Here is a 56932-nt window from a genome sequence, read left to right on the forward strand (position 1 = left end):
GAGCGAGCTCTTGCCAGAGCCGGAGACCCCGGTGAACACCGTGAGCCTTCGCTTCGGGATCTCGACGCTGACGTCTTTGAGGTTGTTGACCCGCGCGCCCTGCACGCGGATGAGATCGTGGCTGTCTGCGGGTTGCGCGGCGGTCGTTGTCTCCATGTCGGCCATGTTACGTGCGCGGCGCGCCGCCCGCCGTCACGGCAGAACCGTGGATGCTGCCTAGGCTCAAACAGTCATGATTCGCTTTGATCAGGTTACGAAGCTCTACAAGGGTAATACACGTCCGGCTCTGAACGCCGTCACGCTGGAGATCCTTCGGGGCGAATTCGTCTTTCTCGTGGGAGCATCCGGCAGCGGTAAGTCCAGCTTCCTGCGCCTCGTGCTCAAGGAAGAGAACCCCACCCGCGGCCAGATCCACGTGCTCGGCCAGAACGTGGGCACCCTCTCCAGCCGCAAGGTTCCGTACTTCCGCCGCAATCTCGGCGTGGTCTTCCAGGATTTCCGCCTGCTGCCGCAGAAGACCGTGTTCGAGAACGTCGCATTCACCCTGCAGGTGATCGGCAAGTCCCGTGGTTTCATCCAGGAGGCCGTGCCGGACGTGCTCAAGATGGTCGGCCTCGCGGGCAAGACCGCGCGTTTTCCCCACGAGCTCTCCGGTGGTGAACAGCAGCGCGTGGCCATCGCCCGCGCGATCGTCAACCGTCCGGCCATCCTGCTCGCCGACGAGCCCACGGGAAACCTCGACCCCTCCACGAGCTCGGGCATCATGACCCTGCTCGAGCGGATCAGCGCGAGCGGAACGACCGTGATCATGGCCACCCACGACGCCGGCATCGTCGACCAGATGCGGCGCCGCGTGATCGAGCTCGTCGCGGGCCAGGTGGTGCGCGACGAGCGCCACGGCGGCTACGACACCCAGGCCGTGCCGATCCAGGAGCGCGGCGTCGAACCCCCGGCCGAGGAGCCGAGCGCACCGCGGAGGTTCGAGTAATGAGATTCGGCTTGATCATGTCCGAGGTCGGTCACGGCCTCAAACGCAACTTCTCGATGGTGGTCTCCGTCGTGCTCGTGACCTTCATCTCGCTGACCTTCGTCGGTGCCGCGATCCTGCTCCAGATGCAGATCGGTCAGATGAAGGGATACTGGTACGACCGCGCCCAGGTGGCGATCTACCTCTGCACCGACCTCTCGACCGACGGCAGCTGCAAGCTCGTCGAGGCGACGGCGGCGCAGAAGAAGGCGGTGTCAGACCGGCTCAAGTCGTCGACGCTCGCCCCGCTCATCAAGAACGTCGAGTTCCAGAACCACCAGCAGGTGTACGACCAGTACAAGAAGCAGTTCGGCAGCACCACGGGTTCCGACTTCGTCACGCCCGAGTTCCTGCCGGAGACCTTCTGGGTCAACATGAAGGACCCGAGCCAGTCCGACGTGCTCGTCGAGAACATCTCCGGGATGCCCGGCGTCGAGCAGGTGAAGGACCAGCGCAAATACCTCGACCCGATCTTCTCCGCGCTCAACATTGCGAGCGTCGCCGCGGTGAGCATCGCGGCCCTCATGCTCGTCGCGGCCGTGTTGCTCATTGCCACGACCATCCGCCTGTCCGCGTTCTCGAGGCGGCGGGAGCTCGGAATCATGCGGCTCGTCGGCGCATCGAACCGCTTCATCCAGACGCCGTTCATTCTCGAAGGGGTGATCTCTGCCCTCATCGGCTCGGTTCTTGCCAGCGGTGCGATCGTCGCGGTGGTCAAGATCTTCGTGCAGGGCTATCTCAACGCCACGCCATCGGCGACGCCGTTCATCGGCATGACGGAGGCGTTCATCGTCGTGCCGATCCTGCTCGTGGTCGGCGCCGTGCTTGCCGCAGGCTCCGCTGGCGTCGCGATCAGTCGCTACCTCAAGGTCTGATCCGCCACTGAGGAAGCGGCTGGATTAGACTGATGGGCCGCCTGCACTGTGCAGGCAACTGTCAAGGAGTCAATCGTGCCGAGGGAACGTGGCCAGAAGGTCGTCGCCACCAACCGCAAGGCCCGCCATGACTACACCATCGAAGACACCTATGAGGCCGGACTGGTTCTCACGGGCACCGAGGTGAAGTCGCTGCGCGAGGGCCGCGCGTCCCTTGTCGACGGCTACGCCTTCATCGAGTTCGGCGAGGCCTGGCTGGATGCCGTGCACATTCCCGAGTACAACCAGGGCACCTGGACCAATCATCCGCCGCGTCGCAAGCGCAAACTGCTGCTGCACAAGGCGCAGATCCTGAAGATCCAGAACAAGACCAAGGAGGGCGGCTACACGATCGTTCCGCTCTCGATCTACTTCAGCGACGGGCGGGCCAAGGTCGAGATCGCGGTCGCCAAGGGTAAGCGGGAGTACGACAAGCGCCAGGCCCTGCGCGAGCGACAGGACAACCGCGAGGCCCAGCGGGCCATGTCCGCGCGCCGCAACCTCGGCGACTGACATCGTTCCACTGGCTGAGTGGATCTTCAGGATGCCCGCCGCCGAAACCGGTCTGTAGTCAGGGTTCGGTTGCAACACTGGGCACATGACCAGCACCACCGCGCTCCCAACTGTGCGTGTGCTCTCGAAGGTCCCGGAAGTCGGCGTGCTGTTCTGGGTGGTCAAGGTGCTCACCACGGGCACGGGCGAGGCCGCGTCTGACTTCCTGGTCAAAGCGTTCGATCCCGTGATCGTCGTTCTGGTCGCCGCTGTCGTCTTCCTCGCCTGTCTCGTCGTGCAGTTCCGGGCACCTCGGTATGTCCCCTGGCGCTATTGGCTGCTGGTGACGATGGTGAGCATCTTCGGAACGATGATCGCGGATGTCGCCCACATCGTCCTCGGCGTCCCGTACGCGGTGTCGAGCGTCGCCTTTGCCGTCGCCCTGGCGGCCGTCTTCTCGCTCTGGTGGCGCACCGAGCACACCCTGTCGATCCACAGCATCACGACGCCGAGGCGGGAGCTGTTCTACTGGGCGACCGTCGTCGTCACCTTCGCCCTCGGCACCGCCGTCGGTGACATGCTCGCGAGGACGCTCGGACTCGGGTATCTGGCATCCGGCGTGCTCTGCGCCGTGCTGATCGCCATTCCCGCCGTTGTGTATCGGTGGTGGCGGGCCGGTGCGGTCCTGTGTTTCTGGGCCGCCTATGTTCTCACCCGCCCGCTGGGAGCGTCGTTCGCAGACTGGACCGCCGTGAGTCCCGCGCGTGGCGGGCTCGATGTGGGAACCGGCCCGGTGACCGTCGTCGGGCTCATCGCCATCGCCGTTCTCGTTGGCGTGCTGTCCGTGCAGCACAGCTCGTCGAAGGCGCCCTGATATGGTCTCGCTCGATATCAGGCCTCCGAGCGTGCGGGTCTCACGCGGCGCACGTCTTCTGGGTTCTTCCGCGCTGCCCGCCGTCAGCCTGGGCCTGATCACGACCGTCATCGTCGCCATCGGCTCCTGGATACCGTCGCTCTGGGGCGACGAGGCAGCGAGCGTGCTCTCGGCGGAACGACCGCTGCCGTCGCTGTTCCGGATGCTCGGCCACGTGGATGCCGTGCACGGCACCTACTACTTCCTGCTCCACTTCTGGGTGGCGCTGTTCGGCGCATCGCCGTTCTCGGTTCGGCTGCCGAGCGCCTTCGCCGCCGGACTCGCGGTGGCGGGTGTCGTCGTGCTCGGCACCCGACTGGCCGGCCGGCGCACGGGCATCCTCGCCGGTCTCATCTGCCTCATGCTGCCTCGCTTGACCTACATGGGCGCGGAGGCGAGAGGCTACGCTTTGAGTGCCGCCTGCGTCACGTGGCTGTCGATCCTGCTGGTCACTCTGCTGTCCTCCGAGCGCACGCGCAGGTGGATGTGGATCCTCTACGCAGTCGGCGTCTCGGTGTGCGGATACGTGTTCCTGTTCAGCCTCCTGATTCTCGTGCCGCACGCGGTGATGGTGGCCGTTCTGCGGCAGCGATCGCTGTGGCGGGGCTGGCTGAAGGCGGCGAGCGTGGGACTCGTCCTGACCGCACCCGTGATCGTCTATGGGATCTTCGAGAGCGGGCAGATCGGCTTTCTCGCTCATCGGAATGCGGCCACGTTCACGAGCACCATCGTGAGCCCGTGGTTCGGGAATGACACGCTCGCCGTGATCGCCTGGGCACTGATCGCTGTGGCTGCCGTCGCGGCAGGCATCGGATGGCTGCGCTCGCGTCGCAGGCTCGGCACCGGCGCAGCCTCCGTGGCCCTCAAACCGAGCCTCGTGGTGCTCTCCCTGGTGTGGCTCCTGGTGCCGGCCGCCATTCTCATCGGCGTCAACGCAGTGCACGCCGTCTATTCCTCGCGCTATCTCTCCTTTGTCACGCCGTCTGCGGCACTGCTCATCGGATGGCTGCTGGCGCGCGTGCATCGCTGGTGGATCGCAGCGGCGGTGCTCGTGATCGTTGCCGTGACCGCCGCCTCGAGCTATCTCGCGCAGCGCACGCCCTACGCGGAGAACAACAGCGACTGGGCGGCCGATGCCGCGTTCGTCCACGCCAACGCCGCGCCCGGCGACGCCATCCTGTTCGATGAGACGACGCGGCCGTCCCGGCGTCCTCGGCTCGCCCTGCGCATGTATCCGGCCGAGTTCGCGGGACTGAAGGATGTCGCACTCAAGTCGCCGTCGTGGGTCACCGATGGCTGGGATGACACGGCCTACCCGCTCGCCGCCGTCTCCTCGAGGCTCGACGGCATCCGCACCGCCTGGCTGATCGAGCTGCGCTGGCCGGGCCACAGGGCGGACAGCTACGACCTCGCCACGCTCTCCCGCCTGGGCTACACGACCGTGCGCCGATATCCGGAGCACAGCGACGTCATCATCGAGCTGAAGCGGTAACTGCCCATCGCGTTGTAGCGTGAGGGCGTGGAGACCAGGTGACCGTCTCGAGACCGCGGCGATGGGGCAGGTGCGCGGCGCCCATCGTGACCGCGTTCGTGCTGCTAGTCGGGCTCACCGCATGCGTTCCTGGCCGCTCGCCCGCGCCATCGGTAGCTGCTTCACCCGCGACGCTGGTTGCCAACGGCCTCGCTGCAACGCCCCCCTTGGGCTGGAACAGCTGGAACCACTTCGGCTGCACGGTGACGGCTGCCGATGTCGAGGCAGCTGCGGACGCCCTCGTCCGCGACGGACTGCGAGAGATCGGATACCGCTACGTCAACGTCGACGACTGCTGGCAGGCCGCGACCCGGGATGCACGGGGGCGCCTCAGGGCAGACCCGACCCGGTTCCCCGACGGGATGAAGGCGCTCGGGGACTACATACACGCCAGGGGCCTCTCCTTCGGCATCTACGCGACCCCGGGCCGCCTGACCTGCGGCGAGCTCTACAACGACTATCCGGGTCACCTGGGGAGCCTCGGACACGAGGCACTCGACGCGAAGACCTTTGCGTCGTGGGGTGTCGACTATCTCAAGTACGACTGGTGCAATGCGAATCACGATGGTGTCACCAGACAGTCGGCGTTCACGACGATGCGGCAGGCGCTGGATGCCTCCGGGCGCCCGATCGTGTTCAGCATCCATGACAAGCCCGAGACGCCGGTCGTCGCATGGCGCACCTCGGTCGCAAACCTGTGGCGCACGACGCACGACATCCAGGACAACTGGGCATCGATGATCGGCATTGCGAACGCGAACGCGGCGCTCGCCTCGAGCGCAGGCCCGGGCCACTGGAACGACCCAGACATGCTCGAGGTCGGGAACGACGGGATGACTGCGGCCGAGTATCGCACCCAGTTCAGCCTCTGGTGCGAGATGGCGGCCCCGCTCCTGGCCGGCAATGATCTCGGCCGGGCCGACGCGGCGACACTGGGCATCCTGGGGAACGCCCGTGCGGTTGCGATCGACCAGGATCCGCTCGGCCGCCAGGCGCGCATCCTGTCCGCGCCTGCGGGCCGGCTGGTGCTCGCGAAAGGCCTCGCGGACGGTTCCGTCGCGATCACGATGACAAACGAGACCGCCCACCCCGTCGACATCTCCGCGGAGCTGTCGGCGACCTCCCTCGGGGCGCAGGCGCGCTACGGCATCACCGATGTGTGGGCCGGAACCACCTCGAGCACCGCGTCGCCCCTGGCCAGAAGCGTGGTGGCGCACTCGACGATCATGATGGTCGTCTCGCGCGGCTAAGCTCACTCCATGGCCTGGGCCGCAGATATCCTGCCGAGTCTGACCGGCGTCGCGATCCTCATCCTGGTCGCCACCGGCGTGCTCTTCGCGTACCGCGTTCCCCACCGCTGGGCGCCCGCCCTGGCGATCCTGCGGGGCACCGCGCAGTTGGCCATCATCAGCTTCGTGCTGGCCGGCGTGATCTCGAGCCCGCTCTGGGTCACAGCCGCGCTCCTTGTCATGTACTCGGTCGCCGCATCCACCGCGACACATCGGATCGGATGGTCGTGGCCGCACGCGGTCATGATGTTCTCCGCCATGGCGCTCGGCATCCTCGTGACGCTCGGGATCACCTTCTGGACGGGAGCCATTGCCTTTTCGCCGCGGTATGCGCTCGCGATCGGAGGCATCGTCATCGGGAACACCATGACGATTGCAACGCTTGCCGGGCGCCGTTTCACTGAGGGGGTGGGGGACCACTGGGATGAGGTCGAGGGCTGGCTCGCCCTGGGCGCGACTCCCCGACAGTCGACTTTCGACCTCGCGCGGCGCGCGGTCTATTCCGCACTGATCCCCACGACAGACCAGACCAAGACGACGGGGCTCGTGACGCTCCCCGGCGCGTTCGTCGGCGCGATCTTCGGCGGCGTGTCTCCGCTCGAGGCCGGCCGGTTCCAGATCGTCGTGCTCGCGGCGATCATGGCCGCCGGATCCATCACGGCCGTCGTCGTGGTGAACTGGATCGCGCCGGTCCAACGCAGGCCCGCGGCACTCAGCTGAGCTCCAGTTGCCGTGCCCCATCGCTCCTTAGAGTTGTCTTGGGCACGGCGCGAGAAACTCTCGATGTCCGGGCTGTGCGCCCGCGGAGAGGTAATGGGTGACGCGTGATCGGTTCGATTCCGGGCAACAGCTCTGTCGATGAAGGCCCGCTTCGCCCGTTGCGTCGTACGCGCGCGGTCATCGTCGTAAGCGTCATCGTCGTCGTGCTCGTCATCGTCGTGGGGTTGATCGTGGCGCACTCGAGCGGGTGGGCCTCGCACGAACTCACGGTGTTGCAGTGGCTGAGTGCGCACCACACGGTCGCTCTCTCTGCCGTCGCCCTGGGCATCGCGTGGCTGTTCAGCCCGCCGATTGCGTCCATCATCACCCTGCTGGGCGGGGTCGCCGTGCTGGCCGTCACGCGCAGCATCCCTCGGGTCGTGACCTTCTGGGTGATGGTGGGCATCTCCTACCTCGGCAGCGAGGTCATCAAGCAGCTCGTGCGCCGCGCACGACCGGATTCGAGCACCTTCGCCAACCCGCTGGCCAACGAGCACTCGTTCAGCTTCCCGAGCGGCCACACCTGCTTCGCCGCCGCACTGGGTATCGCCATCATCTTCCTGGCGCGGGACCACCGTGTGCGGCGAATCATCGCGATGTCCGCCGTCTCGGTTGCCGTCGTCGTCGTGGCCTGGTCGCGCCTCTATCTCGGCGTGCACTACCCGACGGATGTCCTGGCGTCTATGGTCTACACGCTCGCGGCAAGCGCGTTCGTCCTCGCGCTCTGGCTGGGCTTCCTCCTGCCGTGGCTGCGCACCGCGTCGGGATCCGCGAGACTGCGTCGCAAAGGAACCGTCTAGAGCGCGATCCGCTCCGCGTCCATCCGCGCGGTACACCCTTGGAAAATTCTTGGAACGCGTGGGCAAGAGTTGTTCCCGAAGACGTGCATGAACACGAGGTGCTGCACGCGAGGGGGTGTCTGATGGACTGGGCCTGGGCTTCCGGTATCGGGGTGGTCGTACTCGGGGCGCTCACTGTCGTGTCCTGGTTCGCGGTGCAGCTGTTGGGCGAGGTCGATGCCGAAGCGATCGACCTCGCGGACAGCTGACGCCCTCACCGACCTAGTGAATGTGTGCTCGGGGTAGCGATAGGCCGATCTCGGTTCCGTCCGCAGAACTTCGCACGACGGTGACAGAACCACCGTTGCGAGTGGCCATGTCGCGAACGAGCGACAGACCGATTCCGAAACCGGTTCTGGTGGCAACGGCCTCGTCTCCGGCATCCCTGGCGTGTGCGAAGCGGTCGAAGATCCGGTCGGGGGAGATTCCCTGGATTCCGGGCCCGTGATCCCGCACCGTCACCATGATCGTGGATCGCGTCGCGCTCACTCCGACGACGACCTCTGAACCCTTCGGCGCAAATTGAAGCGCGTTGTCGAGCAGTGCGACGAGGCAGCGGTGCATGCTCGTCTCCGGCATGAGGGTCCAGAGGGGTGCCGGGTCGTTGACGATGATCCTGACGGAGGTGTCGTCTGCAATGAGCTGCATCGACTTGACGACCACCGCGATGGTCGGACCGAGCGGTGTCGGGGATGCGTGATGCTCGTGTCCGTCGCCCGTTTCCGCTGCGAGCAACAGGTCGTTGACCATGTCGACCAGGGACTTCGCGTCATTCCGGAGCTGCGCGACGATTGCTGCAGAGGGGTCGTCGGGCGTGAGTCCGCGCTGGAGCACCTGGAGACGCGCATCGAGCACGGTGAGGGGCGTGCGCAGCTCGTGGCTGGCATCCGCCACAAAGGTGCGCTGCATGCGCAGTGCTGTCCCGAGAGGTTTCACGGCCCGCCGCGTCACGAACCAACTGAGAAGGCCTGCCAGCACGATGAGAATGCCGCCGGTGATAACGGTGCCGCGCAGTACGTATCCCGCGCTTACGTCGAGGTTGTCCGGGTCGGGGATGAGTTCGAAGAGTTCTCCCGGTTTGACCTGGGTGACGATGAACAGGTACATCGGCGTGACGACGGCCACGACGACAACCGCACAGGCGACGGCGATCTGGATGCCTACCCTGCGCGACGCGCGTCGCAACGCGTGCGTGTCGCTGTCCACGACACGTGCTCCTCTGCGACGCTTGTTCACGGGTTCCCCAGGCGATAGCCCTGGCCGCGGACGGTGAGGATGAGGTCGATGTCCGTCTTGCGCCTGAGATAGTGCACGTAGGTGTCCACCGTGCCGGGCTGGTCGCCCTGACTGAATGCCGAGCGGAGGATCTGCTGCCGGGTGAAGGTCTGTCTGGGGCTCTCTGCGAGCATCCGCAGGAGCGCGGTCTCGCGGGTGGTGAGGAGAACGCGGCCGTCGTACGGCGAGTAGATGGTGCGGCTCTCGGGGTAGAACTCCCAGGCGCCGACCCGCATCATCGCGCCCTCGCCCGTGAAGGTACGCCTGAGCGCGCGCAGGCGAGCCAGGAGCTCGTCGAATTCGAAGGGTTTGACGAGGTAGTCGTTCGCTCCGGAATCAAGGCCGCTCACCTTGTCCGCCACCGTGCCGAGCGCCGTGAGGATCAGCATCGGCGTGGTGACTCTCTTACGGCGGAGCGTCTCGACGACCGCGAGGCCGTCAAGAGACGGCAGCCGGCGGTCGATCACCATGATGTCGAAGTCTCCGCTCAGCCCTGCGGTCACGCCTCTGCTGCCGTCTGTCTCGAGTGTGACGGTGTAGCTCTCGGAGAGCACCTGCGCGACCAGCGGCCCGAGCTGTGGGTCGTCTTCGATGAGGAGCAGGCGCGGCCGTTCCGCGGGTGTACCGACTCGCATGCGCAGCTCCGCATTGTTCGGGGAGAACGAACCTTCTATTCCCTTCAATCTAGCGGGCGGGTACATCTCGCACGAGCACGGACGCTACGGTCGCGTCGTAGAATTCCCGGGTCGCGGCCTCGTTGTAGCGCTGCGCGTCGAGTGAGCACGGCTGGACCCTGCCCGCGAGGAAGTCGCGCATGCCCTGCGCCAGTGACGCATCGTCCTGCGCCACGATGTGGATGTCGTCGCCCGGGAGTGCGTCGCGCACAGAATCGAAGTCGACAGACACGATCGGCAGGCCCATGATCGCCGCTTCGAGGATCACCATCGGCTGGCCTTCGTAGTTGCTGGAGAGAACGAAACAGTCGCACGCGGCGACGATGGCGAACGGGTTCGCGTACGGTCCCACGAGATGGGCGACCCCGTCGAGCCCGAGTTCGACTTTCAGCGCTTCCAGTTCGGCGCGGAGGGGTCCGTAGCCCACCAGGAGAAGTCTCGCGTTCGGGTTGTCGAGGTGCACCGCGCGGAACGCGCGCAGGAGGCGCTCCTGGTTCTTCTCCGGCGAGAACCTGCCGACGGTGACGAACCACACGAGTTCGTCGTCGGTGGCGAGGGATTCCGCCCATTCGGGCGCGAGGATGTCGCCGGTGTCCGGGTCGACCGGGTGCTGGGCGAGCTCGCGAACATCCTGCCTCATGCCTTCGACCACCCGATCGCCGTCGACGAGGTTGCGCGCCGCCACGAACTGCTTGGCGCGCAGTCCGCACAGGGACATCAGCGAGGCGCGGTTCACGAGGTTGAGGCTGGGGGAGACCGACACGAGCGAGTCGAACGCGCCGTACAGGGCGAAGACCGCGCGAAGTCCCACGCGCATCCGTCGTCGCCCGCGGATGACCCGGTCGGTCTCGGCGAGCATGTCATTGTGCAGCCAGATGGCCCTGTGTGCCTCGGGCGAATGGAGCAGCAGCCTCGCCCAGAACGGGCTGTATCCGCTGAAATCGATGACGGAGTCGAAGCGACTCTGGCCGAAGCACCGTCGCCACTCGTCATCCCAGAATTCGTGCTGTGGCTCGCTGACCGTGCCGAGGTAGGGCTCGCGGTGCAGGTCGGCCCACTTGCGCCGAAGGTGAAGGAGCTTGCTGCCGTTCATCCCCGCCACGCGGTGGAACTGACGGACCCGGGGATCGATCCTGGCCTGGTTCGCCTTCTGTTGTGCGCCACGCGGGCGGGTGATGACCACGGAAACGTCGTAGCGTTCGTGGTCGATGCCGCCCAGCAGGTTGAGTGCGGCAGAGGTGATCCCGTTGGACCGCATGCCGCCGAGATGCAGCAGCATCGGGATGCGCGAGTCGTCGGAGATCGACAGCACGGTACCGCTCGTGGCGTTTCCCCGGAAGACGATATCGACCACTCGCTCGGCAGCCCGTCCATCTTCCTGGGCGACGAATCGCTCCTTCCAGTCGCGATAGTTGGCGTCGCGTGCCGATTGCGGCGTCTGATCACTGCCGGCGGTTGTCACCGCGGCCGCGAGCTCGTCCAGGGTGGCGCAGCTGGCGCCGGGAAGCTCCTGCGCCGCCAGGTAGGTGCCGCGTGTGTCGGAGTACGCGCTCGCGTGCGGCGTGTAGAAGACGATGGGGCGATCGGATGCCAGGAAGTCGAAGAAGATCGACGAGTAGTCGGTGATGAGGATGTCGCTCAGGCCGAGGACGGTGTTCGTGGGGATGTCGTTGGGAACCAGCACTCGGGCGAGCGCCGGATTCGTCGCCGCGAACCGGTGCACCACTTGGTGCGTCTTGAGCAGCACGACGTACTCGTCCCGGCCCAGGCGCGCCTGCAGTCCTTGTACGGTCTCGAAGAGTTCCCTGGCATCGTCTTCCGGAGACGAGAACGAGCCACCCTTCCAGGTCGGCGCATACAAGACGATTCGCCTGCCGCGAAGGTCGAGGCCCGCGGTCTCGAGTCGTCGACGTCCCGCCGTGACGGCGCGCTCATCCAGAAACTGGTGGTCGACACGGGGATATCCGGCCTCGATGATCTTCCCCGCGTAGATTCCCCGAAGCCTGTACGAGTTCTCATACATTTGCTGGGTCATATAGGGGTTCTGGGAGAGCAGGAAGTCGGCCGAAACGAAGTTTCTCAGCGTGTTGGCCGAACCCATCGCCCCGTTCGGCATGTCATAGCCCATGCGCTTGAGCGGAGTGCCGTGCCAGGTGTTGAGATAGACCTGATCGGGCCGCTTGCTGAACTCGGGCGGAAACGTCGCGTTGTTGACTAGGTAGTTGCTGGTTGCGAGCGCGCGAAAGTACCCGTACGACCTGTGTTTCACGAAGCGCACTCGTGGGTCGTCGGCGAACTCGGCCTGTATCTCCTCGTGCTGGTGGCGGCTGTTCAACACCCAGGTGTGGGTGAGGTCCGCCATATCGGCACTTCGGAGGAGCTCGCGAAAGATCGCCTCGGGGTTGTCCAGCGCACCATTCCCCTCGAACGATTCATACAGAACGGTTCGGGCGCGAACCGGGCCTCTTTGAGAGATGGCTCGCAGCTCGGCCGCGAACGCACGTCTTAAGAGCCGAACCAGGTTTTTTGCTCGCCTGACGGCACTGCGCACGGTGTATTCCTCCCCAATCGGCGATCATCATCGCCTCGGGGGAGTTTTTCCCGAACGGTCTAAGAAATCGCTAAGAATTCCAAGCGAACTCTGAGAACCCGGGAGTGCTGCGGGCGCGCTCGGATCAGTGAGGCATAGAAAGCGGCGCCAGGATGTTCTAAGCTGTAGGGCTGCGTCCGATGGACTGCAGCGGTGACAACTCAACAGCGTGCGGTGGTGACCTCCCTTTCATGAGGGCGCATGGGGATGATCGGTTTCGACATTGCCTGAGCAACTGTGAGAAGCGGGTCGAGGAGGCAGGCTTATCTCGTAAACGATGTCTGCAAACAATAAGTGCCAATTCAAAGCGCACTGACTTCGCTCTTGCTGCCTAAGCAAAAGCACTAAATGAAGTCCGTCAGTCCGGGAATGCTCTCTACCCGGGTGCTGGCGTTATCTAGAGAGATTGCTTCGTAGTTACGCCCGAGGGCTGCGAGGGACTCGAACCAGGGCTGGGCTCGTCGGATTGGATGCCAGTGGCAAATTCCGGAGCCGAGTAGAACGCTTTCACTGGCTACACCCGTAGAAGGCACACGACCACAGCAGTGGACGGGGGTTCAATTCCCCCCATCTCCACCCTTGGCCACCACCGCGCGCTGACGGGTTTCCGTGCGCCTTGTCGCACCGCGCGCGAATATGTTTGGCTTGACCACATATCCGGTTCGCTCCTAGACTTCGAACGTCCGATCGCGGATGTAGTGAAAGGACGGCAGTGAACGCCTCATCCCCTTCGTCGAAGGAAACTCCCTGGAGAGACTCGACTCTCACCATCCAGGAGCGGGTGGAATCGCTCGTCTCCGCTATGACGCTCGAGGAGAAGCTCGCGCAGCTCTACGGAGTATGGGTCGGAGCATCCAACGCGGGTGAGGATGTCGCGCCGCACCAGCACGACATGAACGACACCGTCGACCTCGAGGCGCTGTTGCCGAGCGGACTCGGCCAGCTCACCCGCCCGTTCGGCACGACTCCGGTCGACCCGGCCGTGGGCGCCGTCTCGCTCCTGCGCACCCAGAACCACATCGCCGCGAGCAACCGCTTCGGCATCCCGGCGCTCGCGCACGAGGAGTGCCTCGCGGGCTTCGCCGCCTGGGGAGCGACCGCCTACCCCGTCCCGCTGTCGTGGGGAGCGAGCTTCGATCCGGAACTGGTGCAGCGGATGTCCGAGCACATCGGCGCAGACATGCTCTCGGTCGGCGTGCACCAGGGACTGGCTCCCGTGCTGGACGTCGTTCGCGATGCCCGCTGGGGCCGCGTGGAAGAGACCATCGGCGAGGACCCGTACCTGGTCGGATCCATCGCGACCGCGTACATCCGCGGCCTCGAATCCGCCGGAATCGTCGCCACCCTGAAACACTTCGTCGGATACTCCGCCTCGAAGGCCGGCCGCAATCTCGCCCCGGTCTCGGTTGGACCGCGTGAGCGAGCAGACGTGCTGCTCCCACCGTTCGAGATGGCGGTGCGGGAGAGCGGTGTGCGCTCGGTGATGAACGCGTACACCGACATGGACGGCGTGCCTGCTGCGGCCGATCGTGAGCTGCTCACGGGCCTGCTCAGGGAGACCTGGGGCTTCGAGGGAACGGTCGTGGCCGACTACTTCGCCATCGCCTTTCTGCACACGCTGCACGGAGTCGCCGGCTCATGGGGAGAGGCGGCGGCCGCGGCACTCACCGCGGGAATCGACGTCGAGCTGCCCACGGTCAAGACCTTCGCGGAGCCGGTGCGTGAGGAGATCGCAGCGGGGCGCCTGGACGTCGCCGTCGTCGACACCGCGCTGCGTCGCGTGCTCACCCAGAAGGTGCAGCTCGGCTTGCTCGACGAGGGCTGGTCATCCGTGCCGACGGCACTCGCCGGCGCGGAGGTGTCCGACCCGGAGGCCGTACGCGGCTCGGTTGACCTCGACTCACCGGCCAACCGCGCCATCGCGAGCGAGCTCGCGGAACGCGCCATCGTGCTCCTGCGCAACGAGGGCGTTCTTCCGCTGCAGAGCCCGCGCAGGGTCGCGGTGATCGGCCCGAACGCCGACGAGCCGCTCGCCGTGCTCGGCTGCTACTCCTTCCCCGTGCACATCGGCGTCAAGCACCCCGATTTCCCGGTCGGAATCGAACTTCCGACGCTGCTCGACTCGGTCAGGGCAGAGTTCCCCGACAGCATCGTGAGCTACGCGAAGGCCACGAGCGTCGACGGCGGTGAGACGACGGGCTTCGCCGACGCGCTCGAGGCGGTGCGCACCTCGGATGTCGCGATTCTTGCGCTCGGCGACCGTGCAGGTCTCTTCGGCCGCGGCACGAGCGGCGAGGGCTGCGACGCCGAATCGCTGAGCCTGCCCGGTGCGCAACAGGACCTGCTCGACGCGGTCATCGCCACAGGAACTCCGACCGTCGTGACGATGCTGGCCGGGCGCCCATACGCGCTCGGCTCCGCCGTCGAGAAGGCGGCAGCCATCGTGCAGTCGTTCTTCCCCGGAGAAGAGGGCACGAAGGCGATTGCGGGCGTTCTGAGCGGTCGCGTCAACCCGAGCGGTCGACTGCCCGTGAGCATCCCGTCGAGCGCGGGTTCCCAGCCGACGACCTACCTGGCCCCGCCGCTCGCTCGCGCCACCGACGTGTCGAACATCGACCCGACTCCGGCGTTCGCCTTCGGGCACGGACTCGGCTATTCGACCTTCGAGTGGACCGCCGTCGCGGGTGCGCAGACGGAGATCGCCGTCGACGGATCGGTGACGGTCGCCATCGACGTGCGCAACGTGAGTGAGAGGCAGGGCGCGGATGTCTTGCAGTTGTACCTGCACGACCCGGTCGCATCCGTGGTTCGCCCGGTCCAGCGCCTGATCGGATTCGCACGGGTGGACCTCGCCGCGGGGGAGGCGGCGCGCGTTCAGTTCACGGTGCCAGCGGATCTTGCCTCATTCACCTCCCGCGCGGGAGCGCGCATCGTCGAGCCGGGGGAACTCGTGCTCGGGTTCGGCCGGTCGAGTTCCGACATCGTCGCGGAGAACTCGGTGACGCTCGTGGGGGAGACCCGCGCGCTCGACCACACCCGTGAGCTGCACCCGCGCGTGACGGTGACGTCGCTGGCCTGAGTCGTCCGCGCCCGGCCGGGTGTACAACTAGGCGGGCAGTTCGATAACCGTCATGCCGGGGTGCGCGCTCGCGTCCATCGTCGCGAGCGCCTCCGGTGCGTCGTCGAGACCGATCGTGCGGCCCACGAGCAGTCGTGGGTCGATGCGGCCATCCGCGATCCGCTCGAGCATGGCCGGATACTCGTGCGCGGCCATGCCGTGACTGCCGAGGATCTCGAGCTCGCTCGCGATCACGAGGTCCATCGGTACGGGCGCGTTCGCGTTGTCGCCGAGCATGAGTCCGACCTGCACGTGCCTGCCGCGTTTGCGCAGGCTCCGGATGGAGTTCTCGCTCGTTGTCCTGCTCCCGTAGGCGTCGAGGGAGAGGCGGGCACCCCCGCCGGTGAGCTCGCGCACCGCGGATACGACGTCCGCCGTGCCGAGAACGCCGGTCGCTCCCAGCTCCTCGGCGACCGCGAGCGCCTCCGCCGACACGTCGACCGCGACGACCCGCGCGCCCGCCGCGGCGGCGATCATGATCGCGGACAGGCCGACGCCGCCGCACCCGTGCACGGCCACCCACTCGTTCTCTCGCACGCGGCCCTGCGTCATGACGGCGCGGTAGGCGGTGGCGAAGCGGCAGCCGAGTGCTGCGGCGGAGACGAAATCGAGCGCGTCTGGGAGGGCGATCAGGTTGGTGTCCGCCTCCGCGATGGCCACGAATTCGGCGAACGACCCCCAGTGGGTGAACCCGGGCTGCTCCTGGTGGTCGCAGACCTGGTGGTTGCCCGCCGCGCACTGCTCGCAGCGTCCACAGGCGCACACGAAGGGCACGGTGACCCGGTCGCCGACCTTCCAGGCACCGGCCCGATTCGCCCGCGGGCCGAGCTCCTCGATCACGCCCGCGAGCTCGTGCCCGGGAACGTGGGGCAGACGGATGCCGTCGTCGTGTCCCATCCAGCCGTGCCAGTCGCTGCGGCACAGGCCGGTCGCGCGTACGCGGATGATGGCGCCGGCGGGCGGACAGGCGGGAGCGGGGACCTCGGCGATCGTCGGCAGTCGGCCGAACTCGTGGAACAGCACCGCGCGCATCCGACTCACTCCCGTGCGCGGGGAACGCGGCATCGACGGATCATCGCACGAGCCGCCGTCTGGGCGTCAGTTGAAGATGCGGATGGTGTCGCCGATCTTGAAGATCGGCGTCAGCATCGCGAGGAACGGGCCGAGGATGCGCAGCAGGTACACGAGACCGGTGATGTGCAGCAGGTCGCCGACCAGGAAGAGCACGACCGCGACGAGGGCGAGCCAGGCGGCGGAGCGCAGCGCGGGGAGCGTGCGGAGGAACAGCGCGGCGAAACCGAGCGAGGCCGCAACGATGCCGACATCCACGATGAATGCACCGACGTGCGGGTTCGTGGCCAGATGGGAGAGGCTCCAGGCGACGATGGCGATGGCCCAGAGAAGCAGGAAGACTCCTCCGGCGGCTGGTTTGGAGAGTGGTTTCTTGTACGCGGTCGCCTGGCTGGTCATGAAGAAATCCTAGCGCCCACTCACCTCTCTCGGCGTGCAGTACGGGCCTCAGCGGGCAGTCCCGCGTGCTTGCTCACGGCTCTTCCCCGCGAGAATAAAAAGGAGTAACATGCCGTTTAATGTGATCCGCCGACGGAGAGGATGCTCGTGTCCGATGATTGGGAGCCGGGCGCTCGCACCCCCGCCCACCGGCGGATCACAGTTGTCTCCAACGGTATCGACTCGCTGCTTGCGACGCTTCCCGTCGCCAGCGGAAGAGCCCGTAGGCGGCAGGTGCTCAAGACCAAGGGTGTGCGCATCCTTCGCCTCTCCTTCGATGCAGGACAGGTGCTCGCGCAGCGTGCGGAGAGTTCTCCTCTGCTCATCCAGACGCTGCAGGGCAGGGTCACGCTCACGGTCGAGGGCGAGAAGGTCGACATGCCCGCGGGGGCGATCATCCACCTGGAGAAGCAGGTGGCGCACTCCATTGCCGCCACCGAGACGTCCCACGTCATGGTCACGCTGCTCGGACCGAGGCTGTCCAAGCCACGTGCGACGTCCTACGCGACCGCACACGTGTCACTGGGCCACGCCGTGCCGTTTCGCGAGCCCGCGCCCCTCGGGCGGCCGGGCACATCCGCCGACCACGAGGTCGCCGACCGCGCGGCCGGCGGCGTTCACGAGTGGGCGCGACACAACTCCGTTCTCACGTCGACCGGGCCCAACGCGCACGCCTTCGACGAGATCACCCGGCGTCACGCGACCTTCCTCGGCGAACTGGCAGGGCGAACCTCCGCACTGCTGGATCGACTGGCCGGCGACGGCGAATCCGCGGAGCGGGTGGCCGAGCTCGTCGAGTGGGTGAGGGCGGAGGTCCTGCCGCAGCTGCGACTCGAGGAGGAGATCCTCTACCCCGTGGTCGCGCTCCGTCCACAGCAGCGACCGCTCGTCTCGGCGCTCAGCGCGGGGCTCGAGGCGATCGCCGAGGCGGTTGAGCGGCTGGCCGACGTGAGCTCGGGCGCGACCTTCGACACTGCGAGCGCCGCCATCGCGCTGCGCGTGATCATCGGCAGGCACCTGACCGCCGAATCCGAGGTGCTGCTGCCCACACTCGCCATCTCCACGGATGAGTCTCTCGTCGCCCTCTGGGCGCGCATGGGCGAGGGGTTCAGCGTCTCGCTCGGGGTCTGAGGCTGCGGCGTCAGGCCTTCGTGCGGCCGAGCACGGCGAGCACGTCGTCGTGGAGTCGCCCGTTGGTGGCGAGAGCCGAGTCGTTCCACGGTCCGTCCACCCCGTCAACCGAACTGAAGCGGCCGCCGGCCTCCTGCACGATGGGGATGAGCGCCGCCATGTCCCACGGCTTGAGGTCGAACTCGCCCGCGACATCCACGAGCCCCTCCGCAACCATCATGTACGGCCACATGTCGCCGTAGTCGCGACTGCGCCAGGCCGCGCGCGCGAGGTCGAGGTAGGCGTCGAGCCTGCCCGCCTCCTCCCAGCGGGTGATCCCACTGCAACTCACCGAGGCATCCGCGACCTCCGAGACCTCCGAGACGTGGATGCGGCGCTCCTGTCGCGAGACCCCGGTTCGGTTCTGCGAGAGTGCCGCCTCGCTCGTGTGTGCGCCGCCGCCCGCTGCGGCCCACCAACGCCGGCCCAGAGCAGGGGCGCTGACCACGCCGACCACGGGCACGCCGTCGATGGCGAGGGAGATCAGGGTGGCCCAGATGGGCACACCGCGCACGTAGTTCTTGGTGCCGTCGATCGGGTCAATGATCCACTGGCGCGTCGCGCCCGTGTCGGTCGCGGGCTCGACGCCGAACTCCTCGCCCAGGATCGAATCACCGGCGCGGCTGTCGGCCAGCGCGGCGCGGATGGCCGTCTCCACGGCCTTGTCGGCATCGGACACCGGACTCATGTCGGGTTTCGTCGTGACCACGAGATCGCCCGCGCGAAAGCGATCGAGCGAGATCTCATCCGCCATGTCTGCAAGTTGGAGGGCGAAGCTCAGATCGGAGTGCAGCGTGTATTCGGTCACGCCTCAAGGGTAGCCGTGGCGGGAGACAGGCGACGGGGTGACTACGAGGAGAGTGAGGCCAGCAATCGCTGGAAGGAGTCCAGGCGTTGCTTGCCCACCTCGCCGAGCCGGCCATCCTCGACCTGCTCGATGATCGCGCAGTCCGGAGAGTCCGGCAGGTGCGTGCAGCCGCGCGGGCAGTCCTCCGCGATCGCAGCGAGATCCGTGAACGACTTCAGGATGTTGTTCGGATCGACGTGTCCGAGCCCGAAGGAGCGCACACCGGGGGTGTCGATGATCCAGCCGGTGTCCACCCGATAGGACACCGTCGACGAGGAGGTGTGCCTGCCGCGCCCCGTCACCGTGTTCACGCGCCCGGTCGCGCGATTCGCATCGGGTACGAGCGCGTTGACGAGGGTGGACTTGCCCACGCCGGAGTGGCCGACCGCCACGGTCGTGTGTCCCTCGAGCAGCGCTCGGATCTCCTCGGTGGGCATCGCGCCCTCGCCGCTCGTCACCACGCGGATGTCGAGTCCGGCGAAGTTCGCAAGGAACTCCGCCGGGTCCGCGAGGTCCGTCTTCGTGACACACAGGATGGGGGAGATGCCGGCGTCGAACGCCGCCACGAGATAGCGGTCCACGAGCCGCGGCCTCGGCTCAGGGTTGGCTGCGGCGACGACGACGAGCATCTGGTCCGCGTTGGCGACGATGATGCGCTCGACCTCGTCGGTGTCATCCGCACTCCTGCGCAGCACCGTGGTGCGCGGCTGGATGCGCACGATGCGGGCGAGGCTGCCCTCCGTTCCGCTCGTGTCGCCGACCAGGTCGACCCGGTCCCCGGTGACGATGGGCTTCTTGCGCAGTTCGCTTGCTCGCGAGGCCGTTGCCTCGTGCTCGCCCACGGTTCCCTCGCCGACGAGCACGGAGTACCGCCCGCGATCGACCGTGGTGACCCGGCCGGTTACGGCATCGCTGTGCTCCGGACGAATCTTGGTGCGTGCCCGATTGCCCTTGGGATTCGGGCGAGCGCGCGCCTCGTAGTCCGCGTACTTGTCGTCGTCGTCGGAGTCATCCAGCCAGCTCATCGGCGAGACCGACCACTCAGCAGCACCGGCGCTCGCCTCAGATCAGGTTCAACGGGTCGGTGCTGCGGCTGGTCGAGATGCCGCTGACCATGCCCTGCCAGAGCTGGGGGAACTGGGGAAGGGTCTTCGCGGTTGTCGCGATGTTCTCGACCTCGACGCCCGCGACCGCGAGCCCGATGAGCGCGCCGGCCGTCGCCATGCGGTGATCCTCGTAGCTGTGCCAGAGCCCGCCGTGCAGGGCGGCGGGGCGGATGATGAGGCCGTCGTCCGTCTCGGTCACGTCTCCGCCAAGCGCATTGATCTCCGTGGCGAGCGCCGCGAGCCTGTCCGTCTCGTGCCCGCGGAGGTGGGCGATGCCGGTGAGCACCGTCTCACTGTCAGCGAGGGCGGCCAGTGCCGCGACCGTCGGGGCGAGCTCGCTGGCGTTGTCGAGGCGGATGCCGTGGACACTGCCCGTGCCGCGCGCGGTGAGCTCACCGATGCCGTTCCCCGTCTCGGTGAACGTCACCTCGCCGCCCATGCTTCTCAGGATCTCCGCCATCTCCGCACCGACCTGGGTGGTACCGGAGGGCCAGCCCGTGATGGTGACCGACCCGCCGGCGACGAGAGCGGAGGCGAGGAACGGCGCGGCGTTGGAGAGGTCCGGCTCGATGTCGACATCGATCCCCGCGATCGGCCCGGGCGCGACCGCCCAGCGGTTCGGCTCGGAGGTGTCGACCTCGACGCCGCGCGCGGCGAGCGTGGCGATGGTCATATCGATGTGGGCGTGGCTCGGCACGCGGTCGCCGACGTGGCGGAGGGTGAGCCCCTTCGTGAATCGAGCGCCGACGAGCAGCAGGCTGGAGACGAACTGGCTCGAGCCCGAGGCATCCACCTCGATCTCTCCACCCTCGATGGAGCCGGTGCCATAGAGACTGAACGGGAGGCGGCTGCGGCCGTCGTCCGTGACATCCACGCCCAGTGCGCGCAGGGAATCGATGGTGGCGCGCATGGGGCGCTTGCGCGCGCTGGGGTCGCCGTCGAAGGCGACGGGCCCGAGTGCGAGGGCCGCGACGGGCGGAAGAAAGCGCATCACGGTGCCCGCGAGCCCGCAATCGATGGTGGTGCCGCCCGTGAGCTCGGCGGGGGTGATGAGGAGGTCCGGGCCGTACTTGCCCGCTCCTGGCGTCTCAACGATCGAGGTTCCGAGTTCCTTGAGCCCCTGCACCATGAGGTTGGAGTCGCGCGAGAACAGGGGAGCGTGCAGCGTCGACGGCCCCTCGGCCAGGGCTGAGAGCACCAGTTCGCGGTTAGTCAGCGACTTGGATCCGGGAAGCGCGAGGGTCGAGTTCAGCGGCCCGGTGGCTCCGGGCGCAGGCCACGGACCCGGCTCGACCTCGAGCACGAGATCGTCGTTCTCGTACGGGTCGAACTCCGGCTTGGAATAACTGGAAACTAGCATCGGTTACCAGAGTATCGGCCCGGGAGTGTGAAGAGGAGGGTACTGTGGCGCTTTTGCTGGAGGCCCCGTCCTGTGATGCTCCTGATACCCTCGACCCCGTCCAAGTAAGCTTGGCGTCGATGACGACCTCGACCGATAAAACGCCTGCACCTGATGAGGCTCGCGCTCTGTTCGAAGAACAGGCGATCCCCTACATGGATCAGCTCTATGCCGCGGCGATGCGGATGACCCGCAATCCATCGGATGCGTCCGATCTCGTGCAGGACACCTTCGTCAAGGCCTTCGCCGCCTTCGGACAGTTCCAGCAGGGCACGAACCTCAAGGCCTGGCTGTACCGCATCCTCACCAACACCTTCATCAACGGGTACCGCAAGAACCAGCGCAACCCCTACCAGGGCACGATCGACGAACTCGAGGACTGGCAGCTCGGCGGGGCGGAGTCGGTCACCCAGGGCAGGTCCACCCGGTCGGCAGAGGCAGAGGCCATCGACCACCTGCCCGACAGCGACGTCAAGGACGCGCTGCAGTCCATTCCGGAAGACTTTCGTATGGCGGTCTACTTCGCCGACGTAGAGGGCTTCTCCTACCAGGAGATAGCCGACATCATGAAAACACCGGTTGGGACCGTGATGAGCCGCCTTCATCGTGGAAGGCGGATGCTCCGGGAACTGCTGGCTGGGTATGCGCGAGATCGCGGGATCGCGGTTTCGGGCGGCACGAAATCGTCTGGGAGTCGAAAATGACCGATTGCGGTTGTGACAAGGCCAAGGCAGAGCTCGAAGAGTATCTTCACCACGAGCTCACCAAGGCGGATGCTGCGGACATCGCCGAGCACATGGCCGGCTGTGTCGATTGCGAGACCGAACACCGTGTCGGACTCGTGCTCACGCAGGCCGTGCAGCGCGCCTGCAAGGAGACCGCACCCGAGGACCTGCGCGAACAGGTGCTCCTGAGGCTTCGCGAGATCCAGGCCACGCACTGAGCGGGTCGCCACGGCGTAGCGCATCGTTGCCTGTCATGAGGTTAAGCTCATGCAACGTGTTGACAGGTGACTAATTGGTCACCTATTATTCGGGGATGGATGACGGCGATCTGGTCTTCAAGGCACTGGCCGACCCGACCCGCCGTCACCTGCTGGACCAGCTCTTCGAGCGTGACGGTCGCGCGCTCGGCGAGTTGGGTACCGACGTGGAGATGACTCGCTTCGGGGTGATGAAGCACCTCAAGGTGCTTGAAGATGCCGGTCTCGTCATCTCCCGGAAGGTCGGGCGGGAACGATTGCACTTTCTCAATCCGGTTCCGATCCGACTGATCCACGACCGGTGGATCACCAAGTACACCGAGCGACGCGTCAGCGCACTCACCGAACTCAAGGAACAGTTGGAGCAGGAGAAATGACCACTACGGGTTCTCTCACCGAAACCACAACTCAGGTCTACCAAGTCCTGATCAGGGCGACCGCCCAGCAGATCTGGGACGCCATCACCACACCGGAATTCACCAGTCGGTACTTCCACGGCGCCCGCGTCGAGACGACCGGCGTGACCGGCACGCCGTTCCGGTACTACGCGCCGGACGGCACCACCCTGTGGGGCGACGAGATCATCGAAGAGGCCGACCCGCCGCACAAGCTGGTCGTGCCCTGGCGCTCGCTCTACGATCAGGACATGGCCGCCGAACCACGGAGCAGGGTCACCTGGCTGATCGAGGAACAGGGTCGCGGGGTCTGCTTGCTCACCGCCGTTCACGACCGGCTGGAGAACTCCCCGAAGACCGCCAAGAGCATCGGCGGCATCGGGTGGCTGACCGTCATCGACGGTCTGAAGACGCTGCTGGAGACCGGGCAACCGCTATTCGACCCGGATCCGACGGCATGACCACACAGCCAGGTGGATGCCGGACGCGTTGCGGCGCACCGTCATCCCCTGTGCTGACATCTACAAATATCGCGCCGCGAGTTCGGTGGATTCGTGCTTCATGGCACCGCCGGCTGTTCGGAGGTCGAGCGTGTCGAGACCGTCTCGACGAGTCACCCCGCGGAGATTTCGACACGCTCAACCCACGCGGGCTCAGTCCGCGCAGACAGACTCAATTTCCGCCGACAGGCTCAGTCCTCGCACAGGGCTAGAGCGTGAGCGCGCGATCGATCAGCTCGACCTGCTCCTGAGCACTGCGCTTGGTCGATCCGGTCGCGGGCGACGCGGATGCCGGGCGCGAGGCGACCAGCACGGAGCGATCGTTGTAGTGGCGAGCCAGCTCGAGGCAGATGAACGGCCAGGCACCCTGGTTCTCCGGCTCCTCCTGCGCCCACATGAGTTCGGCGTTCGGGAACTGCGAGAGCACCGAACTGAGCTCACGGAGCGGAAGCGGGTAGTACTGCTCGACACGTACGAGCGCGATGTCCGTGCGTTCACGCTTGCCGCGCTCCGCGAGGAGGTCGTAGTGCAGCTTGCCCGAGTGCAGCACGACGCGCTTCACTGCGGCCTTGTCTGTGATGGTCGCGTCGTCGATGATCGGCTCGAATCGGCCGCTCGTGAAGTCCGCGATCTCGCTCGTCGCACCGCGCAGTCGCAGCATCGCCTTCGGGGTGAATACCACGAGTGGGCGACGCGGACGCTGGTACGCCTGGCGGCGCAGCAGGTGGAAGTACGAGGCGGGCGTCGACGGCCTCGCGACCGTCATGTTGTTCTCCGCGCACAGCTGGAGGTACCGCTCGATGCGAGCGGAGGAATGGTCAGGACCCTGGCCCTCGTAGCCGTGCGGCAGCAGCAGCACGACGCTGGAGCGCTGGCCCCACTTCTGCTCCGCGCTCGCAATGAACTCGTCCACGATGATCTGGGCGCCGTTGGCGAAGTCACCGAACTGGGCCTCCCAGAGCACGAGGGCATCCGCACGCTCGATCGAGTATCCGTATTCGAAGCCCATGGCGGCGTATTCGCTCAGCAGGGAGTCGTAGATCCAGAACCTGCCCTGGTTCTCGCTCAGGTTGCCGAGTGGCAGCCATTCCTGGCCGTTCACGCGGTCGTGCAGGATGGCGTGGCGCTGCACGAAAGTGCCTCGTCTCGTGTCTTGGCCGGCCATCCGCACCGGCGTGCCTTCGAGCAACAGGGAACCGAGCGCGAGGAGCTCACCGAAGGCCCAGTCGATCGAGCCGCTGCGGCTCATCTCCACGCGCTTCTTGAACAACGCCTGCAGTTTCGGATGCACGGTGAACCCTGCTGGTGGGTTGTCGTGGGCACCGCCGACGAGGGCGATGACACTTTCGCTGACCGCCGTCGACTCCGGGACGCCATGGCTGTCGTCCTGCTGGGACGTCGGACGCTCGAGATCCGCTACCGCGTTCTGGTCCTGGATGACGATCGGCATCGACGCGGTCTGCGCGGCGTGGGTCTCGGCGAAGGCGCGCTCGAGGCGGTCCTGGAAATCCTGGTGCGCCGAGTTGTATTCGTCTTCGGTGATGTCACCGCGGCCGACGAGCGCTTCGGTGTACAGGGTACGAACGCTGCGCTTCGCCTCGATGAGGTTGTACATGAGCGGCTGGGTCATCGAGGGGTCGTCGCCCTCGTTGTGGCCGCGCCTGCGATAGCAGATGAGGTCGATGACGATGTCGCGGTGGAACTCCTGGCGATACGCGAAGGCGAGCTCCGCGGCACGCACGACGGCCTCGGGGTCGTCGCCGTTCACGTGGATGATCGGGGCCTGGATAGTCTTGGCGACATCCGTGGAGTAGACCGAGGTGCGGCCCTCGCTCGGCGGCGTCGTGAATCCGACCTGGTTGTTGATGTTGACGTGGATGGTTCCGCCGGTGCGGTACGCGCGCAGCTGCGACATCTGCAGGATCTCGGACACGATGCCCTGGCCCGCCATCGCCGCATCGCCGTGGATCATCACGGGCAGAACGCGGAAGCTTCCGATCGGCTTGCGGTCCTGTTTGGCGCGCACGATGCCCTCGAGCACGCCGTCGACGGCCTCGAGGTGCGAGGGGTTGGCGGCGAGGTAGACCGGAATCTGCTCGCCGCTGGCGCCGGTGAAGGTGCCCTCGGTGCCGAGGTGGTACTTCACGTCGCCGGAGCCCTGGATGGTGCGGGGATCCTGGGTGCCCTCGAACTCGCGGAAGATCTGACCGTAGGTCTTTCCCGCGATGTTCGTGAGCACGTTGAGCCTGCCGCGGTGGGCCATGCCGATGGCCACCTCGTCGAGCTGCTCGGCCACCGCGCCCTGCAGCAGGGCGTCCAGCAGGGCGATGGTGGATTCGCCGCCCTCGAGGCTGAAGCGCTTCTGGCCGACGTACTTCGTCTGCAGGAAGGTCTCGAACGCCTCGGACTCGTTGAGCTTCTCGAGGATGCGCATCTGCTCGTCGTGGCTCGGCTTGGTGTACGGGCGCTCCACGCGATCCTGGATCCACTTGCGCTGCACCGGGTCCTGGATGTGCATGTACTCGATGCCCGTGGTGCGGCAGTACGAGTCGCGCAGGATCCCGAGGATGTCGCGCAGTTTGGAACTGCGCTTGCCGCCGAAACCACCCGTGACGAAAGTGCGATCGAGATCCCAGAAGGTGAGCCCGTGGTTGTAGATGTCGAGGTCGGGGTGGATGCGCTGGCGGTACTCGAGCGGGTCGGTGTCCGCCATGAGGTGGCCACGCACCCGGTACGAGTTGATGAGCTCGTGCACTCGAGTGGCCTTGCTCAGGTCCTCAGCAGGGTCGACGCTGATGTCCATGCCCCAGTGGATGGGGTCGTAGGGGATGCGCAGGGCCGCGAAGATGTCTTCGTAGAAGTTGTGCTCACCCGTGAGGCGCTCCTGCACGAGCTTGAGGAATTCCCCGGAGCCCGCGCCCTGGATGACCCTGTGGTCGTAGGTGGAGGTGAGGGTGATCGTCTGCCCGATGGCGAGGTCCACGACCGTCTTGAACGACGAGCCGCGGTACTCCGCCGGGTACTGCAGCGCACCGGCGCCGATGATGCAGCCCTGGCCGCGCATGAGGCGGGGCACCGAGTGCTCTGTGCCGATTCCGCCGGGGTTGGTGAGTGAGATGGTGGTGCCGGCGAAGTCGTCGGCCGTGAGCTTGTTGCTTCTGGCCTTGGCGACGAGCGCCTCGTATGCTGCGACGAACTCGCTGAAGTTCATGGTGTCTGCGCGCTTGATGCCGGGGACCAGGAGCGCGCGAGTGCCATCCGGCTTCGGGATGTCGATGGCGAGCCCGAGGTTGATGTGTGCTGGTGAGACCACGGAGGGCTTGCCATCCACCTCGTCGTAGTAGACGTTCTGGCTCGGGAAGCTCTTGAGCACCTGCACGAGCGCCCAGCCGATGAGGTGGGTGAATGACACCTTGCCACCGCGGGCGCGCTTCATGTGGTTGTTGATGACGATGCGGTTGTCGATCATGAGCTTCGCCGGCATGGTGCGAACGCTTGTCGCGGTCGGCACGGCAAGGCTCGCGTCCATGTTGGCCGCGAGAGACTTCGACATGCCGCGCAACGGCTGCACCACGTTGGTGGCCTCTGCGGGCTCCGCGGGGGTCTCCGGCTTCTGCGTCGTCGGCGCCTCGGCGGGGATGGGCTGGGGAACAGCCTGCTTCGAGGTGGTCTTCGCGACGGGCTGGCCCTGGAGCGGCTCCGTCACGGGAGTCGTGGGCTGGGACGCCTCCGCAGCTGCGGGTGCCGCCGGAGCGGGCGCGGCTTCTGCAGCTGGAGCCGGGGCTGCCGGGGCCTCTGCCGCCGGGGCCTCTGCTTGCTGGACCTCTGCTTGCTGGACCTCTGGGGCGGGAGCCTGCTGTGTCGCGTCGCCCGCCTGCACGGGGTGGTAGTTCTCGAGAATTGGCCACCAGGACTGGTCTACCGAATTCTTATCGACGATGTACCTTTCGTACATTTCGTCTACCAGCCACTCGTTGGCTCCAAACTCGCCAGAGGAGCCGTCCTCTGACGCGAGTCCGGTCACTTGGCTCGACACCGCGTACCGCCCACTTCTTTGTCGTTCACTGTCTGTGTGTGATGCTGCGCGCCGTCATGCGCACACAGCCTACGTACCACCATCGGCCGCATTCGTTCAAGCGTAATCGCTTTGCCTGAACCCTGCCGTCCCCCACGGCAGGCACTACCTTTAAAATCATGGAGTTTTACGAGGCATCGCCCCATCACGACCTGACCTACTCGGACGTGTTCCTGGTTCCGCGGCGCTCATCGGTCGGCAGCAGGCTGAGCGTGTCACTCGAGACGAACGACGGCACGGGGGCGACGATTCCGATCGTCTCCGCCAACATGAACTCCGTCACGGGCCCGCGCCTTGCCGCGACCCTCGCCCGGCGTGGCGGGCTCGGGGTGCTCCCACAGGATCTGCACCTGCAGGATCTCGACACGGCCATCCGCTGGGTCAAGAACCAGCCGGTCACCTTCGACACGCCCATCTCATTCCCGCCGGAGACCACGGTCGCGGAGGCGCTCAGGCAGATTCCGCCGGTGAGCGGGCACGGCATCCTCGTGCACGACAGCAACGGGGAGTTCATGGGGCCGATCCTCGCCGCGCGGCTCGGTACAGCATTGCCGGATGCCCGGCTCGGCGACCTGCTGCACGGCCAGCTCGCGTCCATCGATGCCGACGACGTGACGGATCCGCGGGCCGCCTTCGATCTCATGGTCGCCGCAGACATGGAGTTCGCTCCCGTGCTGCGCCACGGAGAGGTCGTCGGCTCGCTCAGTCGCCGGAGTGCGCTGCGCTCGACGCTGTACTCCCCGGCGGTCGACCGCGACGGCAGGCTCATCGTGGCCGCGGCCCTCGGGGTCAACGGAGATGTCGTGGGCAAGGCGACCGCACTCGTCGCCGCCGGCGTTGACGTGCTCGTGCTCGACACCGCGCACGGACACCAGGACAGCATGGTTCGCGCCGTCGAGACGGTGGCCGGCCTTGGGCTCTCCGTGCCGCTCGTCGCGGGCAACGTCGTCACGCCAGACGCGGTCGCCGACCTCGTCGGAGCAGGAGCCACCATCGTCAAGGTCGGGGTCGGCCCGGGCGCCATGTGCACGACGCGCATGATGACCGCGGTGGGGCGTCCGCAGTTCTCCGCCGTGCTCGAGACCGCGCAGGCCGCGCGGGAACTCGGAGCGCACGTGTGGGCGGATGGCGGGGTGCGGTACCCGAGGGACGTGGCGCTCGCGCTCGCCGCCGGCGCCGCATCCGTCATGATCGGATCCTGGTTCGCCGGCACCATCGAGGCGCCAGGCACGCTCGAGACGGACGCGCAGGGTCGCCTCTACAAGGAGAGCTGGGGCATGGCATCCACCAAGGCCGTGCACGACCGCTTCGACCGCCTCGACGCCTATGAGCTCGCGCGCAAGGAGCTCTTCGCGGAGGGCATCTCCTCGTCGAAGATCTACCTCGACCCGCTGCGTCCGTCGCTCGAGGACCTGCTCGACATGATCACCTCTGGCGTGCGCAGCTCGCTGAGCTACGCGGGAGCATCGACCCTGCAGGAGTTCACCGAGCGGGCACTCGTCGGCATCCAGTCTGCCGCGGGCTACGAGGAGGGCAAGGCCCTCCCCGTCAGCTGGTGAGCGCGCTGCGGCTATGAGGAGCGCGGAGCGGTCCTGCGACGCCAGCGCCGACTGAGCCGGGCTCACGCCGCCGGTTCCGAACGATGCGCCAGCATCGGACGGCCGTGCCGGTGGGGAGCGAAGTCGGGTCCGTGAGAGACCAGCTCGTGCCTCGCTACTCAACCCGCCTTAACCAACGGGTCTCTGTATACTCATCGGATAATGGACGACCCCCCTCCTGGCGCGTGCTGGTGGCCCCGTGTATGACCTGATCATGCTCGCCGTCGGCCTTCTCCTGACCGTGGGAACCGGATTCTTCGTCGCCTCGGAGTTCTCGCTCGTCAACCTCGATCGCGCTGACCTGGAGGCGCGGCAGCAGCGCGGTGAGCGTCGGCTCGCGATCTCGATCGGCGCGCTCAAGATCACCTCGACGCATCTCTCGAGCGCGCAGCTCGGCATCACGCTCACGACGCTGCTCACCGGATTCACCATGGAACCCGCGATCGGCTCGATGCTGCGCGGCCCGCTCGGCGCGCTCGGGCTCGCCGACGGCGTGATCACGATTCTGGGCGGGGTGCTCGCGATCATCGCGGCAACTCTGCTGTCGATGATCATCGGCGAACTCGTGCCCAAGAACTTCGCTCTCGCGCTGCCATTGGCCACAGCCAAGCTCGTGCTGCCCTTCCAGGTCGGGTTCACCTGGGTGTTCCGGCCGTTCGTGGCGCTGCTCAACGAGACCGCCAACGGCATCCTTCGCGCCGTGGGTATCGAACCCCGTGAGGAGCTCTCCTCCGCCCGCACCGCCGAGGAGCTGTCGTCGCTCGTGCGTCGCTCCGCGAAGGAGGGGAGTCTCGACCGGGACACCGCGACCCTGCTCGCTCGCACCCTCGCCTTCAGCGAACTCAGCGCGACGGACGTGATGACCCCGAGGCCCAGGGTCTCGAGCGTCGAGCGCACGGACCCTGCCCAGCTCGTGATCGACCTCGCCAAACGCACCGGGCTGTCGCGCTTCCCCGTGGTCGACGACGGCATAGATGACGTCGTGGGCTTCGTCCATGTCAAGCAGGCCGTTGCGGTGCCGCGCGAGCGCCGCGGTGATGTGCCGGTCTCTGCCCTGCAATCCGAGGCGCTGCGGGTGCCGGAGACGATGGGGCTCGACCTGCTGCTCGGTGAGCTGCGCGGGCGCGGATACCAGATGGCCGTGGTCGTGGACGAATACGGCGGAACCGCGGGCGTCGTCACCCTTGAGGACCTCGTGGAAGAGCTCGTCGGCGAGGTCGCAGACGAACACGACAGGACCCGCGCGGGCGTCGTGCGCTCGCGCAACTGGCTGACCTTCCCCGGGATGCTCCGTCCGGACGAACTGCTCGAGCGAGCCGAGGTCTCCGTGCCGGAGGACGGACCCTACGAGACCGTCGCGGGCTTCCTGATGAGCGAGCTCGGCCGCGTCGCGGTCGTCGGCGACACCGTGCAGGTCGACGCGGGCGAGTTCAGGGTCGAACGGATGGATGGCCGCAGGATCGACCGGGTGCGCTTCACCCCGAGCCACGTGGAAGAGGGTGGCGGAGATGAGTGACCTGTGGGGCCTCGTCTGGCTCGTCATCCTGCTGCTCGCCAACGCGTTCTTCGTCGGCGCGGAGTTCGCCGTGATCTCGGCCAGGCGGTCACAGATCGAGCCTCGTGCGGATGCCGGCAGTCGCGCCGCGAAGACCACGATCCACGCGATGGAGCACGCGACCATGATGCTCGCGACGAGCCAGCTGGGTATCACGGTCTGCTCGCTGCTCATCCTGAACGTCTCTGAGCCCGCGATCCATCACCTCGTGGCGCAGCCGCTCGGCCTCACCGGCTGGTCGGTGGAGGTCATCGCGACGATCTCGTTCGTGATCGCGCTCGTGGCCGTGTCGTTCCTTCACGTGGTGTTCGGCGAGATGGTGCCGAAGAACCTCTCGTTCTCGGTGCCCACCCGCGCCGCGCTCATCCTCGCCCCGCCGCTCGTCTATCTCTCCATGGCGTTCAAGCCGATCATCGTCGCCCTCAACGCGACCACGAACGGCATCGTGCGCCTGTTCGGCGTGCAACCCCGCGACGAGGCGACGAGCGCGTTCACGGTCGACGAGGTGGCGACGATCGTCGCCCAGTCCACGAAAGCCGGCGTGCTCCACGACAGCATCGGCGCGCTCAGTGCGGCGTTCGAGTTCTCGGTGAAGAAGGCCAAAGACATCGCGGTCGGCATGGACACGGTCGTGAGCCTGTCCGAGGCTGCGACGCCCGCGGAGGTCGAGCGCGCGGTAGCGCAGCACGGCTTCTCGCGCTATCCGCTCCTCGACGAGGCGGGGGAGCCGAGCGGTTACCTGCACCTCAAGGACGTGATCGACCTCGAGGAGACGCACGAGTTCACCGAGCCGGTGCCGCCGAAACGCATCCGCCAGCTCATCTCGATCTACCGCGAGACCGACCTCGAGGACGCCCTCGCGTCCATGCGGCGCTCCGGCGTGCATCTCGCGCGGGTGTTCGACGAGGCCGGGGCGACGCGGGGCGTGCTGTTCCTTGAGGACATCATCGAGGAACTCGTGGGCGAGGTCCAGGATGCGACCAGGCGCGAGTGATCGACGGGGGCCCGCATCCGCTGGGCCGCGGGCGGTTCGCGAACTATCGTGAATACCATGGCTGCCTTTCGGGAGTGGACACCGGGCGATGCGCGCGAGTGCATCGCTGTTCCAGGCATCGGCGACGACAAGTACTCCAGGGGAGTGCTCGGCGTCGTCACCGGTTCTGAGCAGTATCCGGGGGCGGCGGTGCTGGGCGTCGAGTCCGCACTGCGCACCGGCCTGGGAATGGTGCGATACCTCGGCCCCGCCAGACCCACTGGCCTCGTGCTGCAGCGGCGACCCGAGGTCGTCACGTCGCCCGGGCGAGTGCAGGCATGGCTGTTGGGCTCCGGAATGGATGCCGGGCAGCGCGACGACGAGACCAACTCCCGTCTGGCTGAGGCGCTCGACCAGTCGCTTCCGACCGTGCTCGATGCGGGTGCGCTCGACCTGCTCGGCCGCGTGACGCACGGGGCGGACGGCATCGTCATCACGCCGCACCTGCGCGAGCTCGCGAGGGTGCTGGACACCGAGGTGGCCGAGATCGCGCGTGATCCCGCGGAGGCCGCGAGGCGGGCCGCAGGAGAACTCGGCGTGACGGTGTTGCTCAAGGGACACACGACCCACGTCGTTGCGCCGGACGGTACGGGGTTCACGGCATCGATTGCTCCGAGCTGGACGGCCACCGCGGGCACGGGCGATGCACTCGGCGGCGTGCTTGGAGCACTGCTGGCCACCCACGCCCGTGAGCTCGCGAGCGAGCCCTCCGACGGCACCCTCGCGGCCAGGCTCGCGGCCACGGCCTCGGTGCTGCACGGACTCGCGGCCACGCGGGCGAGCGCGGGCGGTCCGTTCGTGGTGCTCGATCTTGCGGCGGCGCTGCCGGCGGTCATCTCTGGACTGCTGGCCGGGCATCCGGCGTCTTCGTGACGGAGGTCGATCACCGGTCGCGGCCTGCGCGTCGAACGGTTCCACGCTGGTTCACGACTCGCTGGGCGCTCTGGTGCGGGTTCGCCGTCACCCACCTCTGGCTGGCGTTCGTGAGCCTGAACGGCGACAGGCATCCGCTCGGTGACGTCACCCTCGTCTATCTGCCCTGGATTCAGCACGGCTTCGCGACAGGGCACTGGGTAGGCCTCGACCTGCCGTGGGTGTATCCGATCCTCGCACTCCTGCCGATGCTGCTGGCCTTCGTGTTCGGGCCGGCCGACTATGCCATCACCTGGCTGGTGCTCGTCACGGTGCTCGACGCCGTCGCCTTCGGCTTCCTGATCGGATGGCGGCGGCCGACACCACGGGTTGCCGCGGCGTGGTGGTGGCTCGGTTTCCTCGTGTTGCTCGGGCCGATCGCCGTCTCGAGGCTCGACACCGTGACGGTGCCGTTTGCCGTCGTCGGCCTGCTGTTCGTGGCGTCGAGACCAAAAGTGGCCGCTGCGATCCTCACGGTCGCGACCTGGATCAAGGTGTGGCCCGTGGCCCTCATTCTCGCGCTTGTGATCGCCGTGAAGGCGCGTGGGCGCATTCTCGTCGCCGTCGTCGTCAGTTCCGCCGTCATCGCCTGCGTCGCGGTGGCTCTCGGCGGCGGGTCCCAATTGCTCAGCTTCGTGACCCAGCAGTCCACCCGAGGGCTGCAGATCGAGGCCCCCGTGAGCACGCTCTGGCTCTGGCAGGCCTGTGCGGGAGTACGACACGCGCACGTCTACTACGACACGGCCCTGCTCACCTTCCAGGTCAGCGGAGACGGCGCTGCCACCGTGAGCGCGCTCATGACGCCGCTCCTCGGCATCGTGATCGTCACGATCGTGCTGCTGGCCGTTCTGCGCGTGCTGGGACACGCTCCGACGGCGCGCCTGCTGCCGCCGCTTTCTCTCGCCCTCGTCACCGCGTTCATTGCGTTCAACAAGGTGGGGTCACCGCAGTACCTGGCCTGGCTCGCCGCACCGATCATCCTTGGACTCGTGCTGCCGGCTGCCGGGGGAGCGTCGTTCAGGGTGCCCGCGATCCTCGGCGTCGCGCTGGCCGCGCTCACGCAGGTCATCTATCCGTGGTTCTACGACGGCGTGCTCGCGCTCGAGCCGCTGATGCTGTTCGTGCTCACGGTTCGCAACCTGCTCCTGTTCGTGCTCCTCGGCTGGGCGGTTACCGCGGTGTGGGCGTCCGGTCGCGAAAAGGCGCGTACGGGGAATGCCCGCGAGCGTGACAGGCTTGAGGATGTTGGGCACATTGCTCGGAGGGAGTAGCAGCATGCTCGTAGCATTTTCGGTCGCACCAAGCGGGAGGCCAGAGGATGGCGACTCGGTTCACGACGCCGTCGCCGCGGCCGTGAAGGTCGTGCGTGACTCCGGGCTACCCAATCGCACCTCGTCGATGTTCACCGAGATCGAGGGCGAGTGGGATGAGGTCTTCGACGTCGTGCGCAGGGCGACGGATGCCGTCTCCGCCTTCGGGTCGCGCGTTTCGCTCGTGCTCAAGGCCGACATCCGCCCGGGACACAGCGGTGAGATCGACGGCAAGGTCGAACGCCTGGAGCGCGCCATCCGCGACTCTGGCCAGTGAGCGTCGCGACAACCGCCACCGGAGTTGAGCGCGAAGGTCGGGCATCCGCCCCACCGCTGAGTCCAGCCCGCACACGGCTGGCGCTGCTTGCGCTCGCGCTCGGCGGCTTCGGCATCGGCTCGACTGAGTTCGTCGCGATGGGCCTGCTGCCCAATCTCGCGCACGATCTGCTTCCGGCGCTCGCCGCCGCGCATCCCGAGGCGGCCAACGCGCAGGCGAGCTGGCTGGTCTCCGCCTACGCGCTCGGCGTCGTGGTCGGTGCACCGACGATTGCGACTCTCGCCGCGCGCTTCCCGCGCAAGCAACTGTTGCTCGTTCTCGCCGCGACCTTCACCGTGGCGACCGTGGCCTCTGCGCTGCTGCCCGGATTTGGGCTCGTGCTGTTGGCGAGGTTCGTGGCCGGCCTGCCCCACGGCGCCTATTTCGGTGTCGCCTCTCTCGTCGCGGCATCCCTCATGGGGCCGGGGCGACGCGCTCGCGGCGTTGCCCTGGTACTCGCGGGCCTCACGATTGCGAACGTCGTCGGGGTGCCCGCCATCACGCTGCTCGGCCAGACCACGAACTGGCGCGTGGCCTATCTCGCGGTCGCGGCCATCTTCGCGCTCAGCTTCGTCGCGATCGCCTTTCTCGTTCCGTTCCAGACAGGCGACCCGGCCGCCACGATGAAGCGCGAGTTGAAGGCGTTCGGCCGCACGCAGGTCTGGCTCGCCCTGCTCATCGGCTCCGTCGGATTCGGTGGCTTCTTCGCCGTGTACACCTTCATCTCGCCACTCGTCACGGAAGTCACCGGTCTCGGCCTGCGCTTCGTGCCCGTCGTGCTCATCATCGTCGGTGTCGGAATGACGGTGGGAAACCTCGTCGGGGGATGGGCTGCGGACCGCAACATCATGCGTTCCGTCTTCTCGTTCTTCGGGGTGTTCGCGCTGTCGCTCGTGGGCCTCGCGCTCAGTGCTTCCTCGGTCGTGGGGTTGTTGGTGTTCGCCTTCATGATCGGCGCGTCCTCGGCTGCGCTCTCTCCGGCGATCCAGACGAGGCTCATGGATGTCGCGGGTGACAGCCAGACGCTCGCTGCGGCCGTCAATCACGCCTCGCTCAATCTCGGTAACAGCCTCGGTGCGTTCCTCGGCGGGGCGGCGATCGTTGCGGGATTCGGTTACGCATCGCCCGGCTGGGTCGGACTGGCGCTGTGTGTTCCGGGAGTGGGCCTCGCCGTTGCGAGCGTGCTCGTGGAGCGCAGGCACCCCATCGATCGTGGCGTGCGGGCACACTGAACCGAATCAGAAACCGGGCGGCGTCTCTGAGGAGATGAGGATGCCGTCCTGGATCGCGCGCTTGCGCAGTGCGACCTTGGTGCCCACATCGATCCCCGCGACGCGATACTTCTCGCGGATGCGCTTGAGGTAGGACTTCGCCGTCTCCTCAGAGATGCTGAGCTGGTACGCGACGGCCTTCACCGGCTCCCCGCCGCCATAGAGCGCCATCACCCTGCGCTCCTGCGCGCTGAGCTTCGGTGCACCGCCGACGGTGCCCGCGTTGAGCGCGAGGTCGAGTTCCGCGGAGATGTAGGACTCTCCACGGGTCGCCGAGCGGATCGCCTCGACGATCATGTCGGCATCCTCGCTCTTCACGAGGTAGCCGAGCGCTCCGGCCGCGAGTGCCTCACGCACGACGTTGGGCTCGGAGTATGTGCTCATGACGACGGTCTTCACGCCGGTCGTGTTGAGCGTGGAGATCTTCAGCGAGATCGGGATGTTGTCTTTGAGATCGAGGTCGAGCAGGACCACGTCGACGGGGAACTCTTCGTGTGTCAGCAGCTCGGGCCATGTCGTGACGGCAGCGACCATGACGATGTCGGACGCGGCATTGCGGATCCATTCCGTCAATGCCCCGAGAAGCATCTTGTGATCGTCGACGAGGGCGAGTCGGATTCTGTCATCTGTTAGCGCCACGGTGATACCTGGTCTCCCTTGGGGTTATCCAGCATGCTATTGGTTTGCCGGGTTAGCGACCACGCAGTCGATCTCGACACGCAGGCTGGAGTTTTGGGTCGAGTCGATGAAATGTCCAACTTTTCCGATCGCATTCCACGTGGTCGGTTCCACTCGATTGCGCGAGACTCCCGTGGTGGTGATGACGATAGGCACGGCCACACCCTCACCGGAGGAGTTATCGAGTTTGGGCGCGATCGGCCCGAGAGTGAGCTGCGCGGTGGGGGCAACCTTGCCGTTGCTGCTCACCAGGAGCCACACGGCGGCGAGCAATCCGTCGCGCTGGTGCGGATCGAGCAGGCCGGCGAGGCTGCCGGGGTCGCTGAGGGTGACACTCTTGCCGAGCTGCTCGGATTCGGTGATCGCGTGGTACAGCCAGGTCTCTCGCCTGCCCTCGATGAGGTGCAGCCGGAGCTCGGTGGCGAGGGATGCTGCGGTGGAGGCGATCTTGGGCGGGAGCGGCAGCTTCACCTTCTCCGTTGCGACGGAGTCGAGGAGTTCCTCCGCCGCGAGGTCAAGCCTTGCGAGTTCCTCGGAGGCGAGCATGCCGACCGCGAACCGGGGAGCCGAGATCGTGCTCTGCACGAGGACCCTGTCCAGTTCGAGCTGCACGAGTCGTCGGAAGCGCCGCACGACATAGACGCCGAACAGGGGCGGGAGCACGGCGAGAGCGACGACGCCGAGCTGGGAGGGCAGCGTGGCGCTCGTCAACGGCGTCGTGAGCAGGATGGCGACGACAAAGGCGGTTCCGAGCAGGCCCGCGGAGATCACCATCTCACTCGCTCGCCGCAGGGTCACCGCGATGAGGAGCCCGAACCCGACGGATGCGGATGCCGTTGCATAAGCCCCCACGTCGTGAAGCGGCCAGATGGCGGTGAAGTCGAGGGCCACGACGCAGGCCTGGGCGACGAGGAATGCACCGAACAGGACGCCGGACATCCGTTCGCCTCTCGTCGCCAGGGCGACGGCGACGCCCACGAGGGACGCGGTGTAGATGAACCACGACGCCACGATGGGCAACAGGTTCGGGTACACGCCGATGTTCCAGATGAAGAGTGTGATCCCGAAGATCGCCTGCACTCCGGCTATGACGCCGGCCCCCATACCGAGGTAGCCCGTTCCGAGACTCGCGCCCGGGGCGCTGGCCTGCCGCACGGCACGACCGGCGGTCGACCCGCTCGGAACACCGCCGGGGCGTCGTCCGCGTTTGCCGACGATGACTCCGAGGGTGTTCTCCTCCGGACGAGAGGTGTCGCTCACTTCGGCACCTCCAACACGACCGTCGTTCCCGATCCCTTGGCGGAGAACAGCCTCGCGTTACCGCCGACCTCTTTGAGCCTGCCGACGACGGAGTCCTTGAACCCGAGTCGCGCCGCGTCGATGTCTTTGAGATCGAAGCCGACCCCCGCATCCGTCACCATGGCTCGCACGGTGGTCTCGTCGTCGGTGATGGTGACGTGCGCGTCGGTGACTCCAGCGTGGCGACGCACGTTCTCGAGGCACTCTGCGAGGGCGAGCAGGAAGGCGTCAAGCACGTTGCTGGGCAGCAGCACCTGGCCCGTACCATGCCAGCTCACCTCGAGTCCCATGCGGCCGAAGCGCTGTTTGACGGACTCGAGGGTGGTTCCGAGGATCGACTCCTCCTCCGCCTCGAGGTTGTAGATACCGGAGGAGTGCGGAACAGGGCTTGCTCCGAGGCGCAGTTGTCGCAGGAGCCGCGCATCGTCGCTGGCCTGTTGCTGGAGGGCGGCCACGGTGACCCCGAGTCCGGAGTGAGCGAGCAGCGTGAGGGTTGCCAGCACGGTGTCGTGAAGCAGCCTGGCGCCCTGGCGGCGCTGCGCCTCGGTCTCGCTCGCCTGCCGTTCTGCGCGATGCGCTCGTCCGATGCTGAAGATCCTGCGCGCGGCCCGCGGAACGCTCGTGCCGAGCCAGTAGCCGAACAACGCCGCGAGGATCCAGCCCACGAGACTTGCTGCCGCCTGCGGGGCGATGGCCCCGTCGGCCGGAGATGCAAACTGCACGAGGATGAACGACAGCCCCGCTCCGAGGACGAGGACGAGGATGCGCGAGACTCCACCCAGGAGCACGATCGCAAAGGACGCGATGCTCGCTCCGGCGAGCGGAACCATCGCGTCGGAGAGCGCCGAGGTCTCGCTGTAGCCGTTCGGAACCTGTGCAACCACGAGAATGGCGAGGCCCGAGACCAGGCCGAGAATGACCCACAGAATCGACTGGCCGATGCCGATTCGGTACTGCGCAAAGATGAGCAATGCAAACAGGGGGAGGACGGCAAGATAGCTCGTCCAGGGCAGAACTCCGGGCACACTGAAGACGAGAAGGGCAACAATCGTCGAGCCCAGCCCAGCAACGCGAGCCGAACGATGTAGAAGACGATCGCGTTCTTTGGCGATTGGTTCCACGCTAGACATGCTTCCACACTGTCACTCCAAGTGGGGGTGCGACACCGTTCGGCGCAGAATGATCTCTGCGAGTACAGTTCAGGTGAAGAACGAAGAGGGGCGCGCCGAGTAGATCGGTAGCCACACTCCATGCCGGATGAGGTGCCCACGCACCGGAGTCCGGATCGGCGCTTACACCCGAATAAACGGCGCCGGGCGGGGACCTCACCAGAGGAACCAGCCAGACCGGGGGGTCTTGCTAAGAGGGCCACAGGAACTGTGGCCCTCTAGCAGAGAAGGCCCCTACTCCTTAGGTACCCAGCCGACGCGGATGCCGTGGTCGCGCAGCTTGATCTTCGAGCCGAGGTCCATGCCTGCGTCGCGATACTTGCGTCTGGCACGCTTGATGTAGGACTTCACGGTCTCGTCCGTCGTGCCCATCGCCGAGGAGACCTCCCTGATGGTGCGACCGGACGCGTAGAGCACGAGCGCGCGCTGCTCGCGGCGCCCGAGCCCCGGCAGTGCCCCGGGGGTCGTGCCCGACATGGCCCGCAGCAGGGGCTCATTGTCGTAGCGCATTCCGGCCGCTGCCGAACGGATCGCGGCGACCAGGGCATCCGCCGTCTCGGTCTTGGGGATGAAACCGAGCGCTCCTGCCTGGACGGCGCTGTAGATCGTCGACATGTCAGCGTGCCTGCTCATGACGATCGTGCGACTGCCCGCAGCGGTCAGAGCGCGGATCTTGGTGCCGATCGGGATGTGGTCGTCGAGGCTCAGGTCGAGCACGACCACGTCGACGGGGAACGCTCTGTGCGCGAGAAGTGCGGGCCAGCTCGCCTCGCTGATGACGACCTCGATGCCGGGGTGGTGTGCGGCAAGATGCGCGACGAGCCCGTCGAGAACGAGCCTGTGATCGTCGATCACGGCAACCCTGATGCGCGGGGCACCCTCCTCGTGCGGCGGCGTCATGGGCGGCCGCTCATCGGCGAGACGTCGTCGCGGAGGTCCGCCCTGCTGCCAGACCGTTCTGTATACACTCGATCAGCATAGCCAGTTATGACAAGCTCTCGGTTGTTTCGCGTCAGCTCTCCAGAAGGCGCACGAGCTCCGGACCCACCAGGTCATGCTCGATGAGGAAGCCGTCGTGCCCGAACTCGGAGTGGATGATCACGGCGCTCTCGCCATCGATGTTGTTCTTCAACAGGCTCGCGATGAGCACCTGGTATTCCGCGGGGAACAGGCGATCGCTGTCGATCCCGAGCACGAGACTGCGCGCGGTGACCCGGGAGAGCGCCTCCGTGACCCCGCCGCGATCCCGTCCGATGTCGTGCGAGTTCATGGCCTGCACGAGGAGCATGTAGCTGTTCGCATCGAATCGACGAGTGAACTTGTTGCCGTGGAAGTCGAGGTAGCTCTCGACCGCGAACTTGCCCGCTGCGCCGAGCGGGCTGATGCTGCTCTGCCAGCTGCGCTGGAAGCGATCGTTGAGTTCGGAGGGGGAGCGGTAGTTGAGCAGGGCCATGCGCCTGGCCAGCGCGAGCCCGCGATACGGGCCGTCGCCATCCTTCGCCTCGTAGTAGTCGCCGTCGTTGAAGCCCGGATCCATCGTGATGGCTTCGATCTGCACGGAGTTGAGTGCGATCTGGTCTGCGCTGTTGATCGTGGGGGCCGCGAGGATGGCGACCCGCTCGAGGCGGTCGGGGTGCCCGATCGCCCACTCGAGCGCGTGCATGCCGCCCATGGAACCGCCGATGACCGCAGCCCACCTGCTCACGCCGATCGCCTCGGAGAAGGCGAGCTGTGCCGTGACCTGGTCACGGATCGTGAGATAGGGGAAGCGTGTTCCCCACTCCCTGCCGTCCTGGGCGAGGGACGCGGGGCCCGTGCTGCCCTGGCAGCCACCGAGCATGTTTGGGCAGACGACGAACCACTCGGTGGTGTCGATGTACTTGCCCGGGCCGATGATCCCGTTCCACCATCCGGCCGTCGGATGCCCCGGGCCGGCCTTGCCGAGCAGGTGGCTGTCCCCTGTGAGGGCGTGCAGCACGAGCACGGCGTTGCTCCCATCGGCGTTGAGTTCGCCCCAGGTCTCGTACGCGATGCGCGCCGAGGGGATGCGACCGCCGCGCTCCGGAGTGACCTCGCCGATCGAGACGAACTGGCGCTCGCCCGGGTCATCGCCCTCGCGCCAGGCCCCCGTGGCGGGTGGCTTACCCGCGAGCGCCCGCACGTTCGCCTCGGTGATAAAGCTCGAAGGAACCGTGTCCTCGGGTGTCTGCCAGTCCATGTCTAGTTCAGTATCGCCGACCACGCGGCGGCCACCGAATTTGTTACACGGCGAAGCCCGCGCGCAGCACGTCACCGCGATCGCACGAGGTGCGGTGGCGGTGACGGTGAGCGCTACTGGGCAGCGACCGCGCGGGCTGCAGCGAGACCTGCCTCGAGGTCTGCCTTGATGTCGTCGATGTTCTCGAGTCCGACAGACAGGCGCACGAGTCCGGGTGTCACGCCCGCGGTGAGCTGCTGCTCGGGGGTGAGCTGCGAGTGCGTGGTGGAGGCCGGGTGGATGATGAGGCTGCGCACGTCACCGATGTTGGCGACGTGGCTGAACAGGCTCACGTTGTCCACGAGCGCGCGTCCGGCATCCACACCACCCTTGAGGTCGAACGACAGCACTGCTCCGACACCCCTGGGCGCGTACTTGTTCGCGGCGCCGTACCACGGGCTCGACGGAAGACCCGCGTAGTACACGGTGTCGACGTCGTCGCGGGCGTCGAGCCACTCGGCGATCAGCTGGGCGTTCTGCACGTGGCGCTCGACCCGCAGGCTGAGGGTCTCGATGCCCTGGATGAGCTGCCAGGCGCTCGCCGGGGCGATCGCGGCACCGAGGTCGCGCAGCAGCTGCACGCGCGCCTTGATGATGTAGGCGATGCTGTCGCCGAGCACCGTCGTGTAGCTCGCGCCGTGGTACGACGGGTCTGGCTCGGTGAGGCCGGGGAACTTCTCGACGTTCTTCGACCACTCGAACTTTCCGCCGTCGACGATGATGCCGCCCATGACCGTGCCGTGGCCGCCGAGGAACTTGGTGGCGGAGTGCACGATGATGTCTGCGCCATGCTCGAGCGGACGAATGAGGTATGGGGTGGCGATGGTGTTGTCGACGATGAGCGGGATGCCGTTGTCGTGCGCGATGCCTGCGACGAGCTCGATGTCGAGCACGTTGATCTTCGGGTTGCCGATCGTCTCGGCGAAGAAGAGCTTGGTGTTCGGACGAACGGCGCGGCGCCACTCCTCCGCGTCATCCTGGTTCTCGACAAAGGTGGTCTCGATGCCGAGCTTCTCGAGCGTGTACTTGAACAGGTTGTATGTGCCGCCGTACACCGACGACGACGACACGATGTGGTCACCCGCGTTGGCGATGTTCAGGATGGCGAGCGTCGTCGCCGACATCCCCGAGGCCAGCAGGAGGCCGGCCGTGCCGCCCTCGAGCGCCGCGACGCGCTGCTCGACAACGTCCTGCGTCGGGTTCTGGATGCGGGTGTAGATGTTGCCGAACTCGGCCAGCGCGAAGAGGTTCTTGGCGTGCTCCGCGTTGTTGAACACATACGCCGTGGTCTGGTAGATCGGCGTGGCCCTGGCGTTTGTCGTGGGGTCGGGTTGCGCGCCCGCGTGAATCTGTTGTGTTTCGAATTTCCAGTCGCTCATGGTGGTTCTCCTCAGCTATACGAGCTCTCGTGGTCGGCAGGCATGCGCGCACGTTCTCACGAGCTTAGGAACTGCGGGCCCGATGGGCAATCTCGGCGCAATGAGAAGTAACCACTACCTGGCCCCGTGGCGCCTGGATCCGGTGGGGTCGATGCGGGAGGCACCGCGCGGGAGCGGATCGCGGCTGTCCGGCCCGTCCAGACGAAGGAAGAGCCATTGCGGTTTCGGCTCGATGAGCGGCCGGAACACGCGGCGCACGAACGGGGTCGCCAGCACGATCGAGACGAGAACGCTGAAGACGATCATGCCGACCAGCCAGATCAGCGACGAGTTCTCGTCGCCGAGGATTCCGGACTGCCGGATCGGGTAGAGCACGAAGCTGTGCAGCAGGTACACGTACATCGTGGCCTGGCCGAAGCTCGTGAGCCAGGTCTTCCTGCGCGGGATGAGCGTGAACATCGCGAGGCTGAGCAGTGCCGCCAACAGGATGAATGCCAGGCGCACGAACCCGGCCCACCAGGCATCCTGTCCGATTCCGCTGTAGGAGTCGTCGTAGAAGAACCAGTCCTTGAGGCTGATCGACCGCCACGTCCCGATGAACGGGAAGAGCGCGAACGCCCAGGCGGCGAAGACCACGAGAGCGCCCCCGCGCATCCACCACACGCCGGCGCGCAGGTCGCGCCAGCGGTCGACGAGCTTCCACTGCCGCAGCTGCCAGCCGAGGAAGAAGAACGGCAGGATGCCGATGGACCGCGCGAGCGAGAAGGTGTTGTCGATGTTGCCCAGGTAGCCGACGCCGACCGAGAAGATGACGCACCAGAGCAGGGGCCAGCGCAGCAACACGAGGTACGGCAGGATCAGCCGGAACAGTGCGAGGGCGAGGAGGAACCAGAGGGTCCAGTGCGGCTTCGTCGGATTGAAGCTCGTCGATCCCTCCACGAGCAACTGCACGCCGCTCCAGATCGTCTCCATGATCGCGTACGGCAGCACGATGTCGGTGAGCACCTTCTTCATCTGCCGCGAGCTCGGTGGGCTCGCCTTCGAGAAGTAGCCGCTGATGATGGCGAAGGCCGGCATATGGAACGCGTAGATGAAGAGGTAGACACCGAGGGCGGCATCGGAGTCGCCCGTGAGTCTCTGGATCCCGTGCCCGACGACGACGAGGGTCACGGCGGTGAATCGGGCGTTGTCCCAGAGCGCAACCCTTCTCTTGCGGCTCGCGGGAACGGTCTTCATGGCATCCGTCATCGTTCCACCCTAGAGACGTTTCCTCTGCTGAACCCGAAAATGCCCGCTGTCGCCGCGGTACGGTTTAGGAGTTCGGAAGGAGTGCGCGTGGGCGCGAGAAGAGTGGTAGTGACCGGGGCGAGTTCCGGGATCGGTGCGGCGACAGTGCGGCTGTTCCGCGAGCGAGGCTGGGATGTCGTGGGCGTCGCCAGGCGCACGGACCGACTCGAGGCGCTCGCCGCGGAGACCGGTGCCGATGTCTTCGCGGCCGATCTCACCGACCAGCGCCAGGTCGACGCTCTGCGCGATCACCTCGTCGGCCTCGGCCCGGTGCACGCGCTCGTCAACAACGCCGGTGGTGCCTATGGACTCGCGTCGGTGGAGACGAGCGATGTCGATGACTGGGCCCGTATGTACGACGTCAACGTCATCGCGGTCAAGCGGGTCACGAGTGCCCTGCTGCCGCTGCTGCGCACGGCGGCTGCGCACGGAGGACACGCGGACATCCTCACGGTCACCTCGATCGCCGGACACGTCGCCTACGAGGGCGGAGGAGGCTACAACGCCGCGAAGTTCGCCGAGCACGCACTCGTGGCGGTGCTGCGGCTCGAACTCGCGGGAGAGCCGATCCGCGTACTCGAGGTCGCTCCCGGCATGGTCAAGACGGAGGAGTTCTCGCTCACGCGCTTCGAGGGAGACCAGGCCAGGGCGGATGCGGTCTACGACAACGTGCCGAACCCGCTCTCCGCCGAGGACATCGCGGAGACCATCGTGCACGCGATCGAGCTCCCCGGCCACGTGAACCTCGACCTCGTGACCATCAAGCCGGTCGCGCAGGCCGCGGCGCACAAGCTCGTGCGCGGGCCGCTTGCCCCCAGGCTGTAGCGTCACTCGGCGAGCGAGTGAGCCGTCGTCGTCGCGCCCGTCGACGTCTCCGCGCGCCAGAAACTAGTGGAGCGCCGAGCCGGTTTCTGGGGCGGGCACCTCGGAGGCCGCCGCCGAGACGTCGACGTCGGTGTCGGCGAATGCGAGCTTCGGCACGAAGAACAGCAGGATCGCCGCGAGCAGCGCTCCGCCGCCGCAGATGGCCCACACCAGGTAGTAGCCGAACAGACTGCCCGCGGTCGACCCTGCCACCTGCACGGCCCCGATCGTGAGCACGATCGCGAAGACCGACGACGCGAAGGAGCCACCGATCGTCTTGGTCGTATTGGTGAGTGCAGAGGCGATGCCGGTCTGCCCGCGCGGTGCCGCCGCTGCCGCCGCTGCGGGCATGGCGCCGACCAGGGCGCCGCTGCCGAGACCGGCAATCACCATATTCATGAACACCTGCCAGGTCTCCAGGTGCAGCGGGAGGAACAGCAGGTAGCCGATCGCAACGAAGAACGCCGCGATGATAAGCGTGATCCGTGGGGTGAATGCGCGTGAGAGCAGCGGGAACAGCAGCGCGCCGACGATCATCGAGACGAGGTAGAGACCGATCAGGATCGAGATCGAGCCGCTCGAAAGGCCGAGGCCGTAGCCGAGCTCCGCTTTGTCCGTTCCCGCGTAGGTGGAGAGGGGCGCCTGCGCGCCGAGAATGCTGATTCCGATGAGGAACGCGGTGAGCTGCACCGGCCACATGTTCGGCTGGGCGAACACGCGGATGTCGATGGCCGGATCCTTCTGCCGCAGCTCGAAGCGCACGAAGGGCCAGAACACGAGGATGCCGGCCGCCATGATCGCCCACGGCCACCACTGCGTGTCGTTGAACTTCAGGAAGGTGAGCCCGGAGGTCACGAGTAGCAGCCCGATCGTGAGGAGCGAGAATCCCTTCCAGTCGAGACTGCGGTCCGGGAGTGATTCCGACTCGGGCACCCCGAACAGGATCACGAAGAACACGAGCGACACGGCGACCGCGGGCACCATGAGCGTCGGTACGACGGAGTGCTGCAGCGCTCCTGGACCACCGAAGGCGTCGAAGATCGCCGAGCTGCCGAGCGCTCCGGCGATCGCCCCGGCCTCCAGGCCGACGATGAGGAGCCCCGCCGCCTTCCTGGTGGCGGAGGCGGCTCGACCGCTGCGGCGGCCCTTGTCGAAGACGAGCGCGATCTCCAGCGGCAGCCACACGACGTAGAAGGCCTGCAAGGTCCAGGCGATGAGGAAGCTCGTGAAATCGCCCGAGAAGGCCAGCCACCAGCTCGCGCCCGCGGTGAGCACGGTGGAGACGAGCAGGATCTTCTTGTGCCCGTACATGTCGCCGAGCTTGGCCAGGACGGGCACGACGAGCGCAGAGAGCAGCAGCTGGGCACCCTCGAAGATGTTGAAGTCGGCGTCGTGGATGCCGAGATACTTCACGAGATCGGGAATGAGGGGCACGTAGAAGCCCTGCAATATTCCGCTCACGAACTCGACGAAGAACAGGAATCCGATGAGGCCGACCGTGACCGCGCCGGCTCTGCCGCGAAGGAGTGTCATGACCGGATGTTAGCGGCAAGCACGCCCTCGTCTGCTTAACTTGTCGGCGTGACCGTGCACTCGCTCTCGGAGCTTCTCGACCCCGGCTGGGCCGCGGCCCTCGAACCCGCGGCGGCGCAGGTCGCCGCGATGGGTGATTTCCTCCGGGCGGAGACGGCCGCGGGGCGCGGCTATCTCCCGTCCGGGGCGAACGTGCTGCGGGCGTTCACCTATCCGCTCTCGGAGGTGCGGGTGCTCATCGTCGGGCAGGATCCGTACCCGACGCCCGGGCATCCTATCGGGCTCTCCTTCGCGGTGGATCGGGCAGTGCGCCCGGTGCCGCGGAGCCTGCAGAACATCTACCGCGAACTTCGAGACGACCTGGGGCTCCCGACGCCCGACCACGGCGACCTGACCTCCTGGGCGGAGCACGGGGTCATGCTGCTCAACAGGGTCCTGACCGTGACGCCGGGCAGATCGGGCTCCCACCGGGGCAAGGGCTGGGAGGCGGTCACCGAGCTCGCCATCCGCGCCCTCGTCGCTCGCGGGGGCCCGCTCGTCGCGATCCTGTGGGGGAGGGACGCGCAGAACCTCGAGCCGCTGCTCGGCTCGACACCCGTGATCAAGTCCGTGCATCCGAGCCCGCTGTCAGCCTCCGGTGGATTCTTCGGATCGAAGCCGTTCAGCCGTGCCAACGCGGCGCTTGCGGCGCAGGGTGCCGATCAGGTCGATTGGTCGCTCGCGGTGTAGTTTGTGACAGCGCGATTCGCGAGCCACGGCGAATCCCGAGCGATGAACGGGAAGTCATGTCGCAGAATCCGCCGGTCTCGAGGATCGGGGCCGTCGCGCGCTACGGACTGCTGGTCGGCCCGCTCCTGAGCATGATCGACTCGAGCATCGTCAACGTCGCCGTGCCGGACATCGCTGCAGAGCTGAGCACCCGCGCACACCCCGTGCAGCTCGACCAGGTGCAGTGGGTGGTCAGCGGATACCTGCTCTCCCTCGGCGTCGCACTCGCCGCGACCTCGTACCTCGCCAAGCGATTCGGAACCCTTCGCGTCTACACGATCAGCATGGTGCTGTTCGTGCTGGCCTCTGCGGCCTGCGCGATCGCGCCGAACATCGAGTTCCTCATCGCGGTCAGGGCGGTGCAGGGCTTCGTCGGGGCGCCGCTCGTGCCGCTCGCGCTCAGCATCCTGCTCGGCAAAGACGGCATCAGCGGCGGCAAGATCCCGATCTCCGCAGCACTCGTGCTGTTCCTCGGCCCGGCCCTGGGCCCGACCCTCGGCGGCTTCCTGATCGAGGCCGGAGGCTGGCGCTGGATCTTCCTGGTCAACGTGCCCGTCGGCATCATCGGCCTGCTGCTCATGCTGCGCGTACCGAAGGATGTCGGCGCCCCGGCGAATCGGGCGACGAGCTTCGACCCTATCGGCTTCGGGCTCCTCGCGATCGGACTCACCGGTGCCCTGTTCGGGGCCACCGAGGGCACGGCAAATGGCTGGGACAGCGCGTCGAGCTATCTCCCGCTCGGCATCGGTGCGGTGTTGCTCGTCGCGTATACGTTCTGGGCGCTGCGGCGCTCCGAGCCAGCAGTTGACCTGCGGATGATCGAGCACAAGACCTCTGCGCTGGCTCTTCTGCTGCAGGTGCTGTGTTCGGTGATCTCATTCGGCACCGTCTTCCTGATGCCCATCTTCACCCAGTCCGTACAGGGATACAGTGCGTTCGAGACCGGTCTTGCCCTCCTGCCACAGGGCATCATCATGGGGCTCGGCACCTGGGCGGGGCAGAAGCTCTCCGCCTATATCTCGCTGAGGGTGCTTGTGGTCTCCGGTTTCGTCATCCTCGTGGCCTCCAGCATCTTTCTCGTCTCCCTTGAGCAGGACACCCCGCTCTGGGCGACGGCGGTCATGCTCGCCGGCCGTGCCGTCGCCATCGGCTTTGTGACGACGCCGCTGCTCGTCGCGATGCTCGCACCGCTGCCGGAGGAGCAGATGGCCGACGGAAACACGCTGTTCAACATCACCCAGCGACTCGGCGGCTCGATCGGGGTCAGCATCCTCGGCTCGCTCGTCGCCGGCGGTGCGACACTTGCCGCGACGATCGAGTCGTTCCATTTCGTCGGCTGGCTACTGGTGGCGCTCGCGGCGCTGTCCGCGGTGGTCTCGCTGTGGCTCACCGGCGAGAAGACGAGCGCGACGCCCGTCGTCGACACCGTGGCCGAATGATCGGCTCATCCCTGCCACATCCGGAGCCGAGGCAGAAGTAGGCTCGAAGAATGCTGGAATCGGAGTATCAGGCGACGCATCGCCCCAGGGAAGCTCTGCACAATCATCCGCCGCTCGAGTCGCCCTTCGAGTACGAGATCCGCGCCGCGCGCACCCAGGACCTGCCGAGCGTGCGCGAGATCTACAACCACTACGTCGCCAACTCCACCGTCACCTTCGACGAGGCGCCGATGGCGCTCTCCGCCCTGCGCTCGAAGTTCACACACCTGACCAAGCTCGGGATGCCCTTCCTGGTTGCCGAGAGCCCGAGCGGGCAGATCCTCGGCTATGCCTACGTGTACCCGTGGCGGGAGAAGGCCGCCTACCGCTTCACGGTCGAGAGCACGATCTACCTCGGGCCCGCAGCAACGGGCAAGGGGCTCGGCAAGCGGCTCATGACGGAGCTCGTCGCGGCGTCGCGCGCGGCGGGTCTCAAGGAGATGATCGCCGTCATCGCGGACAAGGGGGCGGAGGCCTCCCTCGCGATGCACAGGGACTTCGGCTTCACCGAGATCGGCCACATGGGCAAGGTCGGCTTCAAGTTCAATCGCTGGCTCGGCACCGTGCTCATGCAGAAGTCGCTCAAGTAGGTCGGGATCGAATCAATGCCAGCAGCACCCCGGAGGCGGCCGCAGGGGCACGTCGTCGTGGGCAGCTATCGCGCGCACCTGCGAGCGCGTCCCGCCGTCGTGTTCGACGCCCTCGACGCGAGGATGCGGCCTGCCGAGGGTTCGGGCATTCTCTACACCGCGGACCCGACGGCCTTCTTCCTCGTCGTGCAGGGCGGGTGGTGGTATCGCGGCGAGTACCGCGTGGTTCCCGATGACACCGGATCCAACGTCGAGTATGTCATCGTCAACGTCGCCTCGCGAGCCAGGGCGTTCAGCAGGATCATCGCGCGCAGGACGCTCGCGTCCGCTCCGGCCGACTTCGAGGCCCTGGTTGCCCGGCTGAGGCGGGAAGTGGAGTAGGCGGGGCCTACTGGATCAGGGCTTACCCGGTCCACCACCCTTTCCCGGACCTCCTCCGGGATTCCCCGGTGGAGTCGGCGGCGGGGGAGTCGGTGCAGTGGTCGCGCCACCGCCGGGCGACGGCGTCGTTGTGGGCGGCGGAACGTAGCGCGTGAGGAACTGCGGATCGGGCGCGGGGAAGTCTCCTCCGCGATAGGCGGGGTTCGTGTCGAACGACGCCATGGTGACGCGGAATATATTGAACTTCGTGTTGTACCCGTTCGTACCCGCGATGCTGATCCTGCGCACGCTCTGGTGACCGCCATCCCAGTTGCCCACCCACACGGCGAGAGCGACCTTTGTCGTCGTCGCGATGAGCCAATTCTGCACTGCGTTCTCTGTTGTTCCGGTCTTGCCGGCGATCGGAACGCCGTCGTGCGGATTTCCCGGGCTTCCCGTACCCGATTTCATCACGGCCGCGAGCGCGAAGGCGAGGGTACTGGCGATGTTCGGTTCGAGCGCCGCCGTGCATTTCTTCGGCTGGCCTGGCAGCTCTTTTCCCGCGGAGGTGACGAGCTTGTCGATGATCGTCGGGGCGCAGTACGTGCCGTTCGCGCCCACCGTGGCGATTGCGGCCGCCATGGTCAGCGGGGCGATCACGTTGGTGCCGAGCGTTGACGACGGTAACGCCTCGAGGGGGGCTCCGTCGGCCCGGTGCACGCCCATCGCCTCCGCGTCCGCACGAATGTCGCAGAGATCGAGCTTCTGGGACATGGAGACGAACGCAGCGTTCACAGACCGCTCTGTTGCCTGCAGCACAGACATGTAGCCGCCCTCACCCGGAGAGTCGTTCTGTGGGCGGTACGGTGGGCCGGAGAGTGACTCGCAGGCTGCGGGAAAGCTCGCGTAAGGAAAGGTGCGCACGCTGCCGTTGACGGAGTCGTACAGTCCGTGACCCTTCTGCAGCCAGTCCGCGAGGGTGAAGATCTTGTAGGTCGAGCCCGTCTGGAAGCCGGAGGAGCCTCCGTACGCGTGGTCCGTGCTGAAGTTGACCGCGGTCGTGGTCGGGCCTCCGCCGGTGCCGGAGTTGTCGAAGTGCTTGTTCTGCGCCATCACGAGGATCCGGCCGGTGCCGGGTTCGACGGCGTCTGCCGCCGCTCCCAGACCGAAACGGGCCTCGTCGGCCGGCGCATCCTTATAGAGAGCGGCCTGAGCGACATCCTGCAGGTCCAGGTCGATGCTCGTGTAGACCTTGTATCCGCCTCGGGCCCAGTTGTCCTCGCGCTCCGATGCTGTGCTCCCCAGGGATTCGAGGGTCGGCACGAGGCGGGTCACGTAGTCGCAGGCGAACGGCGCATCGCTCGCATAGAGACATCCGTTGCTCGGCGCCTCCGGTTTGGTGGTGATGGGGGTGGCGATGGCCTTGTTGTACTGGTCCTGCGTGATGTATTTCAAGTCGAGCATGTTGCTGAGGATGAAGTCCCGCCGCTCCTTGTTTGCGGGGAAGTTCTTCGGGTTGCCGAGATTCAGGTCATTGGGGTCCTCGACGATGGCGATGAGGCTCGCGGCCTGCGCGAGGGTCACATCCTTCGCGTCGACGCTGAAGTAATTGCGGGCCGCCGCCTGCACGCCGTAGGTGTTGCCTCCGAACCCGGTGATGTTGAGATATCCCAGGAGGATCTGTTTCTTCGTGTACTTCTTGTCGAGCCCGATGGCGAGCTTCATCTCGGCGAGTTTGCGCGCGAAGGTCTCGTTGATCGCCGCGGAGTATGCCTTCTTCTTCGCCATCGGATTCTTCAGCTGCAGCGCCTGCTGCACGAGGATGTTCCTGACCAGCTGCATGTCGATGGTCGACGCACCGCTCGTGATCTTCTTGTGCTCCAGGTTCTCGGTTGCCGCGCGCGCGATGGACTTCACGTCGACACCGCCGTGGTCGTAGAAGCGGCGGTCCTCACCGGCAATGGCGGCGTGCTTGAGGAACGGGGACACCTGGTCCCACGCGATGTTCTCCCGGTCCTGGTCGTAGATCGTGGCGATCTGCACCGGCTTGCCAGCCCGGGTGGCATAGACCTGATTCTGCTGGGTGAGCCGACCGAGGGTGATCGATTCGGGCAGGCTGTTGAAGACGCCGATCGAGGCGTTCGCACCCTCGCTCGTCATGGCGATTGCCGGGGTGAGCATGGCGGCGACGAGCACACCGGCTATTGCACTGAATCCGACAAAGCCAGCGAAACCGATGAAAATACCCGAACGCCCAGACCCTTGCCCCATGCTTCCACGCTACGACGATTCCCGGGGTGCTCTTGACAACTTGCGACTTATTGCCAGCTTCGGATGCCCGGGACCGCCTCGATCAGGTGGCCCCGGGCATCCGTGTTTCTAGTTCTTCGGGGTCGCCCGGCGGAGGATGAAGTAGCCCGCCACCCCGGCGAGAACCGTGGGGACAAGCGCCCAGGCGACCACGCCGACCGGACCGGAGGTCGCAAACCATTCGCCGACCCGCACCCAACTCATGGTCCAGGTCGCCAGGCCGACAAAGGCCACGATGATGACGAGGAATACCCCGCCGAGGATGAGCAGGCCCGCCGCCCTCCACCGAACGTAGAGCGTCGCCGACGCCATCCCCACGAAGAAGAAGAACAGGAAGATGGCGACGAAGACGAACAGTCGCTGCCACACCGGTCCGCTGCCGTAGTACACCGCGGTGAACATCCTGCCGCCGACGCCCCAGCCCCCGGTCCACTCCTCGATGTACGAGAGCAGCGTCAGGCCGGCGCCGTAGATGAACGAGAAAATGACGAAGGCGACGGAGGTGCCGAGATAGAAGTCCCTGCGCGTCACGCTCAGGCCGAGCGCGTAGGGGAAGGTGCGGCTGATCGCCTGGATGGCGACGACGAGCATGTAGACGAAGATGTACGAAGTGGCGCCGCTGTACTGCAGGCCCTCGGAGACGTCTGCGCGATCCTGCCCGCTGGTCGAGGCGTAGAGGATCAGCCAGATGGCCAGGTTGGCGAGGAAGATGATTGCGAGAATCAGCCAGGGCAGGCCGATTGCCTGCCGCGCGTTGGTGAACTGGAGTCTCGCCGCGTTCCAGATCCTGGTGGACGCCGGTCGCGCCGCGGGCGCCGTGTGGATGGATGTCATGGTGGTCATGCGCTCTGCTCGAATTCCTTCTCGGTGCTGCCCGTCCTGCGGACGATGAGTTGTTGGAGTGACACGGGGGAGAGTTCGAGGCTCCGGTCCGCGGCGACCGTGCGCTCGGCCGCGCTGAGACCGCTGACGGTGACCGAGGTCAGGCCGCCGATGCCGGTGCGGTGCAGGATCTCACGGCCGCGCACGAATTCATCGACCGTGGATGTGACCCCGCTCACGGTCGTGGCCGACTCGCGAAGCTCATCGGCGTCCTGATCGATGATGATGCGACCGTCGTCGATCACGAGCACGTGCTCGAGCAGGTTGCTCACCTCGTCGATCAGGTGGGTCGAGAGGATCACGGTGCGCGGATGCTCGCCGTAGTCCTCGAGGAGGCGGTCATAGAAGATCTGTCTGGCCACGGCATCCAGCCCGAGGTATGGCTCGTCGAAGAAGGTGAGCGGTGCGCGGGAGGCAAGCCCCACGATCACCCCGACCGCGGAGAGCTGGCCTCGGGAGAGCTTCTTGATCGGTCGGTTCACGGGGAGGCGGAAGTCGCCGACGAGTCGCTCGGCGAACTCCGCGTTCCACTCGGAGAAGAACCACGGGGCCGTCGCGAACACGTGCCGCGGCGTGAAGTTGTCTGGGTAGCGCTGGCTCTCCTTGATGAAGCAGAGCTGCTGCAGCACCGCGGCGTTCTCCACGGGCGATGCACCGAAGACCTCGATGCTGCCGCTCGTGGCGAAGTCCTGCCCGGTGAGCAGCTGCATGAGGGTGGTCTTGCCCGCACCGTTTCGACCGAGGAGGCCGTAGATCTTGTTCTCGGTGACGGTGAAGCTCACCTCGTCCACGGCGCGCAGCCGGCCGAATCGTTTGCTGAGGTTCTTCACCTCGACTGCTGGGGTCATTTCTTCTCTCCCTGAGTGGTGTGTGTTGAGCTTGTGATCATGGCGGCCAGCTGGCCGGCCGAGATACCGAGTTTTTCGGCTTCCGCGAGGAGGGGCCGCACGAACTCGGCGTGGAATTCGTCGCGTCGCTTCTGCATGAGGCGATCGCGTGAGCCCGCGGCCACGAACATTCCGATGCCGCGCTTCTTGTAGAGGATGCCGTCGTCGACCAGGAGGTTCACGCCCTTGCCCGCCGTCGCGGGGTTGATGCGATAGAACGCGGCGAACTCGTTGGTCGAAGGAACCTGGCTCTCCTCTGCCAGGACTCCGCCGATGATGTCGTTCTCGATCTGCTCGGCGATCTGAACGAATATCGGTCTGCCCTCGTCCACCCGGTTCTTCTCTCGTTTGTTGGTTCATTACTTGAGTAACTAACCAACCAGCTTTGTTCTCGGATGTCAAGTCCGAGAAAGGTCGGGGAACAGATCGATCGCTCCCGGCGTTCCTTACACCATGGCCAGCGCAGATTCGATCCCCTCGTCCGTGACCCAGCTCAGGCTCGTCGTCGAGACAGATGACTACGAGAAGGCGGTCGCGTTCTATCGCGATGTGCTCGGTCTTTCAGAGCTGGAGGCCTACGAGGGCGACGACGGCGCACGAGTCGCGATCCTGTCCGTGCCCACCGCAACCCTGGAGATCGCCAATCGAGCCCAGGTGCGGATGATCGACGAGGTGGAGGTCGGACGCCCGGTCAGCAGACCGTCGACCCTCAGCATCCGCGTGGCCTTCGAGGTCGCGGATGCTGTTGCCACGACCGATCGCTTGGAAGCGGGAGGCGCGGAGGTGCTGGCTCCACCCACGAAGACCCCGTGGGATTCGCTCAACGCGCGCCTCGAAGCACCGGGCGGCCTGCAGATAACCACCTTCCAAGAACTTGGATCGGCCGGGGATGACATCGGCATAGGCTCGTGAGCGTGACCGAACTCCATCACCTCAGCGCACAGGAGCAGTGGGATCGGCTTCAGCGTCGCGAGATCACCCCGACCGAGCTCACCGAGCACTACCTCGAGCGCATCGAGCGGCTCGACGGGGGCCTCGGCGCATTCGTCACCGTGACAGCGGATGCCGCGCTCGAGCGAGCGCGCCTCCAGACCGCCGAGGGCCCGCGTCCCATCGCACTGTGGGGGCTTCCGTTCGCGGACAAAGACCTCACGAACCGTGCGGGGGTGCCGACCGGCTTTGGATCCCGACTCATGCAGGGCTACGTCCCCGAGGTGTCGAGCGAGCTCGTCGAGGTGCTCGACGACGCGGGCGGCATCAGCCTAGGCAAGACCAACGCACCGGAGTTCGGCCTTCCCTCGTACACCGAGAGCCTCGTCGCCCCGCCGGCACGCACTCCGTGGGACGTCTCGCTCGGTGCCGGTGGGTCCAGCGGGGGAGCGGCCGTCGCGGTCGCCGCAGGCCTGCTTCCCTTCGCTCCGGGCTCGGATGGCGGCGGTTCCGTGCGCATTCCCGCCGCGGCAACCGGCCTCGTGGGGATCAAGCCGTCACGCGGACTCATTCCGAGCGGTTCGGGGCTCGACAAGCTCGCGGGCCTCGTCGTGCCCGGCCCGCTCGCGCGCACGGTCGCCGATGCCGCGATGGTGCTCGACGCGATGATCGGTGACGAGCCGTATCCGTTTTCGGTGCGCGCCCCGCGCTGGGACGGCGGCGCACTGCTGAATGCCGCTGTGCGGGGGGAGGGCCGGTTCCAGCTCGGCGTGATGACGAGCTCGCCGTGGGACCTGGCCTACGACATCGCGGTCTCGAGCGAGGCATCCGCGGCTCTCGACCTCGCGAAGCGGGAGCTGGATGCCATCGGTCACGGCATCGAGGACTTCGCGCTCGAGCCGGACGACAGCTACGCGCCCAACTTCCGCACCATCTGGCAGGCCGGGGCCGCCGGAATTCCGGCCGAGGGAGAGCAGCTGCAGTTGCTCGAACCCCTGACCAGCTGGCTCGTGGGCAAGGGGCGCGAGATCTCGGCGCGGCAACTCGGCGACGCGCTCGCCGCACTGGCGTTGTTCGAGCGGTCGATCATCCGCCAGTTCTCCGGCTTCGACGCCGTGCTCACGCCGTCGCTCGCGATGACCCCGCGGCCGATCGGCTGGTACGACAGCGAGGATGCCGAGCGCAACTTCGAGCAGCAGGTGCAGTACACGCCGTTCACCTCCTTCGCGAACGTCACGGGGCTGCCGGCGATCACGCTGCCGGTCGCTCAGACCGAGACCGGGCTCCCCATGGGCGTGCAACTGATCGGTCGCCCGGGCGGAGAGGCGACACTGCTCTCGATCGGCGCCCAGCTGGAGCGTCGCCTGCGGTGGCAGGATCGTCATCCGCCGCAGTGGTGAGGCAGGTTTTCTAGGCGGGAACTCCGGCGAGCGTCGCGCTCGCCTCCCACAGGGCGCGCGCCATTTCCGGGGTGTGCGCTCGCCCCTGGATGTGCCCGAACGGTCTCAGGTGATCGAAGTAGGTGCCGCTCGGCACCCCGGTGTCGCGCGCTGAGGCGAGGTGGATGAGCGGCGCAGCCCCCTGTACCGGCCGCAGCCCGATCCTGCGGCCGCTGATCGCCGCCGCGAAGCGTATGAGGATGTTGTCCGCACCGAAATTCGTTGCAACGTACCCCGGGTGAAAGGAATACGCCTCGAGGCCGGTGCGGCGGGCGAGCTCTTCGATGAAGAGGATCGTCTCGATCTTGCTCGTGCCGTAGGCCCGCCATCCGCCGAGCCAGGCGCGGCGCTCGAAGCCGAGGTCGTCGAGGTCGAGCCGCCCGAACAGGTTCGCGACGCTCGCGGTCGAGATCACGCGGGCGTTGCTCCGCGTGAGCACGGGAAGCAGCAGGGTCGTCAGCAGGAACGGCGCGAGGTGATTCGACTGGAAGGTGCGCTCGAAACCGTCCGGCGTGACGGCGCGCTTCCGGGTCAGGCCGCCCGCGTTGTTCGCGAGCACGTCGATGCGGTCGTAGCGCTCCTGGAGGGCATGCGCGAGGGCGCGCACCTCATCCAGGCGGTCGAAGTCCGCGATGAACGGCGTGCCACCGACGGATGCGGCAACGGATTTCGTGCGTTCCGGGTTCCGGCCGACGATGGCGAGCTCCGCACCGCGTGAGGCAAGCACCGTTGCGGCCGCTGCGCCGATTCCCGAGCTTGCCCCGGTGATGACCATCGTCGTGCCGGAGAGATCTCGCAGTGAGTCGTCCATGGCTCGTTTTTAGCATGGTTGGTTTCCGGCACTACTGGTTTCCGGCGCCCGGCTGCGGCCCAGCGGCACCCAATACAGTGGGTGCATGGCTGTCACCGCGTCCCGTGTCGCCATGGTGTCGATGCATACCTCGCCCGTGGCGACCGCGGGGAGCGGGGATGCCGGCGGGATGAACGTGGTCATTCTCGAGGTGGCGAAGGGCCTGGCCGCGCGAGGCGTTCGGGTGGACCTGCTGACCCGGGCATCCGCCGCACCGGCGGTCACAGAGATCGCCGACGGCGTGACGCTGCGAGAGCTCCCGGCCGGGCCACCGACCATGTTGCCGAAGAGCGCGCTGCCGACCGTGGTCGACGAGTTCGGCGAGGCCGTCGCCGCGCTCGCGAGGAGTGCAGACGGCGGATATGACCTCATCCACGCCCATTACTGGCTGAGCGGGCTGGCCACCCTGCCTGTCGCGCTCGAGCAGGGAATTCCGCTCGTGCAGAGTTTCCACACCATCGCGGCGATGAAGAACCGCCACCTTGCGGCGGGGCAGAGTGCGGAGCCGGAGCTGCGGGTGCGCACGGAGATGTTTCTCGCGGGTCAGGCCGCGGCCATCATCGCCGGGTCGGC

53 protein-coding genes and 1 other RNA gene (2 of these 54 only partly in view) are annotated in these 56932 nt (G+C 66.6%); 31 read left to right on the plus strand and 23 right to left on the minus strand.

Annotated features, from left to right (window positions below; translation table 11 throughout):
- A protein-coding gene (locus ABUA28_RS11975; RefSeq protein WP_349904413.1) for an excinuclease ABC subunit UvrA crosses the window boundary here: on the minus strand, positions 1–156 show its 5' end (the start). It extends 2214 nt beyond the left edge of the window; the window shows 156 of its 2370 coding nt (coding positions 1–156); its start codon is at positions 154–156; the stop codon falls past the left edge of the window.
- Between the two features lie 76 nt (positions 157–232).
- Here ABUA28_RS11975 and ftsE point away from each other — a divergent pair, with 76 nt between their 5' ends.
- The 9 genes from ftsE to ABUA28_RS12020 all read left to right on the plus strand — a co-directional run bounded on the left by ftsE (position 233) and on the right by ABUA28_RS12020 (position 7973).
- Positions 233–988: a cell division ATP-binding protein FtsE gene (ftsE, locus tag ABUA28_RS11980; protein WP_349904414.1), complete on the plus strand. Its 756-nt coding sequence runs from the start codon at positions 233–235 to the stop codon at positions 986–988.
- Positions 988–1902 (plus strand): permease-like cell division protein FtsX, encoded by a 915-nt coding sequence (ftsX, locus tag ABUA28_RS11985; RefSeq protein WP_349904415.1) that lies wholly within the window; start codon positions 988–990, stop codon positions 1900–1902. The genes ftsE and ftsX overlap by 1 nt, the downstream gene beginning before the upstream one ends.
- 75 nt (positions 1903–1977) lie before the next feature.
- The gene (gene smpB / locus ABUA28_RS11990) at positions 1978–2454 is read left to right on the plus strand and encodes an SsrA-binding protein SmpB (protein ID WP_349904416.1); all 477 of its coding nucleotides are present in this window, start codon (positions 1978–1980) and stop codon (positions 2452–2454) included.
- 85 nt (positions 2455–2539) lie between these two features.
- Positions 2540–3307: a COG4705 family protein gene (locus ABUA28_RS11995; RefSeq protein ID WP_349904417.1), complete on the plus strand. Its 768-nt coding sequence runs from the start codon at positions 2540–2542 to the stop codon at positions 3305–3307.
- 1 nt (position 3308) lies between these two features.
- The gene (locus tag ABUA28_RS12000; protein ID WP_349904418.1) at positions 3309–4838 is read left to right on the plus strand and encodes a glycosyltransferase family 39 protein; all 1530 of its coding nucleotides are present in this window, start codon (positions 3309–3311) and stop codon (positions 4836–4838) included.
- An 86-nt stretch (positions 4839–4924) separates the two neighbouring features.
- Positions 4925–6127: a glycoside hydrolase family 27 protein gene (locus ABUA28_RS12005; RefSeq protein ID WP_349904419.1), complete on the plus strand. Its 1203-nt coding sequence runs from the start codon at positions 4925–4927 to the stop codon at positions 6125–6127.
- A gap of 9 nt (positions 6128–6136) precedes the next feature.
- Entirely contained in the window at positions 6137–6886 is a 750-nt protein-coding gene (locus ABUA28_RS12010) for an ABC transporter permease (protein WP_349904420.1), read from the plus strand.
- 104 nt (positions 6887–6990) lie between these two features.
- A complete protein-coding gene (locus ABUA28_RS12015; protein WP_349904421.1) occupies positions 6991–7725 on the plus strand; it encodes a phosphatase PAP2 family protein in 735 nt (244 codons plus the stop codon).
- 122 nt (positions 7726–7847) lie between these two features.
- Positions 7848–7973 carry a hypothetical protein gene (locus tag ABUA28_RS12020; RefSeq protein ID WP_349904422.1) on the plus strand — a complete coding sequence of 42 codons (126 nt, stop codon included), beginning with the start codon at positions 7848–7850 and terminating at the stop codon, positions 7971–7973.
- 13 nt (positions 7974–7986) lie between these two features.
- Here ABUA28_RS12020 and ABUA28_RS12025 read toward each other — a convergent pair whose 3' ends face one another.
- The 3 genes from ABUA28_RS12025 to ABUA28_RS12035 are packed head-to-tail and all read right to left on the minus strand — an operon-like array spanning position 7987 to position 12264.
- Complete coding sequence (locus tag ABUA28_RS12025; RefSeq protein ID WP_349904423.1) at positions 7987–8970, minus strand: sensor histidine kinase; 984 nt, start codon at positions 8968–8970, stop codon at positions 7987–7989.
- Positions 8971–8996: 26 nt separating this feature from the next.
- Positions 8997–9674 (minus strand): response regulator transcription factor, encoded by a 678-nt coding sequence (locus ABUA28_RS12030; RefSeq protein ID WP_349904424.1) that lies wholly within the window; start codon positions 9672–9674, stop codon positions 8997–8999.
- A gap of 49 nt (positions 9675–9723) precedes the next feature.
- The gene (locus ABUA28_RS12035; RefSeq protein WP_349904425.1) at positions 9724–12264 is read right to left on the minus strand and encodes a glycosyltransferase; all 2541 of its coding nucleotides are present in this window, start codon (positions 12262–12264) and stop codon (positions 9724–9726) included.
- A 242-nt stretch (positions 12265–12506) separates the two neighbouring features.
- Between ABUA28_RS12035 and ssrA the strand changes: the two genes are divergently transcribed.
- Both ssrA and ABUA28_RS12045 read left to right on the plus strand, forming a co-directional pair.
- Positions 12507–12882, plus strand: a transfer-messenger RNA (tmRNA) gene (ssrA, locus tag ABUA28_RS12040).
- A 133-nt stretch (positions 12883–13015) separates the two neighbouring features.
- Positions 13016–15382, plus strand: a complete 2367-nt coding sequence (locus ABUA28_RS12045) for a beta-xylosidase/alpha-l-arabinosidase (protein WP_349904426.1) — start codon at positions 13016–13018, stop codon at positions 15380–15382.
- Between the two features lie 27 nt (positions 15383–15409).
- On the opposite strand, the gene ABUA28_RS12050 is transcribed toward ABUA28_RS12045, so the two are convergent.
- Both ABUA28_RS12050 and ABUA28_RS12055 read right to left on the minus strand, forming a co-directional pair.
- On the minus strand, positions 15410–16453 hold the full coding sequence (locus ABUA28_RS12050) for a zinc-dependent alcohol dehydrogenase family protein (RefSeq protein ID WP_349904472.1): 1044 nt from the start codon (positions 16451–16453) through the stop codon (positions 15410–15412).
- A gap of 66 nt (positions 16454–16519) precedes the next feature.
- Positions 16520–16891 (minus strand): hypothetical protein, encoded by a 372-nt coding sequence (locus tag ABUA28_RS12055; RefSeq protein WP_349904427.1) that lies wholly within the window; start codon positions 16889–16891, stop codon positions 16520–16522.
- A gap of 147 nt (positions 16892–17038) precedes the next feature.
- On the opposite strand from ABUA28_RS12055, the gene ABUA28_RS12060 reads away from it, so the two are divergent.
- Complete coding sequence (locus tag ABUA28_RS12060; RefSeq protein WP_349904428.1) at positions 17039–18061, plus strand: hemerythrin domain-containing protein; 1023 nt, start codon at positions 17039–17041, stop codon at positions 18059–18061.
- Between the two features lie 10 nt (positions 18062–18071).
- Here ABUA28_RS12060 and ABUA28_RS12065 read toward each other — a convergent pair whose 3' ends face one another.
- The 3 genes from ABUA28_RS12065 to aroA are packed head-to-tail and all read right to left on the minus strand — an operon-like array spanning position 18072 to position 21413.
- A complete protein-coding gene (locus ABUA28_RS12065) occupies positions 18072–18908 on the minus strand; it encodes an inositol monophosphatase family protein (protein WP_349904429.1) in 837 nt (278 codons plus the stop codon).
- Positions 18909–18949: 41 nt separating this feature from the next.
- Complete coding sequence (rsgA, locus tag ABUA28_RS12070; protein WP_349904430.1) at positions 18950–19972, minus strand: ribosome small subunit-dependent GTPase A; 1023 nt, start codon at positions 19970–19972, stop codon at positions 18950–18952.
- 37 nt (positions 19973–20009) lie between these two features.
- The gene (aroA, locus tag ABUA28_RS12075) at positions 20010–21413 is read right to left on the minus strand and encodes a 3-phosphoshikimate 1-carboxyvinyltransferase (protein WP_349904431.1); all 1404 of its coding nucleotides are present in this window, start codon (positions 21411–21413) and stop codon (positions 20010–20012) included.
- Between the two features lie 119 nt (positions 21414–21532).
- Here aroA and ABUA28_RS12080 point away from each other — a divergent pair, with 119 nt between their 5' ends.
- The 4 genes from ABUA28_RS12080 (at position 21533) to ABUA28_RS12095 (ending at position 23290) form a co-directional block, all read left to right on the plus strand.
- On the plus strand, positions 21533–22156 hold the full coding sequence (locus ABUA28_RS12080; protein WP_349904432.1) for a sigma-70 family RNA polymerase sigma factor: 624 nt from the start codon (positions 21533–21535) through the stop codon (positions 22154–22156).
- Positions 22153–22395: a zf-HC2 domain-containing protein gene (locus ABUA28_RS12085; protein WP_349904433.1), complete on the plus strand. Its 243-nt coding sequence runs from the start codon at positions 22153–22155 to the stop codon at positions 22393–22395. Before ABUA28_RS12080 ends, ABUA28_RS12085 begins: the two co-directional genes overlap by 4 nt.
- Before the next feature lie 95 nt (positions 22396–22490).
- Positions 22491–22811, plus strand: a complete 321-nt coding sequence (locus ABUA28_RS12090; protein WP_349904434.1) for an ArsR/SmtB family transcription factor — start codon at positions 22491–22493, stop codon at positions 22809–22811.
- Complete coding sequence (locus tag ABUA28_RS12095; protein ID WP_349904435.1) at positions 22808–23290, plus strand: SRPBCC domain-containing protein; 483 nt, start codon at positions 22808–22810, stop codon at positions 23288–23290. Before ABUA28_RS12090 ends, ABUA28_RS12095 begins: the two co-directional genes overlap by 4 nt.
- A gap of 247 nt (positions 23291–23537) precedes the next feature.
- On the opposite strand, the gene ABUA28_RS12100 is transcribed toward ABUA28_RS12095, so the two are convergent.
- A complete protein-coding gene (locus tag ABUA28_RS12100; RefSeq protein ID WP_349904436.1) occupies positions 23538–27365 on the minus strand; it encodes a multifunctional oxoglutarate decarboxylase/oxoglutarate dehydrogenase thiamine pyrophosphate-binding subunit/dihydrolipoyllysine-residue succinyltransferase subunit in 3828 nt (1275 codons plus the stop codon).
- Between the two features lie 158 nt (positions 27366–27523).
- Between ABUA28_RS12100 and guaB1 the strand changes: the two genes are divergently transcribed.
- The 7 genes from guaB1 to ABUA28_RS12135 all read left to right on the plus strand — a co-directional run bounded on the left by guaB1 (position 27524) and on the right by ABUA28_RS12135 (position 35360).
- The gene (gene guaB1, locus ABUA28_RS12105) at positions 27524–28963 is read left to right on the plus strand and encodes a GMP reductase (protein ID WP_349904437.1); all 1440 of its coding nucleotides are present in this window, start codon (positions 27524–27526) and stop codon (positions 28961–28963) included.
- 253 nt (positions 28964–29216) lie between these two features.
- On the plus strand, positions 29217–30518 hold the full coding sequence (locus tag ABUA28_RS12110) for a hemolysin family protein (protein WP_349904473.1): 1302 nt from the start codon (positions 29217–29219) through the stop codon (positions 30516–30518).
- Positions 30511–31551, plus strand: coding sequence for a hemolysin family protein (locus tag ABUA28_RS12115; protein ID WP_349904438.1), 1041 nt, complete (start codon positions 30511–30513; stop codon positions 31549–31551). The genes ABUA28_RS12110 and ABUA28_RS12115 overlap by 8 nt, the downstream gene beginning before the upstream one ends.
- Before the next feature lie 57 nt (positions 31552–31608).
- Positions 31609–32463: an ADP-dependent NAD(P)H-hydrate dehydratase gene (locus ABUA28_RS12120; RefSeq protein WP_349904439.1), complete on the plus strand. Its 855-nt coding sequence runs from the start codon at positions 31609–31611 to the stop codon at positions 32461–32463.
- The gene (locus ABUA28_RS12125) at positions 32460–33773 is read left to right on the plus strand and encodes a hypothetical protein (protein ID WP_349904440.1); all 1314 of its coding nucleotides are present in this window, start codon (positions 32460–32462) and stop codon (positions 33771–33773) included. Before ABUA28_RS12120 ends, ABUA28_RS12125 begins: the two co-directional genes overlap by 4 nt.
- A gap of 4 nt (positions 33774–33777) precedes the next feature.
- Positions 33778–34089, plus strand: coding sequence for a thiamine-binding protein (locus ABUA28_RS12130; protein ID WP_349904441.1), 312 nt, complete (start codon positions 33778–33780; stop codon positions 34087–34089).
- Complete coding sequence (locus tag ABUA28_RS12135; protein WP_349904442.1) at positions 34086–35360, plus strand: MFS transporter; 1275 nt, start codon at positions 34086–34088, stop codon at positions 35358–35360. The genes ABUA28_RS12130 and ABUA28_RS12135 overlap by 4 nt, the downstream gene beginning before the upstream one ends.
- 6 nt (positions 35361–35366) lie before the next feature.
- Here ABUA28_RS12135 and ABUA28_RS12140 read toward each other — a convergent pair whose 3' ends face one another.
- The 7 genes from ABUA28_RS12140 to ABUA28_RS12170 form a co-directional block, all read right to left on the minus strand.
- Positions 35367–36038, minus strand: coding sequence for a response regulator transcription factor (locus ABUA28_RS12140; protein ID WP_349904443.1), 672 nt, complete (start codon positions 36036–36038; stop codon positions 35367–35369).
- Between the two features lie 36 nt (positions 36039–36074).
- Positions 36075–37337: a hypothetical protein gene (locus ABUA28_RS12145; protein ID WP_349904444.1), complete on the minus strand. Its 1263-nt coding sequence runs from the start codon at positions 37335–37337 to the stop codon at positions 36075–36077.
- Positions 37334–38497, minus strand: coding sequence for a sensor histidine kinase (locus ABUA28_RS12150; protein WP_349904445.1), 1164 nt, complete (start codon positions 38495–38497; stop codon positions 37334–37336). Before ABUA28_RS12150 ends, ABUA28_RS12145 begins: the two co-directional genes overlap by 4 nt.
- A 282-nt stretch (positions 38498–38779) precedes the next feature.
- On the minus strand, positions 38780–39445 hold the full coding sequence (locus ABUA28_RS12155; protein ID WP_349904446.1) for a response regulator transcription factor: 666 nt from the start codon (positions 39443–39445) through the stop codon (positions 38780–38782).
- Between the two features lie 112 nt (positions 39446–39557).
- Positions 39558–40763 carry a homoserine O-acetyltransferase MetX gene (metX, locus tag ABUA28_RS12160; RefSeq protein WP_349904447.1) on the minus strand — a complete coding sequence of 402 codons (1206 nt, stop codon included), beginning with the start codon at positions 40761–40763 and terminating at the stop codon, positions 39558–39560.
- Positions 40764–40876: 113 nt separating this feature from the next.
- Positions 40877–42181 (minus strand): bifunctional o-acetylhomoserine/o-acetylserine sulfhydrylase, encoded by a 1305-nt coding sequence (locus ABUA28_RS12165; protein WP_349904448.1) that lies wholly within the window; start codon positions 42179–42181, stop codon positions 40877–40879.
- A 114-nt stretch (positions 42182–42295) separates the two neighbouring features.
- Complete coding sequence (locus ABUA28_RS12170; protein ID WP_349904449.1) at positions 42296–43429, minus strand: acyltransferase family protein; 1134 nt, start codon at positions 43427–43429, stop codon at positions 42296–42298.
- Positions 43430–43531: 102 nt separating this feature from the next.
- Between ABUA28_RS12170 and ABUA28_RS12175 the strand changes: the two genes are divergently transcribed.
- Positions 43532–44293, plus strand: a complete 762-nt coding sequence (locus tag ABUA28_RS12175; RefSeq protein ID WP_349904474.1) for an SDR family oxidoreductase — start codon at positions 43532–43534, stop codon at positions 44291–44293.
- A 63-nt stretch (positions 44294–44356) separates the two neighbouring features.
- Here the strand turns inward: ABUA28_RS12175 and ABUA28_RS12180 are convergent, their stop codons facing one another.
- Positions 44357–45865 (minus strand): MFS transporter, encoded by a 1509-nt coding sequence (locus ABUA28_RS12180; protein WP_349904450.1) that lies wholly within the window; start codon positions 45863–45865, stop codon positions 44357–44359.
- A 48-nt stretch (positions 45866–45913) separates the two neighbouring features.
- On the opposite strand from ABUA28_RS12180, the gene ABUA28_RS12185 reads away from it, so the two are divergent.
- The 4 genes from ABUA28_RS12185 to ABUA28_RS12200 are packed head-to-tail and all read left to right on the plus strand — an operon-like array spanning position 45914 to position 49082.
- Complete coding sequence (locus tag ABUA28_RS12185; RefSeq protein WP_349904451.1) at positions 45914–46594, plus strand: uracil-DNA glycosylase; 681 nt, start codon at positions 45914–45916, stop codon at positions 46592–46594.
- A 56-nt stretch (positions 46595–46650) separates the two neighbouring features.
- Positions 46651–48072, plus strand: coding sequence for a DHA2 family efflux MFS transporter permease subunit (locus tag ABUA28_RS12190; RefSeq protein WP_349904452.1), 1422 nt, complete (start codon positions 46651–46653; stop codon positions 48070–48072).
- Between the two features lie 50 nt (positions 48073–48122).
- Positions 48123–48701 carry a GNAT family N-acetyltransferase gene (locus ABUA28_RS12195; protein WP_349904453.1) on the plus strand — a complete coding sequence of 193 codons (579 nt, stop codon included), beginning with the start codon at positions 48123–48125 and terminating at the stop codon, positions 48699–48701.
- Between the two features lie 15 nt (positions 48702–48716).
- Positions 48717–49082 carry a hypothetical protein gene (locus tag ABUA28_RS12200; protein ID WP_349904454.1) on the plus strand — a complete coding sequence of 122 codons (366 nt, stop codon included), beginning with the start codon at positions 48717–48719 and terminating at the stop codon, positions 49080–49082.
- Between the two features lie 15 nt (positions 49083–49097).
- Here the strand turns inward: ABUA28_RS12200 and ABUA28_RS12205 are convergent, their stop codons facing one another.
- The 4 genes from ABUA28_RS12205 to ABUA28_RS12220 all read right to left on the minus strand — a co-directional run bounded on the left by ABUA28_RS12205 (position 49098) and on the right by ABUA28_RS12220 (position 53472).
- On the minus strand, positions 49098–51332 hold the full coding sequence (locus tag ABUA28_RS12205) for a transglycosylase domain-containing protein (RefSeq protein WP_349904455.1): 2235 nt from the start codon (positions 51330–51332) through the stop codon (positions 49098–49100).
- A gap of 108 nt (positions 51333–51440) precedes the next feature.
- Complete coding sequence (locus tag ABUA28_RS12210; RefSeq protein WP_349904456.1) at positions 51441–52214, minus strand: hypothetical protein; 774 nt, start codon at positions 52212–52214, stop codon at positions 51441–51443.
- A complete protein-coding gene (locus tag ABUA28_RS12215; RefSeq protein WP_349904457.1) occupies positions 52211–53101 on the minus strand; it encodes an ABC transporter ATP-binding protein in 891 nt (296 codons plus the stop codon). The genes ABUA28_RS12210 and ABUA28_RS12215 overlap by 4 nt, the downstream gene beginning before the upstream one ends.
- Positions 53098–53472, minus strand: coding sequence for a GntR family transcriptional regulator (locus ABUA28_RS12220; protein WP_349904458.1), 375 nt, complete (start codon positions 53470–53472; stop codon positions 53098–53100). Before ABUA28_RS12220 ends, ABUA28_RS12215 begins: the two co-directional genes overlap by 4 nt.
- A gap of 121 nt (positions 53473–53593) precedes the next feature.
- Between ABUA28_RS12220 and ABUA28_RS12225 the strand changes: the two genes are divergently transcribed.
- Together ABUA28_RS12225 and ABUA28_RS12230 are read left to right on the plus strand one after the other, a co-directional pair.
- Positions 53594–54052, plus strand: coding sequence for a VOC family protein (locus ABUA28_RS12225; RefSeq protein ID WP_349904459.1), 459 nt, complete (start codon positions 53594–53596; stop codon positions 54050–54052).
- 2 nt (positions 54053–54054) lie between these two features.
- Entirely contained in the window at positions 54055–55470 is a 1416-nt protein-coding gene (locus tag ABUA28_RS12230; protein ID WP_349904460.1) for an amidase, read from the plus strand.
- A 10-nt stretch (positions 55471–55480) separates the two neighbouring features.
- Here ABUA28_RS12230 and ABUA28_RS12235 read toward each other — a convergent pair whose 3' ends face one another.
- Positions 55481–56320 carry an SDR family NAD(P)-dependent oxidoreductase gene (locus tag ABUA28_RS12235; protein WP_349904461.1) on the minus strand — a complete coding sequence of 280 codons (840 nt, stop codon included), beginning with the start codon at positions 56318–56320 and terminating at the stop codon, positions 55481–55483.
- Between the two features lie 85 nt (positions 56321–56405).
- Between ABUA28_RS12235 and ABUA28_RS12240 the strand changes: the two genes are divergently transcribed.
- On the plus strand, positions 56406–56932 hold the 5' end (the start) of the coding sequence (locus ABUA28_RS12240; RefSeq protein ID WP_349904462.1) for a glycosyltransferase. The gene runs 730 nt beyond the window's last position; 527 of the gene's 1257 nt are visible here — the first part of the coding sequence; the start codon lies at positions 56406–56408; its stop codon lies off the right edge, out of view.

Source organism: Parafrigoribacterium humi, assembly GCF_040227205.1.
Taxonomy (GTDB): Bacteria; Actinomycetota; Actinomycetes; order Actinomycetales; family Microbacteriaceae; genus Parafrigoribacterium_A; species Parafrigoribacterium_A humi.

Excerpts from the sequence above, each read along its gene's own strand:
- ABUA28_RS12000 (WP_349904418.1), top strand. The coding sequence starts at position 3,309 with ATGGTCTCGCTCGATATCAGGCCTCCGAGCGTGCGGGTCTCACGCGGC.
- ABUA28_RS12235 (WP_349904461.1), bottom strand. The coding sequence starts at position 56,320 with ATGGACGACTCACTGCGAGATCTCTCCGGCACGACGATGGTCATCACC.
- ABUA28_RS12170 (WP_349904449.1), bottom strand. The coding sequence starts at position 43,429 with ATGACGGATGCCATGAAGACCGTTCCCGCGAGCCGCAAGAGAAGGGTT.
- ABUA28_RS12120 (WP_349904439.1), top strand. The coding sequence starts at position 31,609 with ATGGCTGCCTTTCGGGAGTGGACACCGGGCGATGCGCGCGAGTGCATC.
- ABUA28_RS12080 (WP_349904432.1), top strand. The coding sequence starts at position 21,533 with ATGACGACCTCGACCGATAAAACGCCTGCACCTGATGAGGCTCGCGCT.
- ftsE (WP_349904414.1), top strand. The coding sequence starts at position 233 with ATGATTCGCTTTGATCAGGTTACGAAGCTCTACAAGGGTAATACACGT.
- guaB1 (WP_349904437.1), top strand. The coding sequence starts at position 27,524 with ATGGAGTTTTACGAGGCATCGCCCCATCACGACCTGACCTACTCGGAC.
- ABUA28_RS12165 (WP_349904448.1), bottom strand. The coding sequence starts at position 42,181 with ATGAGCGACTGGAAATTCGAAACACAACAGATTCACGCGGGCGCGCAA.
- ABUA28_RS12010 (WP_349904420.1), top strand. The coding sequence starts at position 6,137 with ATGGCCTGGGCCGCAGATATCCTGCCGAGTCTGACCGGCGTCGCGATC.
- ABUA28_RS12200 (WP_349904454.1), top strand. The coding sequence starts at position 48,717 with ATGCCAGCAGCACCCCGGAGGCGGCCGCAGGGGCACGTCGTCGTGGGC.
- ABUA28_RS12115 (WP_349904438.1), top strand. The coding sequence starts at position 30,511 with ATGAGTGACCTGTGGGGCCTCGTCTGGCTCGTCATCCTGCTGCTCGCC.
- ABUA28_RS12210 (WP_349904456.1), bottom strand. The coding sequence starts at position 52,214 with ATGACCACCATGACATCCATCCACACGGCGCCCGCGGCGCGACCGGCG.
- ABUA28_RS12095 (WP_349904435.1), top strand. The coding sequence starts at position 22,808 with ATGACCACTACGGGTTCTCTCACCGAAACCACAACTCAGGTCTACCAA.
- ABUA28_RS12180 (WP_349904450.1), bottom strand. The coding sequence starts at position 45,865 with ATGACACTCCTTCGCGGCAGAGCCGGCGCGGTCACGGTCGGCCTCATC.
- ftsX (WP_349904415.1), top strand. The coding sequence starts at position 988 with ATGAGATTCGGCTTGATCATGTCCGAGGTCGGTCACGGCCTCAAACGC.
- ABUA28_RS12225 (WP_349904459.1), top strand. The coding sequence starts at position 53,594 with ATGGCCAGCGCAGATTCGATCCCCTCGTCCGTGACCCAGCTCAGGCTC.
- ABUA28_RS12215 (WP_349904457.1), bottom strand. The coding sequence starts at position 53,101 with ATGACCCCAGCAGTCGAGGTGAAGAACCTCAGCAAACGATTCGGCCGG.
- aroA (WP_349904431.1), bottom strand. The coding sequence starts at position 21,413 with ATGCTAGTTTCCAGTTATTCCAAGCCGGAGTTCGACCCGTACGAGAAC.
- ABUA28_RS12155 (WP_349904446.1), bottom strand. The coding sequence starts at position 39,445 with ATGACGCCGCCGCACGAGGAGGGTGCCCCGCGCATCAGGGTTGCCGTG.
- ABUA28_RS12190 (WP_349904452.1), top strand. The coding sequence starts at position 46,651 with ATGTCGCAGAATCCGCCGGTCTCGAGGATCGGGGCCGTCGCGCGCTAC.
- ABUA28_RS12055 (WP_349904427.1), bottom strand. The coding sequence starts at position 16,891 with ATGACCAGCCAGGCGACCGCGTACAAGAAACCACTCTCCAAACCAGCC.
- ABUA28_RS12020 (WP_349904422.1), top strand. The coding sequence starts at position 7,848 with ATGGACTGGGCCTGGGCTTCCGGTATCGGGGTGGTCGTACTCGGGGCG.
- metX (WP_349904447.1), bottom strand. The coding sequence starts at position 40,763 with ATGGACTGGCAGACACCCGAGGACACGGTTCCTTCGAGCTTTATCACC.
- ABUA28_RS12195 (WP_349904453.1), top strand. The coding sequence starts at position 48,123 with ATGCTGGAATCGGAGTATCAGGCGACGCATCGCCCCAGGGAAGCTCTG.
- ABUA28_RS11995 (WP_349904417.1), top strand. The coding sequence starts at position 2,540 with ATGACCAGCACCACCGCGCTCCCAACTGTGCGTGTGCTCTCGAAGGTC.
- ABUA28_RS12085 (WP_349904433.1), top strand. The coding sequence starts at position 22,153 with ATGACCGATTGCGGTTGTGACAAGGCCAAGGCAGAGCTCGAAGAGTAT.
- ABUA28_RS12130 (WP_349904441.1), top strand. The coding sequence starts at position 33,778 with ATGCTCGTAGCATTTTCGGTCGCACCAAGCGGGAGGCCAGAGGATGGC.
- ABUA28_RS12110 (WP_349904473.1), top strand. The coding sequence starts at position 29,217 with ATGCTCGCCGTCGGCCTTCTCCTGACCGTGGGAACCGGATTCTTCGTC.
- ABUA28_RS12205 (WP_349904455.1), bottom strand. The coding sequence starts at position 51,332 with ATGGGGCAAGGGTCTGGGCGTTCGGGTATTTTCATCGGTTTCGCTGGC.
- ABUA28_RS12030 (WP_349904424.1), bottom strand. The coding sequence starts at position 9,674 with ATGCGAGTCGGTACACCCGCGGAACGGCCGCGCCTGCTCCTCATCGAA.
- ABUA28_RS12090 (WP_349904434.1), top strand. The coding sequence starts at position 22,491 with ATGGATGACGGCGATCTGGTCTTCAAGGCACTGGCCGACCCGACCCGC.
- rsgA (WP_349904430.1), bottom strand. The coding sequence starts at position 19,972 with ATGAGCTGGCTGGATGACTCCGACGACGACGACAAGTACGCGGACTAC.
- ABUA28_RS12050 (WP_349904472.1), bottom strand. The coding sequence starts at position 16,453 with ATGCGCGCGGTGCTGTTCCACGAGTTCGGCCGACTGCCGACGATCGCC.